General features: G+C 41.2%; 49 protein-coding genes and 1 other RNA gene. 15 read left to right on the forward strand and 35 right to left on the reverse strand.

The features are described from left to right. The 7 genes from PR675_RS04250 to xerD all read right to left on the reverse strand — a co-directional run. On the reverse strand, window positions 1–2,115 hold a 2,115-nt coding region (locus PR675_RS04250; protein WP_272582691.1), incomplete at its 3' end, for a hypothetical protein. A gap of 26 nt (window positions 2,116–2,141) precedes the next feature. Next, window positions 2,142–2,669, reverse strand: coding sequence for a hypothetical protein (locus tag PR675_RS04255; protein WP_004921685.1), 528 nt, complete (start codon window positions 2,667–2,669; stop codon window positions 2,142–2,144). Window positions 2,670–3,297: 628 nt separating this feature from the next. Beyond that, window positions 3,298–4,818: a lysine--tRNA ligase gene (gene lysS, locus PR675_RS04260; protein WP_004921686.1), complete on the reverse strand. Its 1,521-nt coding sequence runs from the start codon at window positions 4,816–4,818 to the stop codon at window positions 3,298–3,300. 7 nt (window positions 4,819–4,825) lie between these two features. After that, window positions 4,826–5,927 (reverse strand): peptide chain release factor 2 gene (gene prfB / locus PR675_RS04265; protein WP_101495230.1). Its coding sequence is split into 2 segments (ribosomal slippage): window positions 4,826–5,848 and window positions 5,850–5,927, totalling 1,101 coding nucleotides; the frame shifts between segments, so codons are not numbered across the junction. Between the two features lie 138 nt (window positions 5,928–6,065). After that, window positions 6,066–7,799: a single-stranded-DNA-specific exonuclease RecJ gene (gene recJ / locus PR675_RS04270; RefSeq protein WP_004921693.1), complete on the reverse strand. Its 1,734-nt coding sequence runs from the start codon at window positions 7,797–7,799 to the stop codon at window positions 6,066–6,068. A gap of 5 nt (window positions 7,800–7,804) precedes the next feature. Beyond that, entirely contained in the window at window positions 7,805–8,509 is a 705-nt protein-coding gene (gene dsbC / locus PR675_RS04275) for a bifunctional protein-disulfide isomerase/oxidoreductase DsbC (protein ID WP_004921696.1), read from the reverse strand. Between the two features lie 19 nt (window positions 8,510–8,528). Further along, entirely contained in the window at window positions 8,529–9,452 is a 924-nt protein-coding gene (gene xerD / locus PR675_RS04280) for a site-specific tyrosine recombinase XerD (RefSeq protein WP_004921697.1), read from the reverse strand. A gap of 162 nt (window positions 9,453–9,614) precedes the next feature. Between xerD and fldB the strand changes: the two genes are divergently transcribed. After that, on the forward strand, window positions 9,615–10,133 hold the full coding sequence (gene fldB / locus PR675_RS04285; protein ID WP_014656387.1) for a flavodoxin FldB: 519 nt from the start codon (window positions 9,615–9,617) through the stop codon (window positions 10,131–10,133). Window positions 10,134–10,178: 45 nt separating this feature from the next. Here fldB and PR675_RS04290 read toward each other — a convergent pair whose 3' ends face one another. Both PR675_RS04290 and sdhE read right to left on the reverse strand, forming a co-directional pair. Next, window positions 10,179–10,589, reverse strand: a complete 411-nt coding sequence (locus tag PR675_RS04290; protein WP_036941148.1) for a protein YgfX — start codon at window positions 10,587–10,589, stop codon at window positions 10,179–10,181. After that, window positions 10,570–10,836 carry an FAD assembly factor SdhE gene (gene sdhE, locus PR675_RS04295; RefSeq protein WP_004921708.1) on the reverse strand — a complete coding sequence of 89 codons (267 nt, stop codon included), beginning with the start codon at window positions 10,834–10,836 and terminating at the stop codon, window positions 10,570–10,572. Before sdhE ends, PR675_RS04290 begins: the two co-directional genes overlap by 20 nt. A 252-nt stretch (window positions 10,837–11,088) precedes the next feature. Here sdhE and ygfZ point away from each other — a divergent pair, with 252 nt between their 5' ends. Continuing rightward, on the forward strand, window positions 11,089–12,078 hold the full coding sequence (gene ygfZ, locus PR675_RS04300) for a tRNA-modifying protein YgfZ (RefSeq protein WP_004921711.1): 990 nt from the start codon (window positions 11,089–11,091) through the stop codon (window positions 12,076–12,078). A gap of 11 nt (window positions 12,079–12,089) precedes the next feature. Continuing rightward, window positions 12,090–12,710, forward strand: a complete 621-nt coding sequence (locus tag PR675_RS04305) for an HD domain-containing protein (RefSeq protein WP_004921714.1) — start codon at window positions 12,090–12,092, stop codon at window positions 12,708–12,710. Between the two features lie 218 nt (window positions 12,711–12,928). Here the strand turns inward: PR675_RS04305 and gcvP are convergent, their stop codons facing one another. The 7 genes from gcvP to PR675_RS04340 all read right to left on the reverse strand — a co-directional run bounded on the left by gcvP (window position 12,929) and on the right by PR675_RS04340 (window position 22,583). Further along, window positions 12,929–15,805, reverse strand: coding sequence for an aminomethyl-transferring glycine dehydrogenase (gene gcvP, locus PR675_RS04310; protein ID WP_053110429.1), 2,877 nt, complete (start codon window positions 15,803–15,805; stop codon window positions 12,929–12,931). Window positions 15,806–15,901: 96 nt separating this feature from the next. Then, window positions 15,902–16,294, reverse strand: coding sequence for a glycine cleavage system protein GcvH (gene gcvH, locus PR675_RS04315; protein ID WP_014656389.1), 393 nt, complete (start codon window positions 16,292–16,294; stop codon window positions 15,902–15,904). Window positions 16,295–16,348: 54 nt separating this feature from the next. Further along, window positions 16,349–17,443: a glycine cleavage system aminomethyltransferase GcvT gene (gcvT, locus tag PR675_RS04320; protein WP_004921724.1), complete on the reverse strand. Its 1,095-nt coding sequence runs from the start codon at window positions 17,441–17,443 to the stop codon at window positions 16,349–16,351. 501 nt (window positions 17,444–17,944) lie between these two features. Further along, the gene (ubiI, locus tag PR675_RS04325; RefSeq protein WP_036941151.1) at window positions 17,945–19,174 is read right to left on the reverse strand and encodes an FAD-dependent 2-octaprenylphenol hydroxylase; all 1,230 of its coding nucleotides are present in this window, start codon (window positions 19,172–19,174) and stop codon (window positions 17,945–17,947) included. A 25-nt stretch (window positions 19,175–19,199) separates the two neighbouring features. After that, on the reverse strand, window positions 19,200–20,378 hold the full coding sequence (gene ubiH / locus PR675_RS04330; RefSeq protein ID WP_053110427.1) for a 2-octaprenyl-6-methoxyphenyl hydroxylase: 1,179 nt from the start codon (window positions 20,376–20,378) through the stop codon (window positions 19,200–19,202). A 29-nt stretch (window positions 20,379–20,407) separates the two neighbouring features. Then, complete coding sequence (gene pepP / locus PR675_RS04335) at window positions 20,408–21,724, reverse strand: Xaa-Pro aminopeptidase (RefSeq protein WP_004921736.1); 1,317 nt, start codon at window positions 21,722–21,724, stop codon at window positions 20,408–20,410. Between the two features lie 280 nt (window positions 21,725–22,004). Beyond that, the gene (locus tag PR675_RS04340; protein ID WP_004921737.1) at window positions 22,005–22,583 is read right to left on the reverse strand and encodes a YecA/YgfB family protein; all 579 of its coding nucleotides are present in this window, start codon (window positions 22,581–22,583) and stop codon (window positions 22,005–22,007) included. Window positions 22,584–22,758: 175 nt separating this feature from the next. On the opposite strand from PR675_RS04340, the gene zapA reads away from it, so the two are divergent. The 3 genes from zapA to PR675_RS04355 all read left to right on the forward strand — a co-directional run bounded on the left by zapA (window position 22,759) and on the right by PR675_RS04355 (window position 24,107). Then, window positions 22,759–23,088: a cell division protein ZapA gene (gene zapA, locus PR675_RS04345; RefSeq protein WP_004921740.1), complete on the forward strand. Its 330-nt coding sequence runs from the start codon at window positions 22,759–22,761 to the stop codon at window positions 23,086–23,088. Window positions 23,089–23,200: 112 nt separating this feature from the next. Continuing rightward, a non-coding RNA gene (gene ssrS, locus PR675_RS04350) (6S RNA) lies at window positions 23,201–23,382 on the forward strand. 134 nt (window positions 23,383–23,516) lie between these two features. Next, entirely contained in the window at window positions 23,517–24,107 is a 591-nt protein-coding gene (locus PR675_RS04355; protein ID WP_036941161.1) for a 5-formyltetrahydrofolate cyclo-ligase, read from the forward strand. Between the two features lie 41 nt (window positions 24,108–24,148). Here the strand turns inward: PR675_RS04355 and serA are convergent, their stop codons facing one another. From serA to rpiA, 3 genes are all read right to left on the reverse strand, one after another. Further along, complete coding sequence (gene serA, locus PR675_RS04360) at window positions 24,149–25,399, reverse strand: phosphoglycerate dehydrogenase (RefSeq protein ID WP_004921747.1); 1,251 nt, start codon at window positions 25,397–25,399, stop codon at window positions 24,149–24,151. A gap of 329 nt (window positions 25,400–25,728) precedes the next feature. Beyond that, complete coding sequence (locus PR675_RS04365; RefSeq protein WP_004921753.1) at window positions 25,729–26,250, reverse strand: YcxB family protein; 522 nt, start codon at window positions 26,248–26,250, stop codon at window positions 25,729–25,731. 170 nt (window positions 26,251–26,420) lie between these two features. After that, window positions 26,421–27,077, reverse strand: a complete 657-nt coding sequence (gene rpiA / locus PR675_RS04370; RefSeq protein ID WP_004921758.1) for a ribose-5-phosphate isomerase RpiA — start codon at window positions 27,075–27,077, stop codon at window positions 26,421–26,423. 191 nt (window positions 27,078–27,268) lie between these two features. Between rpiA and PR675_RS04375 the strand changes: the two genes are divergently transcribed. Beyond that, on the forward strand, window positions 27,269–28,171 hold the full coding sequence (locus PR675_RS04375) for a LysR family transcriptional regulator ArgP (protein WP_004921761.1): 903 nt from the start codon (window positions 27,269–27,271) through the stop codon (window positions 28,169–28,171). Here the strand turns inward: PR675_RS04375 and PR675_RS04380 are convergent. The 4 genes from PR675_RS04380 to PR675_RS04395 all read right to left on the reverse strand — a co-directional run bounded on the left by PR675_RS04380 (window position 28,168) and on the right by PR675_RS04395 (window position 31,240). Continuing rightward, window positions 28,168–28,902, reverse strand: coding sequence for an oxidative stress defense protein (locus PR675_RS04380; protein ID WP_004921765.1), 735 nt, complete (start codon window positions 28,900–28,902; stop codon window positions 28,168–28,170). The two genes, PR675_RS04375 and PR675_RS04380, sit on opposite strands and share 4 nt — an antisense overlap. A 118-nt stretch (window positions 28,903–29,020) precedes the next feature. Next, window positions 29,021–29,638 carry an arginine exporter ArgO gene (gene argO / locus PR675_RS04385; protein WP_040133341.1) on the reverse strand — a complete coding sequence of 206 codons (618 nt, stop codon included), beginning with the start codon at window positions 29,636–29,638 and terminating at the stop codon, window positions 29,021–29,023. Between the two features lie 204 nt (window positions 29,639–29,842). Next, window positions 29,843–30,718, reverse strand: a complete 876-nt coding sequence (gene mscS, locus PR675_RS04390) for a small-conductance mechanosensitive channel MscS (RefSeq protein ID WP_004921773.1) — start codon at window positions 30,716–30,718, stop codon at window positions 29,843–29,845. 150 nt (window positions 30,719–30,868) lie between these two features. Next, complete coding sequence (locus tag PR675_RS04395; protein WP_014656392.1) at window positions 30,869–31,240, reverse strand: YacL family protein; 372 nt, start codon at window positions 31,238–31,240, stop codon at window positions 30,869–30,871. A 209-nt stretch (window positions 31,241–31,449) separates the two neighbouring features. Here PR675_RS04395 and PR675_RS04400 point away from each other — a divergent pair, with 209 nt between their 5' ends. Further along, window positions 31,450–31,827, forward strand: a complete 378-nt coding sequence (locus PR675_RS04400; RefSeq protein ID WP_004921781.1) for a VOC family protein — start codon at window positions 31,450–31,452, stop codon at window positions 31,825–31,827. 306 nt (window positions 31,828–32,133) lie between these two features. Here PR675_RS04400 and PR675_RS04405 read toward each other — a convergent pair whose 3' ends face one another. The 9 genes from PR675_RS04405 to nadC all read right to left on the reverse strand — a co-directional run bounded on the left by PR675_RS04405 (window position 32,134) and on the right by nadC (window position 47,501). Continuing rightward, window positions 32,134–32,841, reverse strand: a complete 708-nt coding sequence (locus PR675_RS04405; protein ID WP_151207790.1) for a type 1 fimbrial protein — start codon at window positions 32,839–32,841, stop codon at window positions 32,134–32,136. Window positions 32,842–32,902: 61 nt separating this feature from the next. Then, window positions 32,903–33,535 carry a fimbrial protein gene (locus PR675_RS04410; protein ID WP_014656401.1) on the reverse strand — a complete coding sequence of 211 codons (633 nt, stop codon included), beginning with the start codon at window positions 33,533–33,535 and terminating at the stop codon, window positions 32,903–32,905. Between the two features lie 1,117 nt (window positions 33,536–34,652). Then, window positions 34,653–37,250 (reverse strand): bifunctional aconitate hydratase 2/2-methylisocitrate dehydratase, encoded by a 2,598-nt coding sequence (gene acnB, locus PR675_RS04415; RefSeq protein WP_060560875.1) that lies wholly within the window; start codon window positions 37,248–37,250, stop codon window positions 34,653–34,655. 440 nt (window positions 37,251–37,690) lie between these two features. Beyond that, on the reverse strand, window positions 37,691–38,044 hold the full coding sequence (locus PR675_RS04420; RefSeq protein ID WP_014656402.1) for a VOC family protein: 354 nt from the start codon (window positions 38,042–38,044) through the stop codon (window positions 37,691–37,693). Window positions 38,045–38,432: 388 nt separating this feature from the next. Next, on the reverse strand, window positions 38,433–39,860 hold the full coding sequence (lpdA, locus tag PR675_RS04425; RefSeq protein WP_014656403.1) for a dihydrolipoyl dehydrogenase: 1,428 nt from the start codon (window positions 39,858–39,860) through the stop codon (window positions 38,433–38,435). Window positions 39,861–40,064: 204 nt separating this feature from the next. Further along, the gene (gene aceF, locus PR675_RS04430) at window positions 40,065–41,936 is read right to left on the reverse strand and encodes a pyruvate dehydrogenase complex dihydrolipoyllysine-residue acetyltransferase (RefSeq protein WP_060560874.1); all 1,872 of its coding nucleotides are present in this window, start codon (window positions 41,934–41,936) and stop codon (window positions 40,065–40,067) included. A 13-nt stretch (window positions 41,937–41,949) separates the two neighbouring features. Beyond that, on the reverse strand, window positions 41,950–44,616 hold the full coding sequence (gene aceE / locus PR675_RS04435) for a pyruvate dehydrogenase (acetyl-transferring), homodimeric type (protein ID WP_004921831.1): 2,667 nt from the start codon (window positions 44,614–44,616) through the stop codon (window positions 41,950–41,952). Window positions 44,617–44,781: 165 nt separating this feature from the next. Further along, the gene (gene pdhR / locus PR675_RS04440) at window positions 44,782–45,552 is read right to left on the reverse strand and encodes a pyruvate dehydrogenase complex transcriptional repressor PdhR (RefSeq protein ID WP_014656406.1); all 771 of its coding nucleotides are present in this window, start codon (window positions 45,550–45,552) and stop codon (window positions 44,782–44,784) included. A 1,049-nt stretch (window positions 45,553–46,601) separates the two neighbouring features. Further along, window positions 46,602–47,501 (reverse strand): carboxylating nicotinate-nucleotide diphosphorylase, encoded by a 900-nt coding sequence (nadC, locus tag PR675_RS04445; protein WP_060560873.1) that lies wholly within the window; start codon window positions 47,499–47,501, stop codon window positions 46,602–46,604. A gap of 259 nt (window positions 47,502–47,760) precedes the next feature. Between nadC and ampD the strand changes: the two genes are divergently transcribed. From ampD to yacG, 7 genes are all read left to right on the forward strand, one after another. Next, window positions 47,761–48,309, forward strand: a complete 549-nt coding sequence (ampD, locus tag PR675_RS04450) for a 1,6-anhydro-N-acetylmuramyl-L-alanine amidase AmpD (RefSeq protein ID WP_053110645.1) — start codon at window positions 47,761–47,763, stop codon at window positions 48,307–48,309. 557 nt (window positions 48,310–48,866) lie between these two features. Beyond that, window positions 48,867–49,292, forward strand: coding sequence for a prepilin peptidase-dependent pilin (gene ppdD / locus PR675_RS04455; RefSeq protein ID WP_004921858.1), 426 nt, complete (start codon window positions 48,867–48,869; stop codon window positions 49,290–49,292). A 14-nt stretch (window positions 49,293–49,306) separates the two neighbouring features. After that, window positions 49,307–50,707: an ATPase, T2SS/T4P/T4SS family gene (locus PR675_RS04460; protein ID WP_060560872.1), complete on the forward strand. Its 1,401-nt coding sequence runs from the start codon at window positions 49,307–49,309 to the stop codon at window positions 50,705–50,707. Continuing rightward, window positions 50,707–51,894, forward strand: a complete 1,188-nt coding sequence (locus tag PR675_RS04465) for a type II secretion system F family protein (protein WP_060560871.1) — start codon at window positions 50,707–50,709, stop codon at window positions 51,892–51,894. Before PR675_RS04460 ends, PR675_RS04465 begins: the two co-directional genes overlap by 1 nt. Before the next feature lie 155 nt (window positions 51,895–52,049). Further along, window positions 52,050–52,655, forward strand: coding sequence for a dephospho-CoA kinase (gene coaE / locus PR675_RS04470; RefSeq protein ID WP_060560870.1), 606 nt, complete (start codon window positions 52,050–52,052; stop codon window positions 52,653–52,655). A gap of 9 nt (window positions 52,656–52,664) precedes the next feature. After that, window positions 52,665–53,423, forward strand: coding sequence for a cell division protein ZapD (zapD, locus tag PR675_RS04475; RefSeq protein ID WP_060560869.1), 759 nt, complete (start codon window positions 52,665–52,667; stop codon window positions 53,421–53,423). 16 nt (window positions 53,424–53,439) lie between these two features. Continuing rightward, the gene (yacG, locus tag PR675_RS04480; protein ID WP_004921873.1) at window positions 53,440–53,637 is read left to right on the forward strand and encodes a DNA gyrase inhibitor YacG; all 198 of its coding nucleotides are present in this window, start codon (window positions 53,440–53,442) and stop codon (window positions 53,635–53,637) included. Between the two features lie 189 nt (window positions 53,638–53,826). Here yacG and mutT read toward each other — a convergent pair whose 3' ends face one another. From mutT to secM, 3 genes are all read right to left on the reverse strand, one after another. Then, window positions 53,827–54,231, reverse strand: coding sequence for an 8-oxo-dGTP diphosphatase MutT (gene mutT / locus PR675_RS04485; protein ID WP_060560868.1), 405 nt, complete (start codon window positions 54,229–54,231; stop codon window positions 53,827–53,829). A 53-nt stretch (window positions 54,232–54,284) separates the two neighbouring features. Next, a complete protein-coding gene (gene secA, locus PR675_RS04490; protein WP_272582692.1) occupies window positions 54,285–56,996 on the reverse strand; it encodes a preprotein translocase subunit SecA in 2,712 nt (903 codons plus the stop codon). Window positions 56,997–57,099: 103 nt separating this feature from the next. After that, window positions 57,100–57,627 (reverse strand): secA translation cis-regulator SecM, encoded by a 528-nt coding sequence (gene secM / locus PR675_RS04495; protein ID WP_014656414.1) that lies wholly within the window; start codon window positions 57,625–57,627, stop codon window positions 57,100–57,102. Between the last annotated feature and the right edge of the window lie 44 nt (window positions 57,628–57,671).

Here is a 57,671-nt window from a genome sequence, read left to right on the forward strand (position 1 = left end):
TAGCTGCTTATTCTGCTCAGCTAACTGTTTCGCTGCGGCCTGTTGCTTCGCCAGCGCTTCGCGTGTCGCTTGGCTATCCGACTCTGCTTTTTGCAACACTGCTTCTTGTTTCTTCAATAACGCGATTTGTTGGTTAAGATCAGCCGTTAATGCTTTTACTTGCTGATCCGACGCTTGCGTCATTAGCTGCTTCTGCTTCTCAATCTCTTTTTGCAGCTCAACAACATCCGTATTGGCTTTTTTCAGCTGAGTTTGCGCTGTTGCAAACTCTTGCTCTTGTTTCGCTAATTTTTCTTGTAGCTGCTGCTGGGCTTTCTGACCTGCTTCATATTGCTTCGCTAATGTCGCTTGCTCCGTTTTCTGTGCTTGTAACTGTGCTTGAGCTGTCTTCAACTCAGCTTCTAACGCTTTTTTCTGCTCTACTAACTGTTGCGCTGTGGCCTGTTGCTTCGCCAACGCTTCGCGTGTCGCTTGGCTATCTGACTCCGCTTTTTGCAACACCGCTTCTTGTTTCTTCAATAACGCAATTTGTTGGTTAAGATCAGCCGTCAATGCTTTTACTTGCTGATCGGACGCTTGCGTCATTAGCTGCTTCTGCTTCTCAATCTCTTTTTGCAACTCAACAACATCCGTATTGGCTTTTTTCAGCTGAGTTTGTGCTGTTGCAAACTCTTGCTCTTGTTTCGCTAATTTTTCTTGTAGCTGCTGCTGAATTTTCAGACTTTCTGCATACTGTTTCGTCAGCGAATCTTGCTCTGTTTTATTCGTTTTTAACAGTTGTTGTGCCGCTTTTAGCTCAGCCTCAAAAGCTTTAGAAGCTGCTTGCTGTTTCAACAGTTCAGCTTGAATATCGCTATTTTGTTTTTGAGTTAACTGAAGTTCTGACTCTTTTTGCTTCAGTAATTCCTTCTGTTTTTCAAGTGAAGCAGTCACGAGCTTAACTTGCTCGTCACTATTTTTATTTAATCGTTCCGCCTGCTCTTTTGCATCCGTTTCTAATTGAGTTAGCTGGGCGGTTAATTGTTCAACTTGCTTCTGAGCATTTTCAAATTGTAATTTTGCTTGCTCTATTTGTTTATCTTTCTCAGCAAGTTGTTTTTCTGCTAATGCTTGAGCTTGAATACTTTCGCTAAGTTTTTTCTCAAGTGCCGCAATTGATTTCTGCGCTTGTTGATTCTGTGCAGTGAGTTGTTCTAAATTATTTTCTTTATCTGCCAGTATATTTTTAACGGAGTTCAATTCATCCGTCAGTAATACAATGGTTTCTTTATCATCTGTTGCACTTAGTTTTTCACGTAACAAAGCAACTTGATTTTTATTTTCGGCAAGTTCGTTATTGATACGCTCTATTTCAAATTGTTTCTCGGCGATATCATGACTGAGTTCCGCTACACTTTTATTATGTGCAATTAATTTTTCGACTAATTGCCTATCGGTTAAAAGTTGATGATAAGCAATTAACTGACCAGCGCCTTGAGCAGCACCAAATCTAAATAGGTGAGTCGATTGTTGTTGCGCGAGCAGATCGGCAAGCTGTTCTAGGTAAGCCGTATTATCACGCAATACCCCCATTGAGTACTTAGCAGAGTAAAGCCCTAATGGATCTAGAACAATTTGGTATTTAGCAAAATCTTTCGATAAATACTGTGGATGCCATTGGTTTGAATTAAAGAAATAAGGGTAGGATGACAATAACAAAGACTGGTGTGCTGAACCAGTTTGTTGATCCACAATGCTTTCTTCTGGTAATGGGCATTCAGACAAAGCAACTTTAGGTTGTTCTGTCATCTGACCTTTAGCTTGTGTAGCTACTTTTGTCGTCGTAACTTTAGTTTGGGTCTGCTGAGTGACCGTCCCTTTAGCTTTAGGTTGGGTACGTGCAGGCGTTTTACTTTGGCCTGCATTTTTACCCGCAGCAGATTTAGATTTTTCTTTTGGCTCAGGAGCGAGCGGTAAAGATGAAAATGAGTCATATCCCTGACCTTGAATATTCAATGGCTTTTCCGGCACTTTACCTTCCTGCTCTAATTGCAGGTAAGTGTCAAAGTCATCAATGACATTATTGAAGCTATCCGATTTTGCAAATTGACTAAAAGCAGCCGAAAAAATGGCCAAAGATATACAAAGTCTTAGGTTAATTCTCATAATCCACTAATTTTTTCCAATGTTGATTCGGTAGACAGGACTGAGTTATAACGAACTTTCGCGCAAAGAACTTTTGTTTTAGCTTCTATTGCCATTTGTAACAGTTCAATCGTGTCTGGACTTGCTGTCGATGCGACTTGTTTATAAAGCTGATTAATTTCGCTCACTTCTTTAAAGGAACCGACTAAGCGATTGTAATCTGCTGGTGACAGTGTTTTCAGTGCATTAAGTTCTTTAATACAGGTGCTTAAACTCTGGAATGACTCACCTTCGCTTCCAGATTGATTTAGCATCGTAGGATTTTGCCCAGCGGGCTTATGATTAATTGCCGTGTTTAAAACAGTCTGAGAATCAGCATGGGAATAATCCATGTACTGCTGCCCCGTCGCTGAATTAGCCGTTGATGAAGCTGTGGCATCAGTTTTTTCTGAATAATTCGTGTTAGAGCCCCAAGAACAGCCAGAGAGAATTGCTGTCCCAGCCAAAAGCAAAGACGCAACAAAAATTTTATTGTTTGAAAACATATAGTTACCTTACCAGCACTTTTCTTCGCTATTATAATGACATTCAAGAAACCTAGTGTAAGCTAAAATTTATCTATTTTCTATAAGCCCTAATCTAGAAATAGAGTCATCTCATAAATTTTGGTTAATTATTTTAATCTTAGCACTAAATCGGTATCGACCCCATCATTTTTAATGCAATAAAATTACTAAGAACACTTATTTTGAGTTTTATAAATAATAACTGTAAAAAATTATCATCTAACGATCTCAAGCGAAACCTTTATCCGGTTAATAAACAATTCCACTGTAGGACGGCGGTGACTATTTGATTTTTCTGAAAAGTACAATATTTCAATATATGAAATATTTTCTAACAAAAAAACAAATTCGAATCTTTTATCTATTAACATTTTGTTAAGTACATTACACTTATTATGTTATAAACATAAAAATGATGTCTGAGTATTTCCACTTAAGCGCAACAATAAAAAATAATTAAGCCCTATTGATAAAGGAAATACATTAACAAAAATAATTTAACTTAAGTAATAATTTAATAATCGCTAACTGTACTAACGTATTATTTAACGATTTAGGATTGGATAAAACAATGCCCAGACTCAGCTGGGCATTGTTATTGATAGCACTAAGCTTTAGATGGGCGTAATGCAGGGAATAAGATCACGTCACGGATCGTATGACTGTCAGTAAATAGCATGACCATACGGTCAATACCAATCCCGAGGCCAGCCGTTGGCGGTAAACCATGCTCTAATGCGGTGACATAGTCTTCGTCATAGAACATCGCTTCGTCATCACCTTCATCTTTCTGACGAACTTGCTCAGCGAAACGCTCTGCTTGGTCTTCAGCGTCATTTAACTCAGAGAAACCGTTACCGATTTCACGTCCACCGATGAAAAACTCAAAACGGTCGGTGATAAATGGATTTTCATCATTGCGACGAGCTAATGGTGAAACTTCCGCTGGATATTCAATAATGAAAGTTGGTTGGATCAGGTGGCTTTCTGCAACCTCTTCAAAAATTTCACATTGAACACGACCTAAGCCCCAGCTATTTTCTACCTTGATGCCGATAGACTGGGCAATTGCAACCGCTTTATCCATATCATCCAAATCAGCAACGTTAGTTTCAGGACGATATTTACAAATGGCTTCCTTCATGGTCAATTTGGCAAATGGTTTACCAAAATCAAACTCTTGCTCACCGTATTTAACGACAGTGTTTCCTAAAACATTCTGCGCTAACGTGCGGAATAACTCTTCAGTCAGATCGATTAGGTCACGGTAATCAGCATACGCCATATAGAGTTCCATCATAGTGAACTCAGGGTTATGACGTGGAGACAGGCCTTCGTTACGGAAGTTGCGGTTAATTTCAAACACACGTTCGAAACCACCAACCACTAAACGTTTTAGGTACAGTTCAGGAGCGATACGCAGATACATATCGATATCCAGCGCATTGTGGTGAGTCACAAATGGACGAGCAGAAGCACCACCAGGGATAACTTGCATCATTGGTGTTTCCACTTCCATAAAGCCTTTGCCGACCATAAAGTTACGTAGCTCAGCTAAGATCTTCGAACGAACCATAAAGGTGTGGCGAGATTCATCGTTGGCAATCAGATCAAGGTAACGTTGACGATAACGTGTTTCTTGGTCTGCTAAACCGTGGAATTTGTCCGGTAATGGGCGCAGTGCTTTCGTCAGTAGACGCACTTCGTGACAATGGACAGTCAATTCACCTGTTTTGGTTTTAAATAAGCGGCCTTTAGCGCCTAAAATATCGCCTAAATCCCACTTTTTAAATTGCTCGTTATAAACGCCTTCCGCTAAGTCATCGCGAGAAACATAGATTTGAATACGACCACCCACATCTTGCAGGGTTGCAAATGATGCTTTACCCATAATACGACGAGTCATCATACGACCAGCAATGGCGACTTCAATATTTAAGTCTTCTAGCTCTTCCGCTGATTTTTCATCATATTGTGCGTGGATCTTTTCCGATGTGATATCACGACGGAAATCATTCGGGAATGGGATCCCTTTTTCACGTAAAGCAACGAGTTTTTCTTTACGTGCTTTCAATTCGTTATTCAAATCGGGTGCTTGTTCTGCACCCTGTTGTTGCTGCTGAGACATTTTTTCCTCACAGGCCAGCTTTCAAGCTAGCTTCAATGAATTTATCCAAATCACCATCCAGTACGGCTTGCGTATTACGCGTTTCCACACCAGTACGTAAATCTTTAATACGTGCATCATCAAGGACATAAGAACGAATTTGGCTACCCCAGCCAATATCCGATTTATTCTCTTCCATCGCTTGCTTATCAGCATTCTTTTTCTGCATCTCCAGTTCATAAAGCTTCGCTTTTAACTGGCGCATGGCTTGATCTTTGTTTTTATGTTGCGAACGGTCATTCTGACATTGAGTCACAATATTTGTAGGTATGTGCGTAATACGTACTGCTGACTCAGTTTTGTTTACGTGCTGCCCACCCGCACCAGAAGCGCGGTAAACATCAATGCGTAAATCTGCTGGGTTAATTTCGATATCAATATCGTCATCAACTTCAGGGTAAATAAAGGCGGAGCTAAACGACGTATGGCGGCGCCCCCCTGAATCAAATGGGCTTTTACGCACGAGACGGTGTACGCCGGATTCTGTTCTTAGCCAACCGTAAGCATAATCACCGATAACTTTAATGGTTGCCGATTTTAAACCCGCCACATCGCCATCTGATTCTTCAATAATTTCTGTTTTGAAGCCTTTCGATTCTGCCCAACGTAAGTACATACGCATTAACATACTGGCCCAATCTTGGGCTTCAGTACCGCCAGAACCGGCTTGTAAATCAATGTAGCAATCAGCGCTATCATATTCACCAGAAAACATCCGGCGAAACTCAAGCTGCTCTAGTTTTGCTTGGAGCTGAGTTAACTCTTCACCTGCTTCATTAAAGGTGTCTTCATCATCAGCTTCAATAGCAAGTTCGAGTAAGCCTTCAACGTCTTCAAGGCCTTGGGTCATTTGATCTATGGTGTCAACAATCGCCTCAAGAGAAGATCGCTCTTTACCTAACGCCTGTGCTCTTTCAGGTTCGTTCCAGACATCTGGTTGCTCAAGTTCCGCATTAACTTCTTCTAAGCGTTCTTTCTTGGCATCATAGTCAAAGATACCCCCTAAGGACCGCTGTTCGCTCAGATAGGTCCTGAATCTTACTTTTTACTGGGTTAATTTCAAACGTCATTTTTCAATGTCTTATGTTTGGTCGTTATAAATAGAATAAATTCTTCACAAACCGTCAATGATAACGGAATTTCACTAAAATTTATAGCACTGCAAAAGCGAATCTTACCTCTCATCGACGTAAACTGAGAAAGTTCCCTTATTCAGGCCAAATGTGCTCAACCATCAGTTGAACACTCTTTTGACCTCGAAACTCGTTAACATCTAGTTTAAACGCAATTTTTGCGCGTTTCACACTATTATCGGGCCACCGCCGCACATCGATATTAAACATAATCGCATCCAGCATTGGCCCACCCTTCACTGGCTCTAACATCATTTTAAGATGGCGTTCACCCACTAAGCGCTGTTGCAGCAACCGAAAATAGCCGTCAAAAACAGGCTCAGGGAATGATTGCCCCCAAGGGCCGCTTTCACGTAGTAACTCAGCAATTTCTAATGTGAACTCATCCTGTTTGAGTTCACCATCACTCCAAACAACACCTGATAGCTGATCGGGTTGAATAAGTTCCCCCATCAATGATTCAAAATGCTGCTTAAATAAGCCAAATTTACTCTCTTCTAGGCTCAAGCCAGCCGCCATGGCATGACCACCAAATTTTTGCATTAGCCCCGGTTGTAAGGTATTTAGGCGCTCTAATGCATCGCGCATATGCACCCCTGGTACTGAGCGCCCTGAGCCTTTTAATGTGCCGTCACCCGCGGGTGCAAAAGCAATCACAGGGCGGTGATATTGTTCTTTAATCCTTGACGCCAATATTCCCACAACCCCTTGGTGCCACTCAGGATGATAGATAGCTAGCCCATTGGGTAATTGGCTATCACTATACTCAATTTTATTAAATAACACGGAAGCTTCTTGTTGCATCCCCGCTTCAATTTCCCGCCGTGCTTGGTTTAATCCATCCAGCTCGTTAGCCAGTTCTCGCGCATAAGCCATATCATCGGTCAGGAGTAATTCAATACTCACAGACATATCATCTAAACGCCCTGCGGCATTCAAACGAGGCCCTAAAGCAAAACCAAAGTCGTTGGCGACCAAACGAGAGCATTCCCGCTTTGAGACCTCGATTAATGCTTTGATCCCCGCACAACAACGCCCCGCCCTGACACGATGCAGACCTTGATGCACTAAAATACGATTATTAGTATCAAGTGGAACAACATCTGCCACTGTTCCGAGCGCAACTAAATCTAAGAATTCGGCTAAATTAGGTTCGCTCATTCCCTGCTTAACAAACCAGCCTTCTTGGCGCAATTTGGCGCGTAACGCGGACATTAAGTAGAAAGTCACGCCAACGCCTGCTAATGATTTAGAAGCAAATTGGCACCCTTCTAGATTAGGGTTAATAATGGCATCGGCCTTCGGTAATACATCTCCCGGAAGATGGTGATCCGTCACAATGACCTTAATATCATGCTGCCTAGCCGCTTCGACACCTTCGTGTGACGAAATACCATTATCAACGGTGATGATAAGATCCGCGCCGCGTTTGTAGGCTTCCTCAACGACAAGAGGCGTCAGCCCATAACCATTTTCAAACCGATTTGGAACAATGTAATTTAAGTTCACATATCCCATTGATTTTAATGCGCGAATAGCTAAAGCCGTACTCGTAGCGCCATCAGCATCGAAATCCCCTACGATGGTAATTACGCTATGGTTCTCCAATGCACTATAAAGTAGCGTTAATGCGTTATCTATCCCTGATAACGTGCGGTAATCTAATAAGTTAGCGGCTTTACGCTCTAGCTGTGAAATATCCGTCACGCCTCGATGGGCATAAACTCGCTGAAGGATTTCAGGAAAACCATCCAGTGTTTTAATATCCTCAGCGAGTGTACGCTGGCGTAAAAAAGTTTCTACATTCACAATGGTTAACTATTTTGTTCGAGTATCTTTAACAGTTTATCGGGGGATAAATAACCCGACAATAATTGCCCATCAGGTAACACGATCGCTGGCGTTCCTGTCATTTTAAATTGGCTACCTAACTTAACGTGTTTACTGAGATCAATTTTACATTCATCAATCATGGCAACTTCGTCACCTTTAAACGCTTTAGTTAATGCACTTTGAGGGAGCGCATTACACCATATAGATGCCATTTGTTTTGCAGACTCATGCTCCAAACCTTGGCGTGGGTAAGCGAGGTAACGGACTGTGATACCTTTGCTATTTAATTCACCAACCGATTCATGGAATTTTTTGCAGTAGCTACAGGTAATATCGGTAAATACTGTAACCACATACTTCTCTTTCGGCGCTTTAAAGACGATCATTTCATCTTTTAGCGCTTCAACCTTTTTCATGAGTGGTTGATTAGAAATGTTGACTGGCATTTTGCCGCTTAAATCATAAATAGGGCCTTGTAATAAATATTTCCCATCATCAGTTACATAAATAATACCATCTGAAGTATCAATAGTATTAAGCCCTACAATAGGCGATGGTTTGATTGATTCTACAGAGATATTATATCTGGCAAGCTTCTCTTCAATCACTTTATCATCTGTTGCCGCAGACACTGAGGCGGAAAATGTTGCAATGCAAGCCGCCCATAAGAGTAGTTTATGTTTCATAATTATCCTTTAACGCACATCACCCCCTTGGATGATGCTGCTCATGTAACATGCGCAAACGCTCGGTTGCGACATGTGTATAAATCTGTGTCGTAGAGAGATCACTATGCCCTAATAGCATTTGCACAACTCGTAAGTCGGCGCCGTGATTCAGTAAATGTGTCGCAAATGCATGGCGTAGAACGTGTGGTGATAACGCTTCAGAATCGATATTCGCAATCACCGCATAATGTTTAATACGATGCCAAAATGTTTGGCGCGTCATTTTTGTGCCACGTTTGCTAGGAAATAAAACATCACTGGCTTTACCATTGAGTAAGTCAGGCCTACCTTCTTCAAGGTATTTTTCTACCCAATAAATAGCCTCTTCTCCCAGAGGAATCAATCTTTCTTTATTCCCTTTCCCCACAACACGTATGACACCTTGCCGTAGGCTAATATCGGAGAAAGTTAACCCCACCAGCTCTGAGACTCGTAACCCACAAGCATACAGGACTTCCAACATCGCTTTATCGCGAAGCTCAAGAGGATCCTCGGTTGCAGGGGCATTCAGTAGGTCTTCAACCTGCTGTTCACTCAAATCTTTTGGTAGCCGTTGTGGTATTTTAGGTGCGGCAATCACCGCTGAAGGATCATCAAGCCGTATTTTTTCACGATAAAAATATTGGAATAAACGCCGCATAGCGCTTAATAGACGCGCAGAGCTAGCCGCTTTGTATCCCCCTTCAATCCGTTCTGCCAAAAACGATTGTAAATCGATTGATTGAACACTTTCCAAATCCAATTGATTCGCTTCCAGCCACTTATCTAATAATTGCAAATCTAAACGATAAGATGCCAATGTATTTTCAGCGAGATCTTGCTCTAACCAAATGGTATCAAGAAATTGCTCAATTAATGGATTAAGCTGTTTGGTTTCCACGCTGCTTATATTCCTCTTCATAACCGCCACGTAAGCTATTATACCTATCCTATCTCAAGTTACAGCGCTATTGGTGATGTTCGGTTCGTCTTCTCATCCCCCTAAAATATTGAGAGTGTGTGCCCGATACCGTTCATTCTGTTACAATACCTCTCTACTGCAATGAAAACTAGTTACATTAACATGAAAATAGGTCTCTTTTACGGTTCTAGTACTTGTTATACCGAAATTGTCGCGGAAAAAATACGCGATATCCTCGGTGAAGATTTGGTTACATTACATAATGTCAACGATACACCGCCTGAACTGATGGAGCAGTATGACGTTCTCATTTTGGGTATCCCTACGTGGGATTTTGGTGAAATACAAGAAGACTGGCTGGCAATTTGGGATGCGCTTCCCAATCTTAAGCTTAACAACAAAATTGTTGCTATGTATGGGATGGGCGATCAGATTGATTATAGTGAATGGTTTCTTGATGCACTAGGCATGCTATATCATCAACTAAAGCCAACAGGGGTGCAATTTGTAGGCTTTTGGCCACTCGATGGTTACCAATTCGAAAGCCCGAAAGCACTGACAGAAGATGGTACACAGTTCGTTGGTTTGGCTTTAGATGATGTGAATCAATTTGAAGAGACCGATGAGCGTATCGCACAGTGGTGTATGCAAATCTTAACCGAGATTGAAGAATTACTGTAAGTTGACTATGCTGACTTTCCCCATTACTGCAATAACCCCTAATGATTAAATATCAGGATATTGCAGTAATAGTTGGTTTAAATTACGCCAGCTCTCTTCTGATAAGGCATCTTTTGCAACCCATAAACGGATCTTCTGTGGCTTACCTTGTAAGGCACTGAGTGTCAATAATACCCCCACACGGCTACACCAAGGTTGCTTAACGATACTCCACTCATTCTTTTTCCATTGGACTTTATTGCCATTAACCAGCACCGCAGTCCCTTTGATTTTGCTGATGCTTTTTTGGCTTTTTGCCCAGCTAGCAATCACAATCACTAACAGCGGCAACCACACCATTGAATTCCCTGGCGCCCATGGTGCGACCAATAGAATAAAGCCGACTACCCCATGAGCACAGGTTGAAAAAAGCTGAGTTTTCCATGAAATGGAGAGATTAGATTTCCACAGGACCACGATTTTTATTTCTTTCCTGAATCAATTTAACCATACCAAACAACTCATCGTCGTCTGGGCGCCCATGATTCATTAACCAGTTAAACAGATCAGGGTCTGCACACTCAAGTAAACGAACAAAAGTACGTTTGTCCTTGTCAGAAAGTCCTTCATATTCATATTCAAAGAATGGCATGATGGAAATATCCAACTCACGCATACCACGACGGCAAGCCCAATGAATTCTTGCTTTATTCTCTATATCCATTCCACTACGACCTTATTTGTTGCAGTTAACTGATAAGATTAATTATTTTCAATACTCTAACAGATAATTGATTGGGAAAACATGACCTATCGTACAATGTCGATAATTTTCATCACTCTATCGCGCTTTTATCCAAGAATGCCGATTAAAAATATTGAATAATTGATAGCGCATCATAATAACTACTTGCAATGTAATCCAGCTCTTTTACCATTAACCCCCTTCTGATACGAAAGAAAAACAGGTGAAATCATGACTACTGAAGTTGCTCACTCAAAACAATTCCCTCTTGATTCTCAGTCTTTACCACTTATATTGATTTCACTGGAAAACTGGGGATTAATTCATTTGCATGGCCTTGATGCTGAAAAGTACCTTCAAGGGCAAGTTACGGCTGATGTTAGCGCAATGACACCAGCACAACACACCTTAACCGCTCACTGTGATCCTAAAGGGAAAATGTGGAGTGACTTGCGTCTATTCCACCACCTTGATGGTTTCTCTTATATTGAAAGAGCCAGCGTACTTGATAGCCAATTAGCCGAGCTAAAAAAATACGCGGTGTTCTCGAAAGTCACCTTTGAACATAAGCAAGAGCTAAAATTACTCGGTGTCGCGGGGAAAGGGGCTCGCGAAGCATTAGCCACTATATTCACTACGCTACCTGATGCAGAAAACCAAGTCACCGTTGATGGCGTCTCAACAATTTTACATTACGCATTGCCTAACGAACGTTTTCTTATCGTCACAGATCAAGCAACTGCACAAAAAATTACCGACTCGCTTAATGCGGAAGTGGTTAATGATGAGCAATGGTTATCACTAGAAATAGAAGCGGGATACGCCGTTATCGAACAAGCCAGCAGCGCGCAACATTTGCCTCAAGCCACCAACCTGCAAGCCTTACCTTATGGTATTAGCTTTAAAAAAGGTTGCTATACCGGACAAGAAATGGTCGCACGGGCAAAATTCCGTGGCGCCAATAAGCGGGCGATGTATTGGCTGAAAGGCACAGCAACATCCGTTCCGGCAGTCGGTGAAGGTGTAGAATGGCAATTAGGTGATAAATGGCGCCGTACCGGTACTGTTCTTGCTGCGGTGAAATTAGCAAATGGTGAAGTGAATATTCAAATCATTATGAATAATGATATGGAAGCGGATAGTGTATTTCGTGTTACAGGGGATGAGCAAAGCCACCTAACTATTCAGCCACTCCCTTACTCGTTGGAAGAAGAAAAATAATTGAGGTTTTTATGTCATCTGCAAAAGGTAATAAGTCCGTTGACGTTTTAGATTTTGGCGGCTTTACCGAAGTTATCCAATTTTTAATGGAGTTGGATAAACTAAAAAGTGTTTATCGAAAAAATAAATTACTCAACAATGAGAGGCAAGAAAATACAGCGGAGCATAGTTGGCAATTTGCTATGGCTGCAATGAGTTTCGCGCCTTATGTCAAAGGGGTGAATGTTGATCACGCCATTAAGTTGGCCTTAGTACATGATATCGTCGAAATCGATGCAGGTGATGTCTTGGTTTACGATGTTGCGGCACGTGATGCTATTCGCGAAGAAGAGGTCAAAGCTGCTGTTCGTATTTTTGGCTTACTCCCTTCTCCACAAAATGAGCAATTTTTGGCTTTATGGAAAGAGTATGATGCGGCAGAAACATTGGATGCGAAATTTGCCAATGTTATCGATAGAACCATTCCTATGCTCTTAAATTTACATAATCAAGGGCAAAGTTGGGTCGAGAATAATATTCGCCTAGAACAAGTGATCGCTCGAAATGAGTTTATAGAAGAAGTATTTCCTGAATTTTGGGAGCAACTCTTACCACAATTGAAACTCGCCCAGCAAAAAGGTTGGTTGTTGTAATTTATTCACCAATAGAGTTTGCTCTTGGTGTGAATCAGTGAATCAAATACCCGGTAATAATATCGGGTATTTAACTCAATCGTGTTATCACGCGGAAAATACCAACGGCTATCGATTGATGAAACAGATGCGTTTTATCCTTTCCCCACTATAACTAAAAACCCCCAATAATTGATAATACAACTATTGAGGGCTACTTATTATTTACAACACACTAATCACATATACTCTTCAATCGGCACACAGGAACAATGTAAATGGCGATCACCATAAACATCATCCAAGCGCTTCACGGCAGGCCAATATTTGTTTGCTTTTGTGGCCGCTGTTGGGAATACAGCTAACTCGCGGCTATAGGCATGCTCCCACTGCGCCACTAGCTCTGTTTGAACATGTGGAGCATTAACCAGTGGGTTATCTTCCAGTGTCCATTCCCCATTAGCCACTTTGTCAATTTCATTGCGGATGGCTAACATCGCATCAACAAACCGATCAATTTCCACCAGACTTTCTGATTCTGTTGGTTCAATCATCAATGTACCCGCAACAGGGAATGACATGGTTGGTGCATGGAAACCATAATCGATGAGGCGTTTTGCGATATCTAATTCGCTGATCCCTGTATCTTTCTTAATTGGGCGCAAGTCAACAATACATTCGTGAGCAACGTAGCCATCACGACCTGTATACAGAATGTCATAGCGGCCTTGTAGACGTTTAGCAATGTAGTTCGCGTTTAAAATCGCTACCTGACTTGCTTTTCTCAGACCATAAGATCCCATCATACGAATGTACATCCAACTGATTGGCAGAATGGACGCACTACCAAAAGGTGCTGCCGAAACTGCGCCTTGCTCAGTGATCATCTCTTGTTCAACAACTGAATGCCCCGGAACAAATGGCGCTAAATGTTTTTTCACGCCAATTGGCCCCATACCTGGGCCGCCACCACCGTGTGGGATACAGAAGGTTTTGTGTAAATTGAGGTGAGAAACATCGGCACCAATATAACCTGGCGTTGTTAAGCCTACTTGTGCGTTCATATTGGCACCATCGAGGTACACTTGCCCACCAAACTGATGAATGATCTCACAAACCTCTTTGATGCTCTCTTCATACACGCCATGAGTTGACGGGTAAGTCACCATCACACACGAAAGATTATCGCTATGTTTTTCTGCCTGCTGACGTAAATCCACCAGATCAATATTCCCTTCATCATCACAGCGTACCACCACCACTTCCATACCAGCCATATGTGCTGATGCAGGGTTGGTGCCGTGTGCCGATGCAGGGATAAGGCAAATATTACGGTGTCCTTCATGGCGGCTTTCATGGTAGCGGCGAATTGCCAATAACCCTGCATATTCACCTTGGGCACCTGAGTTAGGCTGCATACAGACTGCATCATACCCTGTTAACTGAACTAACCAATGTGATAGCTGCTCAATCATTTGATGATAGCCCTGAGCTTGCTCCGGTGGGCAGAATGGATGCATTTCGCCAAATTCAGGCCATGTGATCGGCAACATTTCAGCCGCAGCATTTAGCTTCATCGTACAAGAGCCAAGCGGGATCATCGCTTGGTTCAATGCGAGATCTTTACGCTCTAGGCTGTGCATATAGCGCATCATTTCCGTTTCACTATGATAACGGTTGAAATTCGGATGCGACAAAATGGCATCATCACGTTGCATTGAAGGGCAAATAGCACTCTCTTGGGACGAAACTTGTTTATCAAGTTGTTCGAAATCCAATTTTTGCTCATTTCCTGTGATGATAGTGAATAGCTCATTCAAGTCTTGGCGTGTTGTTGTTTCACTGAATGTGATACCAACTGCACCATGAATATCAGTACGTAAGTTGACCTTCGCACTTTCCGCCCGCGCCAGAACGGCAGCTTTATCTGCTACCTCAATTGAGAGTGTGTCAAACCAGCTCTTATGACGTAGTGTGATACCCGCATCTTGTAGCGCCTTAGCGAAAATAGATGTCAAGCGATGAATACGCTCAGCAATCAATTTTAACCCTTTTGGGCCATGGTAAACGGCATACATTGCGGCAATATTTGCTAGCAACACCTGTGACGTACAGATATTTGAGTTTGCTTTTTCACGGCGAATATGTTGTTCTCGAGTTTGCATCGCCATACGCAGTGCAGTATGACCGGACGCATCGCGAGATACACCAATAATACGGCCAGGCATTGCGCGCTTGTATTCATCTCGGCAAGCAAAAAATGCAGCATGTGGACCACCATACCCCATAGGCACACCAAAGCGCTGTGCTGAGCCAAAGACAATATCAGCGCCTTGCTTACCCGGTGCGGTTAACATCACCAGAGCCATCATTTCAGCGGCCACACAACTTATAATTTTACGCTCTTTGAGTTGCGCATACAGTTCACTGTAGTCATGGACTTCACCAGTCGAGCCTACTTGCTGCAATAACGCCCCAAACACACCTTCGTGTTCAAGGACTTTCTCAGCTTTATCGACTATCACTTCAAAGCCAAATGTGCCTGCACGGGTGCGAACAACATCTAATGTTTGTGGATGAATATCGTCAGCAACAAAAAAACGTTCAGCATTTTTTAATTTACTAATACGTTTCGCCATCGCCATGGCTTCCGCCGCTGCTGTCGCTTCATCTAAAAGGGAAGCGGAAGCTAATTCAAGCCCTGTTAAATCAATCGTTAATTGCTGAAAGTTTAATAACGATTCCAAGCGTCCTTGAGACACTTCTGGCTGATAAGGCGTATAAGCCGTATACCAACCTGGGTTTTCGAGTAAGTTACGTAAAATAACGGGCGGTAAAATAGCCGGGGCGTACCCCATCCCAATATAACTCTTATAGCGCTTATTTAAACTCGCTATTGCTTTCAATTCTGCTAACGCTTCTTGTTCTGTCGCCCCACCACCAACTCTTGGTGGCTCTGCCAATAAAATGGCTTTAGGGACAATATTGTCTGTCAGTGCATCAAGAGAGGTGGCACCCACAGTGTCCAACATCGTTTTTACTTGTTGTTCTGATGGACCAATATGGCGTTGAATAAATTCCGAACGGTTTTCTAATTGACTCAGAGGCATCGTCATAGCTGTGTTCCCATTCCTATATCTAATCTGCTGCTAAAGGGTAGGCTTCAAAGCAAAACGCCCCGTAATGACAGCATTACGGGGCGTTTTACGGTATTATTCGTCTTCTTCGAGCAATGCTGAGTAAGCGTCAGCATCTAACAAATCAGCCAGTTCTGATTCGTCGGTAATTTTAATACGGAAAATCCAACCTTCTTGATAAGGTTGCTCATTGACCAGTTCAGGCGCATCAACTAGCGCTTCGTTAACTTCAATGATTTCACCACTTAGTGGAACATAAATATCGGATGCAGCTTTAACAGATTCGACAACCGCACATTCACTTCCAATATCAACAGAGCTGCCCACTTCGGGGAGATCGACAAACACCATATCACCTAATAACTCTTGGGCATGCTCGGTAATACCTACGGTGTAAACGCCATCACCTTCATGACGGACCCACTCATGCTCACGGGTATATTTCAGCTCTGCAGGAACATTACTCATCATCAACCTCACTCTTATTTACGAATTTTTTCATTATGGGGGGATTAGCCACTCTTAAACGAGGGCTTTTCCTTCCCGCACAAACCCAGGTTTTACCACCTCAACAGGCATTTCTCGGTTACGTATTTCAACAATGGCTTTATCTTGTATTTCTTTTGGCACACGTGCCAAGGCAATACTGAAACCGAGTGTTGGCGAGAAAGAGCCGCTGGTAATAACCCCTTCTTGTAATTTACCTAAATCGTCGGTGAAACGTACCGTTTGGCCTGCTCGTAATATGCCTTTTTCACGCATAACAATACCGACTAATTTTTCGGTGCCTTGCTCTTTTAATTTCTCTAATGCTTCACGACCGATGAATTGGCGGTCTTCAGGCTTCCAAGCGATCGTCCATCCCATATTGGCAGCCAGTGGTGAGATAGTCTCATCCATGTCTTGCCCATATAAATTCATGCCAGCCTCAAGGCGCAAAGTATCACGCGCACCTAACCCTGCGGGATGAACACCGGCTTTCAGCAATTGATGCCAAAACTCGACCACTTGCGCTTTCGGCAATGCTATTTCATAGCCTTTTTCGCCAGTATAGCCCGTAGTTGCAATAAAGAGTTCATCGGCTTGCACCCCATAGAATGGCTTCATATCTGCCAACAGGGCACATTGTGATGGCGTCAATAGCGAATGGACTTTTTGTTGCGCTGTAGGGCCTTGAACCGCTAATAGGGCAAGATCATCACGCACTTCAATAGAGACAGGATACGATTTCATATGCTGTTCAATCCATGCGATATCCTTATCACGGGTCGCGGAGTTGACAACCAAGCGGTAGAAATCATCATTAAGGTAATAAACAATTAAATCGTCAATGACTCCGCCTGAAGCATTTAACATCCCCGTATAAAGTGCCTTCCCTTTGTCGGTCAGCTTGGCAATATCATTTGCGAGAAGATAGCGAAGGAAATCGCGGCAACCTTCACCATGTAGATCAACAATAGTCATGTGGGAGACATCAAACATCCCAGCATCGGTTCTCACTAAATTATGTTCATTGATTTGTGACCCGTAGTGCAATGGCATCATCCAACCATGAAAATCCACCATTTTCGCACCGCAGGCTATATGTTCATCATATAGCGGGGTTTGCTTTGCCATGAATACCCTCTTTACATTTGAATATGATAGGGTGAGCGCCACTGTTGCTGTGCAGGAAAATGATTTATCACGCCACAGCCAATAACGCTACGCAAACGATAACATCTTATTAAAAACTACCACTGTTTTTAGTAAGAAACCATTAAAAAAAATAGGGCTACCAACACTCTGTATTACTGATTACAAGCGACATAATCCAGCTAATTTTGTTAAAAAATTGAGAATGATCACTCAATCCCACTATATTTAACCTAAAAGCGTAGAGTTAATCATCGTATCTCTAGAGATGTTAGTGAAAAACCAATGTTAGCACCCCACAGCAAAATTAGTAAAACTAATGCGAAATTTGGCTATAATTAGAATTTCTCAATCATGAATACAAAAAATAACGATGGCAATTACGTCAATAATCGCCTTGCCATCATTGAAAAAAATGAGTGTTCCACGAACACAAAAAGAGAGGGATTGGCAGCGTTTACCACTGCCAATTGATAGGTAATATTATTTAGAGGGGGCTAACTGAACTTTTTCTAGCCATTCAGGCATATCAAACAGGCCCATAGCATGATTAAGTAGTTGAGGTTTCACGCCGGGTAAGCTATCTGCCAGCACCAATCCTATATCACGGAATAATTTCTTAGCCGGATTGTTGCCATCAAATAATTCACGGAACCCTTGCATACCAGCAAGCATCAAAGCCGCACTGTGTTTACGATGGCGCTCGAAAGTACGCAAGTAGAAATATTGCCCGAAATCTTTACCTTCACGATGTAGACGTTTAATTTCCCCTAACAGCATGGCAACATCCATAAAGCCTAAGTTAACTCCCTGCCCTGCCAATGGGTGAATAGTGTGAGCGGCATCGCCAAGAAGTGCTAAACGTTGCGCCGCAAACTGTCGTGCGTAACGCCCCGTTAAAGGGATAGTCAGTCGTTCACTCTCCAGTTGACATAGCCCTAAACGCGTATCAAATGCGACCGCTAACTCTTTTTCAAAATCTGCTTTATCCATTTGCTGACGTCTTGCTGCTTCTGTGGCAGGTTGAGACCAAACAATTGAACATAGATGAGGGTCACTCAACGGCAGAAATGCCAATATCCCTTTACCATCAAAGGATTGGCGTGCTACCGCCTCATGGGGCTGCTCTGTGCGGATCGTCGCAACTAAGGCCGTGTGCTCATAATCCCAAAATGTCAGGGGGATATCGGCATGACCACGTAACCAAGAATTGGCACCATCCGCCCCGACAATAAGCCTTGCGGTTAACATCGAATCATCAGTGAGGGTAATAAAAACATCATTTTCCCCCCAAACGACTTTTTGAATAGTCGCCGGTGCCAGTATAGTCACCTCTCGCAAGGTGGATGCTTTTTGCCATAACGCATCACGAATCACGTTATTTTCAACAATATGCCCTAAATGGGAGAGGTTCTGCTCTTTTGCAGAAAACTGGATACGACCAAAGCTGTCATTATCCCAAACTTCCATGCCGTTGTAGGCTGAAGCCCTCATTGATTTTATTGTTGACCAAACATCTAAATAGCTTAGTAATTTTTCGCTCGCTGCATTAATCGCAGACACTCGCAGTGCATAAGGGTCACTGTCCGAAAAAGGCTTTTTCGCTGGATGACTTTCAATTACGGCAACACGTAGCCCTGTGCCTTCTAAACCACAGGCAAGTGCTAGGCCAACCATACCACCACCGGCGATAACCACATCAAACGATTGCATATTTTTATTCCTCTTAGTTCTGTGGTTATTGTTCCGCCACCCAGCCAAGTGTTTGACGAGCTAATACATCACGTACTGACGGTAACATTTCCATTGCCATTAAACCTAAATTACGTCCAACCACTAACGGCAAACAGCGATTTGCAAAAATACGAACCAAACCATCTGTCATGGTGACCGTTCGTTCTCTATCAATAGCACGCGCTTGCTGATACGTATTTAACAGTGCATAAGCGCCAATATCCTGACCTTGTTGATGTGCGGCAACCACCAATTCCGCTAACTGCATGACATCACGGATCCCAAGATTAAAACCTTGCCCTGCAATAGGGTGTAGCGTCTGCGCTGCATTTCCCACTAACACAGTTCGATGGCTAATTGGATTTAACGCTTTTCGAAGGGATAACGGATAACAAAACCGTGTTCCCACTTGAGTGATTTTACCAAGCCGCCAGCCAAAAGCTTGCTGAAGTTGCTGAGTGAATGTTTCATCATCCCACATTTTAATCGTTTCGGCTTGCTCTTGATGATGGCACCAAACTAGTGAGCTGCGCCCTTGCGACATCGGCAACAAGGCTAAAGGGCCAAACTCAGTAAAACGCTCGAATGCTTGCCCGTGTGGGTTTATCGCCGTTTTTACATTGGCAATTATTGCAACTTGCCCATAATCGTCCTGCTGCCACTGCATATGACAGGCATGGCCCACGGCAGAATGGCTACCATCTGCGGCCACCAATAAGGAGCCTGAAAGAGTTTCGCCGTTATCTAACGTGACTGACACACATTCACTGTGCCGCTGGATATTTTCAACTTTCGCAGGGCAATACAGAGTAACGCCGGGAGCTTTACGCAATAAGGCAAATAAGCGCTCCCCTGCATCATGGAGTTCAATCACATTACCAAGCTCAGGGATGTGATAATCCTGCGCGTTGATATTGACAAACCCGGCATGCCCTCTATCGGAAACATGAACATGAGTTATTGGTGTGACACAATCCGCCAGTGCTTCCCAAATACCAATTTTAGACAATCGCTGACATGTTCCATGGGCAAGCGCTATCGCTCGAGCATCAAACCCTGGATGTGTGCCTTCCGGTAAGGAAGCTTCTATCAGTGATACTGACAATTTTCCTTGGCTTAATGATGAAATAGCCAGAGCCAATGTTGCCCCTGCCATTCCACCACCAACAATAATCACGTTCATGTTGTATTAATTACCTTTTACTACTTATTTTAAGCATTTTTAGCTTCAGCCATTAATGCCTCGATTTCATCAGGGTCCTTCACCACTAAATCGGTCAAGTTTTCATTACCATTTTCGGTAATCACAATGTCATCTTCTATGCGGATACCGATCCCGCGATACTCTGGTGGCACATCTGCATCAGGCGCAATATACAGCCCCGGCTCTACGGTCAGAACCATGCCCGGCTCTAAGATCCTATCACGCTCCACCCCATAGCATCCGACATCATGAACATCTAACCCCAGCCAATGGCTTAAACCATGCATAAAGAATGGGAAATGTGCTTTGTTTTCGATCAATTGATCGACATCGCCATGCAAAATACCCAGTTCCACAAGTCCTTCAACTTTGATTCGAATGATTTTTTGCGTCACTTCATGAATGCTGGTGCCCGGACGATATAATTCTAAAGCCGTATTCAATGCTTTCAGTACGATATCGTAAATAGCGCGTTGCGGCTGCGTAAACTTACCATTGACGGGGAAAGTACGTGTGATATCACCAGCGTAGCCATCAAATTCAGCCCCCGCATCAATTAACACCAACTCACCATCTTTCATTTCACTTTCATTTTCAGTGTAATGCAGAATGCAGGCATTTTCGCCGCTGCCAACGATCGAGTTATACGAGGGGTAGCGTGCCCCATGGCGAGTGAATTCGTGCTCCAACTCCCCACAAAGCTGATATTCATACATGCCTGGTTTACAGGTTTTCATTGCTCTGATATGCGCTAATGCAGAGATCTCACCTGCTTTGCGCATCACCGCAATTTCAGCTTCCGATTTAAATAAACGCATCTCATGCACTAAAGGACGCCAATCAATCATAGTATTTGGTGCGCGCAAATTGCGGCGACTACCTTTACGAAGTATATCTAGCGCACCGAAAACTAGTTTGTCTGCATATTCGAATTCGCCTTGCGCGTGATAAATCACATCAAGTCCATTAAGGAGTTGATAGAGTTGTTCTTCAATTTCATCAAATGGTAATGCTTTACTAACGCCCAGTTTTTCAGGCGCTGCTTCTTGCCCTAATCGACGACCAAACCAGATTTCAGCCGTTAAATCACGAACACGGTTAAAAAGCACCGTATGGCTATGTTTTTCATCACTTTTGATTAGCAGTAAAACGGCTTCAGGCTCACTAAACCCTGTCAGGTAAAGAAAGTCGCTGTGCTGACGATACGGGTATTCGCAATCTGCATTGCGTTGAGCCACAGGCGCTGAAAAAATAATAGCGGCGCTTGCTGGCTTCATCTGAGCCAATAATGCGTTACGACGAGAAATAAATTCCTGTTTATTCATACCGTTTCTGCCTTATTATCTAGATTGTTGAGTAGAGGGTTACGCTTATTTATTAAGCGAATATACTTACCACACTTCAAATTACCTTGTTATTTGCACAGGCTCAATCACCCAAGTAACATCAATTCTTTACTCTTTCGAGGGGATATCTTTGCTTGCCGCCTAGATGCAACTCGAATTAGGTAGAGTACAACGGCAAGCAGTTAATCTGTACCTGTTTCACTTTACAAATGGCTATTTAGCTCAAATAAGCAAAGATGGTGCACAGGCACAAACTGTTTTAATGAAGAATGGGTTTATTATTGCCAGTTGTCGACTGCTCTTTTTTCCCTTCGGTGAAAGTAATATAACAAAGCTGAACAGCGACTCTGACATATTCGACGACTTCTTCTAACGCCTGCTCAAGCTCCTCTTGGTCTTCATCTTCATCATAACCAAGCATGCCAATATTACGTAAGTCGTTAATCACTTCACTGACTTCTTTTTTATCTGCAAGTTTAGGTTGAGCCACGCCAATACCTAATAAGAAGTGGTTTACCCATCCTGCCAGTGCATCTGCGTGATCAAAGACGGACGCATTTTCATCGGGAAATAGCATTGAGAACGCAAATTCACTGTCGTCCAACACTTGGAAAGTCGTGTCATATAATTCACGTAGTGGTTGAGCAATAGCTTGAGGGAACGCTAAACCATCATTAGCCAGATCGTGGACTAATGTCTGCCAGCCACTATCGCGGCTTCCTCCACAAATCAGTCCTGTAATTAAACCGTGAATTTCTGCGGCAGTCAGTGCGATAGAATGCTGTTGGAGAAGGTTGTCCAACGTTTCATAATTTGGTAAAGATTTTTGTATAGACATCTGAATTCGTCATGTTAGCTAATGATTCATGATATGCTACCATCAAGGATGGTCGCTATACCAGTAAGCTTTTGATCTGTATTTTTAATAAAGCAGCTAAAATTAGTGAATAAACCATCTATTATTTTACGCCGAACATTGTATTTGCGGCGAGTCCTATTCGTATGGAGGTATCATGTCCGCACAACCTGTTGACATTCAAATATTCGGGCGCTCAATGAGAGTCAACTGCCCTGTCGAACAAAAAGAAGCCCTACTGGCATCCGCCCAAGAACTTGAGCAACGCCTTCAAGATCTCAAAGATAGAAGTGGTGTTACTAATACAGAACAGCTTATTTTTATCGTTGCATTGAACGTGTGTCACGAATTAACACAAGAAAAGACAAAAACACGCGATTATGCATATAATATGGAAGAGAAGATAAAAATGCTGCAACAAACAATCGAGCAAGCATTACACGATCAGGTAAAAATCACTGAGAGGCAGGTTATGCCTATCGGCTAAATTTGCTTAATAATCATACACTAGTATAAAAAAATAAACGAAAATAGGGTTGCTTTTTAAATCCAATTTCATACAATGAAGTACATAGAGTGACGTTACGCACTCAAACCAAATTTCTCTGAGATGCTCGTGAGTGGGTCAGTCCCCTGAGCCGATATTTCAAAAAAACAGAATGTGGTTATTGCGCTGGTGAGCACGCCTGATTCGCTCAGGAAGCCTAAAGGTTGCTAAACTACGTTCACCTTGAACCAAGGGTTCAAGGGTTACAGCCTACAACGGCATCTTGGAGACCCTCAATTTTTCCCATAAGCTTGCTTCTAATACTATTATCTCACGCTCATTAGGCTATACTTCCAACCATTACTTACATATTTATCAAACCACTAATAATAATAGAGTTAATAATAGCCTCTAAGGTTGCGGATCTTATGGAAGATAACTTATCAGTCATGCGTCAGCAAATTCGCCAATCGGTTCGTCAGTTACGCCAGCAGCTGAGTCCAGAGCAACAACAACTGGCTGCAAAAAAAATCGTACAACATACCTTATCTCACCCTAAGATTGCTCAAGCACAACACATCGCGTTGTTTCTTTCTTTTGATGGCGAGATCCACACTCAACCATTAATTGATGCACTATGGCAGCAAGGGAAAAAAGTTTACCTGCCCGTATTACATCCCTTTAGCCCTCATCATCTGCTGTTTTTAAACTATGCGCCGACAACTCAGTTAGTTAAAAATCGATTTAACATCGATGAACCCCCATTAGACGTAACCCAAGTGCGACCCATAAATCAGTTAGATGTCATGATGATCCCACTGGTTGCCTTTGATGAACAGGGTCAACGTTTGGGTATGGGAGGCGGTTTTTATGATAGGACTTTAGCTAATTGGCAGCAGAAAGGATTTTACCCAATAGGGCTTGCCCATGATTGCCAACGGGTCACCGCTCTCCCCGTGGCACATTGGGATATTCCTCTTCCTGAAATTATTACCCCACAAAAAATATGGCACTGGTAACCCAGTGCCATAATATCCATTCGATACGCTTGGTTAAATGATTAATACAGTAGTCGAGCGCGGATAGTGCCCGGCAATTGTTTCAATTTAACCAGAATATCATCAGCGTGATCGGGCTGTTGCGTGATAATATCAATTACAACGTAACCAACATTTCCAGCAGTACGTAAATACTGGCCAACAACGTTGATATTGTTTTCAGTAAACACTTGGTTAATGCTATTCATCATTCCAGGGCGGTTTTCATGAATATGTAATAGACGGTTAGTATCTTCAGTATGTACTGGCAGAGAAACTTCAGGGAAATTAACCGCGGAAAGCGTCGAACCATTATCTGAATATTTCGCTAATTTACTTGCAACCTCTAACCCGATATTTTCTTGTGCTTCTTCTGTTGAGCCACCAATATGAGGCGTCAAAATCACGTTGTCGAACTTGATTAGCTCACTAATGAATGGGTCATTAGGGTCATTGTTCGCCGCAGGCTCTGTCGGGAATACGTCAACTGCCGCACCTGACAGATGTTTGCTTTCCAGTGCATCAGCCAAAGCAGGGATATCAACAACTGTACCGCGTGACGCATTGATGAAAATGGCCCCCGGTTTCATCAGTTCAAACTGCTCTTTTGCAAACATATTTTTGGTGCTTGCTGTTTCTGGCACATGCAAGCTCACAACGTCGCTCATGTTTAATAGTTCAGCCATTGAGCGAACTTGTGTCGCATTACCCAGCGGTAATTTATTTTCAATATCATAAAAATAAACATCCATACCAATCCCTTCAGCCAAAATACCTAGCTGAGTACCGATATGACCGTAACCAACAATCCCTAAGCGTTTACCGCGAGCTTCAAAGCAACCTTTCGCCTGTTTTTCCCAGATGCCGCGATGCGCTTTCATATTCGCTTCCGGAATACGACGTAACAGCAGTAACAATTGACCTAAAACCATCTCAGCAACGGAACGGGTATTTGAGAAAGGCGCATTAAAAACAGGGATACCGCGTTTCGCCGCAGCATCTAAATCCACTTGGTTTGTACCAATACAGAAACAGCCGACAGCCACTAATTTTTCTGCTGCCGCAAAGATCTCTTCAGTCAGATGAGTACGGGAGCGAATACCGACAAAACGCGCATCTTTAATTGCTTCTTTTAACTCTTCGTCCGACAACGCACTTTTGTGATATTCAATGTTGGTATAGCCTGCTGCTTTTAAATTATCAACCGCGCTTTGGTGAACTCCTTCCAATAGTAAAAATTTAATTTTGTCTTTTTCCAAAGATACCTTAACCATTTACCCTACCCTATCAGCTTAAGATTCATAACAGATGAACTTTCCGTGTACCAACATAGCAAAAAACGGCGCAGTATCAATACAATCGTTTGCCTCATTTATCTGGTTAAGTGCGAAGAAAAAGAAGTTATGTGGCAGAAAATCAGGGGCGGTAACACAAAATAAGGATTTTGCCTGTGCAATAAGCATTAGTGTGAGATATATCACCAAAATAAGGGGGAAATAAAAATTGCTATTTTTTTTATTGCTAGATGATATTAGTAAAATAGATGACTTAGACAGGCATCTATCTTCCAAACCAATAGACCAATTGTTTTTACAGCAAAAATTTACTTAACTAAATTAATCGCTTTTTCTTTTACCATTCGCACAAATTGTTGGCTCTCTTCTGTCGACGCAAAACAGCGCGCTGGAATGATAATGGCGAAAACACGGTCTATAAAAAGATACAATAAATCACCATCCGTCCGTACAAATTTAAATGACTCCCATTTAATCAATGCGTTGCCATATTTACTTACCTCATGAAGCCCAATCTCATCAAAACGATATTCCTTTTCACAAAACAGGTAGCCGCCTTCATCAGGAATTGCTCGATTAAACGTTTTCAATAATCGAACGGCAATAAACAAAAATAAAAATGAGGCGATAATAAACGCAATGGTTAACTGAAAAAGGGTGATATTTAAAAGCTGAAAAGCCACAATAAATGCGATGAAAAAAACAACCGCCATCACAATCAACGATTTATCCCATGCACTATTCTCGGAAAAATAGTCATTTTTATAACAGTAATTATTGAAACGGACATATTCGTTGCGTTCGAGTTTGACTTTGATGTGATCTACCATGTCAATACATCCCTAGTATCATGAAATGATCATTTGAGAAAGGCTAAAGTCAGTCGTTCCTAGCTATGCTGTTATCAGCATAGCTAAGTCAATCTAACTGGCTAAGGGGGATATTCAAATAATAACCGATTTCTAACAAACAGCAGTATTAAATCGATATTCAGAACAAACTATTTAATCGTTTTTACGCCTTCAGAAGTCCCCATTAAAACAATGTCAGCGCCACGATTTGCAAACAAACCAACCGTAACAACGCCTGCAATGGCGTTAATTTTGTTTTCGAGAGCAACAGGATCCACAATGCTTAAATTATGCACATCAAGAATCACATTACCGTTATCAGTAACGACATTTTGGCGGTACTCTGGTACACCACCTAATTTAACAAGTTCACGCGCGACATAGCTGCGTGCCATTGGGATCACTTCAACAGGGAGAGGGAATTTACCCAATACATCCACTTGTTTAGACTCATCTACGATGCAAACAAATGTTTTGGCAATCGCTGCCACAATTTTTTCACGTGTTAAGGCTGCCCCGCCACCTTTGATCATGTTTTTATGGTGATCAATTTCATCTGCACCATCAACATAAACATCCAGCGAATCAACATCATTACAATCTAACACAGGAATGCCCAGTGATTTAAGTTTCGCTGTCGATGCTTCTGAACTTGAAACTGCCCCCTCTATCTGCCCCTTCATTGTTGCCAAAGCATCAATAAAATGAGAGGCGGTAGAGCCAGTGCCGACACCAACAATCGTGCCCGGTTTCACGTAATCTAATGCTGCCCAACCTACTGCTTTTTTTAATTCATCCTGAGTCATGCGATGCCTTCTACTATTTTTAAGAGTGAATGAGGTTTTTATCTGCTAATAATATTATATAACGGACACCTAACAAGTTCAGCTTTGTTCGTAATATTCTGTGATTCACACATTGTCATCAATATTGCAGGTGTTCTGAGGCAAAATATGGCATAGTGAGTCGTAGAATAACAACAAGGAGAATACCCCCAATGAAGCGCCCTGATTACCGCGCGTTGCAAGCACTGGATGCTGTCATTCGTGAAAGAGGATTTGAGCGGGCAGCTCAAAAATTATGTATTACACAATCTGCCGTCTCACAGCGGATCAAACAATTAGAGAACCTATTTGGTCAGCCGCTACTCGTTCGGACAGTACCGCCACACCCCACAGAGCAAGGGCAGAAGCTATTAGCACTTCTTCATCAAGTAGAATTACTCGAAGAACAATGGCTCGGTGATGAAAACGGGGGGTCAACGCCATTACTACTTTCACTTGCAGTCAACGCCGACAGTCTAGCAACTTGGTTATTACCTGCACTTAATCCTGTTTTAGGCAATAGCCCAATTCGTTTGAATATCCAAGTGGAAGATGAAACACGAACGCAAGAACGGTTAAGACGTGGCGAAGTGGTTGGCGCAATCAGTATTCAACCTCAAGCATTGCCGGGGTGTTTAGTCGATAAACTCGGAGCATTGGATTATATTTTTGTTGCATCACCCGATTTTGCAGCAAAATATTTCCCTGAGGGCGTCACACGTTCATCGCTTCTTAAAGCGCCAGCAGTAGCATTTGACCACCTTGATGATATGCACCAAGCTTTTGTACAACAGAATTTTGGTCTATCGCCCGGTAGTGTGCCATGTCACATCGTTAATTCATCAGAGGCATTTGTACAATTGGCAAAACAGGGGTCAACTTGCTGTATGATCCCACATTTACAAATCGCTAATGAGCTTAGTACAGGTGAATTAATTGATTTGACGCCAGGGCTATGCCAACGTCGGATGCTATATTGGCACCGTTTTGCCCCGGAAAGCCGTACGATGAAGAAAGTCACTGACGCCCTACTCAAAACAGGGCGTCAGATGTTAAAACAAGAAGATGAAACTTAACGTTTTAATTCAAAAACCACATCAACTTGGTCGTTAAAATCAATACTCTGCTGCTCATAAGTTTCGTTGACATCGCGCTCAGGGGCAGCAGAGAGTGCCATTTTCGCTCTGTAATTCATGACTGGCGCAGGGTATGGGGTCGCATCTGGTGCACGATAATTTACACTGTACACAGGCCCTAACTGAACATTAAACCCTTTTGCCAAGGCATTCGCTTGTTCAATCGCATTTTTAATCGCTTTTTCTCGAGCCTCATCGCGATATTGTTGAGGGTTATTCACACCGAACTGAACTGAATTAATTTCATTAAGCCCTGCTTTTAATGCACCATCAAGCAAGGTATTGAGTTGATCTAATTTAGTGACTTTAACTTCAACAGAACGAATTGCTGTATAACCTACAATGGATGATTTCTGAGATTCTTTATCATACTCATATTTTGGTTGAGTACGCACATTAGCAGCATTGATATCTTTCTTTTCGATACCATTTTGTTTCAAGAACTCAAAATATTCAGCAACACGTTTATCAACGCCTGTTTTAGCCGCTGCTGCATCTTTTTCAGTCACTTCAACATTGATATTTAATGTCGCCATATCCGGTGATGCTTTAATTATTGCATTACCTGACGTTGTAATATGTGGCCCTTCAGGAAGCGGATTAGCTTGTGCAATAGCAGGAACCGCAACACCAGCCATCATGGCAGCAAGAACAAGAGACTTTAACTTCACAGGACCTCCTAATAATCAATAATAAGAAAGTTGTGGTGACATAACTTATTTATCCCACAACCTTACTTAAACATTAACACATCCTATGTGAAATTCGTTTCGGATTAATAAGAAATTATCAATACCCTAACCCTTGCTTCGCTAATTGAAAGGCAATAAACCACATCACCATTCCAACAAAGAGATTAATTACGCGTTGTGAATGTGGCTTATTTAGTATGGGGGAAAACCAAGCCGCTAATATCGCTAAAGCAAAAAACCAAGCAAAAGATGCGGTCAGTGCCCCTGCCGTAAACCACGGCCGTAATGAGCTTTCTAACTGCCCTCCCACACTGCCTAATACCACAAAAGTATCTAAATACACATGAGGGTTTAGCCACGTTACCGCAAATAGAGTCACGATCACTCGCCAACGATTGGCAACCTTATTCTCTGCTTGCACCCTAACTTCATCGCGACGAAAAGCGCTACGACATGCGCCGTAACCATACCAAGCTAGAAACGCTACCCCAGCCCATGTAATCAATTGCAACAGAATTTCAGACTGGCTTAGTAATGCACTTCCTCCAAAAACGCCAGCAATAATTAATACGGTATCACTTAAGGAGCATAAAAATGCACTCATCACATGATATTGCTTTCGACTTCCCTGCTGCAAAATAAATGCATTTTGCGGGCCTAATGGAAGTATCATTGCAGCACCAAGTAAAGCACCCTGAATATAAATCGTAAACATGCATAAATTCCTAATAATTATTCATTTTATTCAATGAGATTCTAATTAGAAAAAATTATTAGGGAAAATTATTATTTCTTATAGAAGATTAGAATAACTTATTGTGACGTTCGCTATCTAAACGATAGGAAAGGAAAATCAGCAAATAAAAAAACTGGGTACAGTACAATAAACTGACCCAGTTTTATCATTCAATAAATACGCTTATTCTGTCATATCTTTTTTCACTGCAACAGCAGCCTGTTGATGTAAATGGACATCCATTTGAGGGAATGGTATACCAATATCGTGCTTATCGAGTGCACGTTTGAAATTTTCCATTAAATCCCAATATACAGGCCATGTGTCACCATTTTTAGCCCAAAAACGGACTAAATAATTTAATGAAGATGGCGCCATTTCGTGTAAACGGATAGTCACACCTTTATCGTGTAAAATACGCTCATCAGCAGCAACAATGTCACCTAATACTTTTTTGACTAAATCAATATCTGAATCATACGCCACTCCAACAATAATATCAGTTCGGCGATCAGGTTCACGAGTGATATTGATAATGTTATCTGCAATAATTTTACCATTCGGAATGACGATAATGCGATCATCTGCTGTTCTAAGTGTGGTAGAGAAAATTTGAACGTTTTGAACCGTTCCTTCTACAGCCCCAATTTGGACATACTCACCAGCTCGCAGAGGTCTAAACACGACTAATAATACACCAGCGGCAAAGTTGCCTAATGAGTTTTGTAATGCTAAACCAACAGCTAAGCCCGCAGCACCCAATACAGCAATCACAGATGCTGTTTGAACACCAATTTTGCCAAGTACAGCAATAAACGTAAACGCAACAACAGTATAACGGACAATCGCGGATAAAAATTCACTCACGGTAGGGTCGATGCCGCGTGCTGTCATCACACGATGTAAGCCACGTCCAACCCACTTAGCAATCATCATACCGACAATAAGAATGACGATAGCAGAAACGATATTCACCGCATACTGAACTAACAGATCCTGATTTGCCGCAAACCAATTCGTTGCGTCATTCAACGCTCCGGTAACATCATCAGTATTCATACAGTCCTCTAATTTTTAAATGGAATTACTCGGTAAATGAAATTATCACATGCTCCCAACAATTTAGTTCTTATTCAAACTAACCATGTGATATTGCAATTAAATAATAACTACAATATCTAAAATCTGACAACATTTTAAAACAAAAATTTATTTTACTTTATTTTCTAAAACGAATTGTCTGTAATCGTTAAGCATACTCATAAAATCATCAATGCCGCAAAATGCGACACTTTCATTATCATAGTAACTCATTCCCTCTTCTAAACCCTCCGTCTCGAAAGCAAGTTGATTCGCTCGGATCATCACTTCTTCATCGTCTAATACCAATGTGTATTCATGACCGATTAATTCCCATTGCTTCTCGCTACCTTTAATCGATTCGTATCCGGCTTCTATTTCATCTAACAGACTAAAATCGCCTTTAATTTCCTCATTAAGCCAATAACCAACCGCTTCATGATCCATCGAAAATTTTGCCGATATCTCTCCAGTTATATCCTGAAAAAATTGGTATTCCATAATCCACCTCACACCAGACGTCATTCGTTATAATTATACCTCTAGTTCAGTATTATTGTTCGCTAAAACATGAGATAAAAAGAAAGCTCACTATGATATGGGGAGCATTGATGAACTTTTGTTCTGCAAAAAACGACAAACGGCTAATAGCAGAACAAAGTAAGCGTCATCGCATAACACGACATAAAGAAGAAGGATAGGAGTGTCTGATGATTAACCATTTAGACCATCTGGTGTTAACCACAACCGATCAAAACGCGTGCATTGATTTCTACACCCATGTACTCAAAATGAAGTTGATAACCTTCGGTGAGCAGCGCTATGCGTTGCAATTTGGGGAGCAAAAAATAAATATCCACCAATATGGTAAAGAATTTGAGCCAAAAGCTCATTTACCCGTACCTGGCTCACTCGATTTATGTTTTATCAGTAATACACCAATAAACCAAATTATGACGTTTATTCAACAGCAAGGTGTCGAGATTATAGAAGGCCCTGTCAAACGTACAGGCGCAATGGGAGAGATATTATCTATTTATATTCGAGATCCTGATTTAAATCTTATTGAGATAGCAAATTATATATAGCCATATACTACTGCTAAATTCGTACAAAGGTAGCACGAGTCGTACAGACTGGCTACCTAATCAAAAATTAAGCTGTCCCCAATACACTATGCCATGAGATATCGAGTGCCTGATTTTTATTTATATTACTTAATAACAATGGATATGTAACTGTGAATTTTGATAAATTATACTGCTTGGAAAAATGATTTCACAATATTTTGATTATATTTTATCTGTACAAAATCATTTAGATAATCAAAAATTTATACAGGCATAAGTTAACATTAGATTCCCCGCATAAAATACAAATCCCATTTTTTATTATTAAATACTAAAATTAAAAGTAATTATAGCTTCTGCATTATAATTAACTTCATCATTAAGCTCAATATTTGCTTTAGCCAAATCATTTCGTGAGTTAATAAACATACTCTCTTGTTCAAAATTTGCTGAAAATACTTTCCCTGGTATTAATGACCTCATAAATTCATTCTTACTTATTGATTCACCATTTGCCTTAGACCATCCATAATATTCCCCCTTAGTTAACACATATTGCCCAAGACCCGCTGTTGAATGTATTGAGTTATATAAACGGCGAACATATCCAGAATTATTATCGACCTTAGCATCTTTTACTAAAAATGAGACACCACCAAGTGCGGCCGGTTTACCCCCATTAATATGAAAATATTTATGTGAATACGAGCTTGATACCGGTGTTGAAGGTAAACTCAAACCTTGGTAGGTATCTGTCGCCATAAATATTAAATATGTTTGAGCATCACATGTCACCGTAACGGTATTTTTTACTTTCGAATTTTCGGGAAAAATATACATGCTCGACATAGGTATAACATCAACAGAGAGTTTTCCCATGTCATATATGATATTGGTTTGCTCTTCTCCATTAACCATACAGGTTGGTGGCTTAATATCACCAGATACTTTCAAATTGGCATTTGTATCTGCATAACTAAAGCTAACCGCTAGTAATGGTAGTAAACCTAAATACTTAATTGTGTTTTTCATACTCAGTTAACAACCTCGATAATTAAGATAGGCCAAATAGATGACCTATCTTAGAATCACGTTAGATACCAAAACCAAATGATAGTACCGCGTGGCCATCTAAAGACACATCACCCGAGCTATTCTTTAAGTCTTCGCTCAATGTTGGGGTAACTTCAAAATCAGCCGCAAAGATTTGTCCTGAGGCTAATTGTGTTGATGATATTGCCCACGCTGTTTTGCCTGTCTTTTTAACCAAGGCCTGTGCGGCAGAGAAAAGCGTGCCTGATCGGATCCCTGTCTGCTTTCCTGCATCTTCACTGTTTGCTTTCACCGTCGCGTTTTTCATATTGATGGTATAAAAACCAATATTTTTACTGCCGTCTGTACCAAATTTACCTAATCCAAAGTTGGTATCAGCAGCCGTCATAGGGCTATCACTGCGGTTATCTTTAGCTTCAAAGCTTAAATACGTTGTTGCATCACACACTATCTCAATTTTTTTCGATACTGGCGTTAACGTTAAGTTACCTGATAAAGGGAACATACTTGGCGCTGTATCAAATTTATATTCAACATCCACTTCATTTTGGTTATCGATAGTACATGTTGGTGGCGTAATCGAGCCCGTAACTTTTAAATTAGCAACAGGTGCAGAGAATGCCGCATATGAAACAGAAATTAACGACAGTGCACATAATGTTTTCTTAAACATGATTAACCTTCTATAATAAAAAACAAAATAAAGAAAAATAGAATCCATTACCAATACTTATATTAGTAAATATATAAAAAAATATTTTAATTATTATTATTACTTATCTTAATAAGAGTTATAAAAATATTTTTACTGCCGATATTAATTACCTCTAATTATGATAACACATTCTATTTTTATGCATCTTTAAAACATCTCAACGAAATACTGTTTTTCAGATGTAAGTATTATAGATAACTTTTTTATAATTAACATTACACTTAACTCGAGTAAATTGCACACTCACCAAAGGAGTCATAGATGTAACAATTTATTTCACCATTAAAAACAATAGAATATAGTAATAGTCACTCATACCAATCAAGATTGATAAGAAAATAACTCCAAACAAATCACAATAAGAACCAAAGAAAAGAACAAAATATCTAATTTAATGTAGTTTAATACTTTATAATATAATCTTTCAATTTTAACTCGCAACGCGAGTAATTATTTGCATAAATAAAACAACCAAGTTAAAAAAATACCACACCTCTTTGATTATTATGACTTTTTAAAATAAAAACATGATAAATATAGCCTTCAATGCAACGAGTAATATTGTTTCAATATCAAATAAGCATCATCAAATTAATATAATCAATAAAAAGATAATCTTTTTTCTTTTTTTAATATTCAAATTAAGAATTTCAAATAATGATAAAATAGTCTTTTTTAGCTAGTCGTTTTAAAAAGTAATCATACCAAGATTGAAATTAATGAATATTAATTAGCCAAAAAGATAACAGTTTAGAGTGATATCGATATAGATCTACAACAAAATATCCGCATACTCTGTCACAATATTGCGTATTCGACGCTTACGATCTAACCGAATTACTCCTCTGTATCACTTAAAACCACTTTTTATGCATTAACTATATAGATTCCCCTTCATCATCCACCAAACGATAAAGGATCTATTGCGCTTCCTATCGAGCGATTAGCGACATTTTTCCTCACTGTTACTATCGCCTATCAAATCGGCTAATCAAGTTACTAACACCCTAATTAGCGACCATAAAAAAAGCCCTGATTAAATTCAGGGCTTTTGATTTGTTGCTAAATCGCTAAATTAAACTGTTGTTTGGAAGATAACACTATCTGCTTTTTCAGTATATTGCTCTAACTGATCAAAGTTCAGATAACGGTAAGTATCCTCAGCAGTTTCATCGACCTTATCCATAAACTGCAAATACTCAGCAGGCGTAGGGAGACGACCGAGCAAAGATGCGACAGCAGCAAGTTCAGCCGAAGCCAAGTATACATTTGCCCCTGTACCAAGACGGTTCGGGAAATTACGTGTTGAGGTTGAAACAACGGTTGCCCCATCTGCAACACGTGCTTGGTTACCCATACACAAAGAGCATCCCGGCACTTCAATACGTGCTCCGCTCTTACCAAACACACTGTAATAACCTTCTTCAGTCAATTGTGTTGCATCCATCTTAGTTGGTGGAGCAACCCATAGGCGTGTTGGTAGCTGCCCTTTATGCTGATCTAACAGCTTACCTGCCGCACGGAAGTGACCAATGTTTGTCATACAAGAACCGATAAAGACTTCATCGATTTTTTCATTTTGAACATCAGACAGCAAACGTGCATCATCAGGGTCGTTAGGAGCACATAAGATAGGCTCTTTGATCTCATTTAGGTCGATTTCGATCACTGCGGCATATTCTGCATCAGCGTCTGCTTCAAGAAGCTGCGGGTCAGCTAACCAGTTTTCCATTCCTTTGATACGACGCTCAATGGTACGGCGATCACCATACCCTTCTGAGATCATCCATTTCAGCAGAACAATGTTTGACTGGAGATATTCAATAATTGGTGCTTTATCCAGTTTAATCGTACAGCCTGCTGCTGAGCGCTCTGCGGAAGCATCTGCTAATTCAAATGCTTGCTCAACTTTTAGCTCAGGCAACCCTTCAATTTCAAGGATACGACCAGAGAAAATATTCTTCTTACCTTTTTTCTCAACAGTCAGTAAGCCTTCTTTGATTGCATATAAAGGGATAGCATGAACAAGATCACGAAGCGTGATGCCCGGTTGCATTTCTCCTTTAAAGCGCACTAAAACAGATTCAGGCATATCAAGCGGCATTACACCTGTTGCTGCTGCAAATGCCACCAAACCAGAACCTGCTGGGAAAGAGATACCGATTGGGAAACGGGTATGCGAGTCACCCCCCGTACCGACAGTATCTGGCAATAACATACGGTTCAACCATGAGTGAATGATGCCATCGCCTGGGCGCAAGGAAACACCACCACGATTCATAATAAAATCAGGTAATGTATGGTGCGTAGTCACATCAACGGGTTTTGGATATGCCGCAGTATGACAGAATGATTGCATAACTAAATCTGCGGAGAACCCTAGGCAAGCTAAGTCTTTTAGCTCATCGCGTGTCATTGGGCCTGTGGTATCTTGCGAGCCAACAGAAGTCATCTTAGGCTCACAGTATTCACCTGGGCGAATACCTGGGCGGCCACAAGCACGACCAACCATTTTTTGAGCCAAAGAGAAACCACGATTGCTTTGTGCAACAGATTTCGCATGACGGAATACGTTAGTTGGCTCTAAGCCAAGTGATTCGCGCGCTTTAGCCGTTAAACCACGGCCAATAATCAATGGAATACGACCGCCAGCACGGACTTCATCAATCAATACATCCGTTTTCAGTTCAAATGTTGCCAGTAACTCACCCGTTTCATGGTTACGCACTTCACCTTTATATGGGTAGATATCAATAACATCGCCCATATTCAGCTTAGATACGTCCACTTCAATAGGTAACGCGCCGGCATCTTCCATGGTATTGAAGAAAATAGGGGCGATTTTACCACCAAGTACAACACCACCACCACGTTTGTTAGGGACAAACGGAATATCATCCCCCATAAACCATAACACAGAGTTAGTTGCTGATTTACGAGAAGAGCCTGTGCCCACAACGTCGCCAACATAGGCCAACGGGAAACCTTTCTTATTCAAGGCTTCAATCTGTTTAATTGGCCCGACATTACCTGGTTCATCCGGCTCAATACCATCGCGAGCATTCTTCAGCATAGCTAGGGCATGAAGCGGAATATCAGGGCGAGACCATGCATCCGGAGCTGGAGACAGGTCATCTGTGTTAGTTTCACCTGTAACTTTAAATACAGTCACAGTCAGTTTTTCAGCCAGCTCAGGACGTTCGATGAACCATTCAGCATTTGCCCATGATTCAATAACTTGTTTCGCGTACTCATTCCCTGCTTTTGCTTTTTCTTCTACATCATAGAAGTTATCAAACATGAGCAAAGTATGGGAAAGTGCTTTAGCCGCGATTGGTGCTAGCTTAGCATCATCCAAAGCTTCAATTAGCGCATGAATATTGTACCCGCCCTGCATTGTACCGAGCAGTTCAATGGCTTTTTCTGGGCTGATAAGAGGAGAGGTAGTTTCACCTTTCGCGATAGCGGCTAAAAAGCCCGCTTTGACATACGCTGCTTCATCAACACCGGGGGGCACACGGTTGGTCAGCAGGTCTAATAGGAAATCTTCTTCACCTTTAGGTGGATTTTTCAGTAATTCTACTAATGCAGCAACTTGCGCAGCATCTAATGGCTTAGGGACAATCCCTTGAGCGGCACGCTCGGCTACGTGCTTACGGTAATCTTCTAGCACGACGTTCTCCTCGCTTCATTGTAATTTATATACCCGGCTGTCTGCACCATCTTGAAAAAATCATCATCCGGTGCCAGGTCAGAGGAACTTGCTCGCATAATCTCAATGGCAGTAAAATTATGCCCAGCTTCGGGCGTTCAGCATAGCAGAGTTTAAACGAAATGTTAATTCATTCACAAGAAAGCAACATCCCTCTGCTTACTTTAAGCCTTAACCATTAATTTCGGGTTATTTTTTAGCTTAAGATACTATAAAGAGTTATAAAAAGCAGATAAAACCTCACTTTTTATAATGCATTTACGCATTTAACGCACCCTTTTTGATGTGTTTTTACCTCTCATATCACAAATTATATTTTTATCGTAATTTTATTTACGTTACTAATTGATAAGGTAAATCATTACGATTGGCTTTAATTTTTTTAAAGGTTTTAATTGATTTTATTGCCCTTTTAATCCAATTAAATTACCAAACGGATCTTCAAGCTGACACATTCGTTTGTTACCTTCTATTAACATCGGTCCTCGATACCGTTTTGCACCTAATTTAGATAAATGCTCAACCGCTAAATCGAAAGATTCCACCTGCCAATATAATACTGTGCCTCGTTTGCCTTCACAGACCTTTGCGTCAGCTTGGACAACCTCGATAGTGAAATTCCCTACGTGTAATACGGTAAAATCAAACTCTGGTAGATATTCGGCAACCGCTTGTGGAAAGGCTTGTTGATACCAAGCTAAGCCGACAGCAACGTCAGGAACATGGATTAAAATAGCAGTCGGTATTAGTTTCATTGAATTAGCTTATTTATGTGAGTACCCATAATCGATAATGATATGTCAGGTTCGTTCACAATTGAAGGTAAGTTACGGAACATATAAACAATAATCCAATTTGCCATGACTTACGTATTTACGTGTTATCAAATGCACATCCCTTTATTAGATATAAATAAAAACAGAATAAAAATGAGAATTTAATATTCCATTAGTCATCTAAACATTATTGTTGATAATTTTTTTCCTTAAGAATATAAACCCAACTTAAATAAGAGGATAAATATATATGACTCTCTGCTTATATTTGAAAAAGTAAAAAGCCAATGTGTTTCCACATTGGCTTTATGCGCTTTGGTCATAAACAGCCAACTACAGAGGCCGTTTATTAAGGCGACTTAAGAAATTATTTTTTCTTTTTCGCTTTTGCGTTTGGTAAGTCAGTGATGCTACCTTCAAAGACTTCCGCTGCCATACCAATTGATTCATACAGCGTTGGGTGAGCGTGGATAGTCAATGCGATATCTTCTGCGTCACAGCCCATTTCAATTGCAAGGCCAATTTCACCCAGAAGTTCACCACCATTAACACCGACAACAGCACCACCGATAATACGGTTAGATTGCTTGTCGAAAATCAGCTTAGTCATACCTTCTGCGCAGTCAGATGCAATCGCACGGCCTGATGCTGCCCATGGGAATGTTGCAACTTCATAGCTGATATTTTTCTCTTTCGCTTCTTTCTCAGTTAAACCAACCCAAGCCACTTCTGGCTCAGTGTAAGCGATTGATGGAATAACTTTTGGATCAAAGTAGTGTTTCAGGCCAGAGATAACTTCAGCCGCTACGTGACCTTCGTGAACACCTTTGTGCGCCAACATTGGCTGACCAACGATGTCACCAATTGCAAAAATGTGAGGTACATTAGTACGCATTTGCTTATCAACATGGATAAAGCCACGGTCATCAACCTCAACACCCGCTTTACCAGCATCAAGGTTTTTACCATTTGGAACACGGCCAATCGCGACCAGAACTGCGTCATAACGTTGTGGTTCAGCAGGTGCTTTTTTACCTTCCATTGTGACATAAATACCATCTTCTTTTGCTTCAACGGCAGTCACTTTGGTTTCTAACAGTAAGTTAAATTTCTTGCTGATTTGTTTAGTGAAGACTTTAACCACATCTTTGTCAGCCGCAGGGATGACTTGGTCAAACATCTCAACAACATCAATCTGAGAACCCAGAGCATGATACACAGTACCCATTTCCAGACCGATGATACCACCACCCATAACAAGCAGACGCTCTGGAACTTCTTTTAGCTCTAACGCATCTGTCGAATCCCAAATACGTGGATCTTCATGAGGAATGAATGGTAACTGAATAGGACGTGAACCCGCAGCAATAATCGCATTATCAAAGTTGATAGTTGTGCTACCGTTTTCGCCTTCAACAACCAGTGTGTTAGCACCAGTAAATTTACCAAGACCGTTCACAACGTTTACTTTACGGCCTTTTGCCATACCAGCTAGACCACCAGTCAGCTGGTTAATCACTTTCTCTTTCCACAGGCGAACTTTAGAAATATCGGTTTTTGGCTCACCAAAAACAATACCATGTTCAGCCAACGCTTTAGCTTCTTCAATCACTTTAGCAACGTGCAATAGTGCTTTAGAAGGAATACAACCAACGTTCAAACAAACTCCACCCAGAGTTGAATAACGTTCTACTAAAACGGTATCTAAACCTAAGTCAGCGCAACGGAAAGCCGCAGAATACCCTGCAGGGCCTGCACCAAGTACCACTACTTGGGCTTTAATTTCAGTACTCATCATGACCTCTTTTTGTTTTGTCCAGCGGGGCAGCCGAAAAACGCATTATTCCACCGGAAAATACACACCGCGAGCAGTTTACAGAATTGTTAACATCCTGAAAAGGCTCATTACGTGACGTAACTCGCAACGTTTCGGATGAACAGTAAAAAATTCTGCCCCAGCCTAAATAAAACAGACCGGCTAATAAGCCGGCCTAATTTATTACATCACCAGTCGACGAATGTCGCTCATCAATTGACCTACTAGGGTGATGAAACGAGCACCATCAGCGCCGTCGATCACACGGTGGTCGAATGAAAGAGACATAGGCAACATCAGTCGAGGCACAAACTCACTACCATTCCAAACTGGTTTGATGGAAGAGCGAGATAGACCCATAATTGCAACTTCTGGTGCATTAACAATTGGTGCAAAACCAGTTGTTCCGATGCCACCAAGGCTAGAAATAGTGAAGCATCCACCTTGCATATCAGAAGCTGTTAATTTGCCTGCACGCGCTTTCTTAGAAACTTCCATCAGTTCGCGAGACAGTTCCATAATGCCTTTTTTGTTCACGTCTTTGATAACAGGAACAACTAGGCCATTTGGCGTATCAACCGCGATACCGATATTGACATATTTCTTCATGAATAGGCGTTGGCCATCTTCAGAAATAGAGCTATTGAAACGAGGCATTTCTTCTAGCGCACGAGCAACAGCCTTCATCACAAACACCAGTGGCGTGATTTTAACACCGAGTTGTTTCTTCTCAGCTTCTTTGTTCTGCTGCTTACGGAAGTCTTCGACATCTGTAGTGTCGACTTCTTCCATCAACGTAACATGAGGGATCATCACCCAGTTACGGCTTAGGTTAGCACCAGAGATTTTTTGGATACGGCCCAGTTCAACTTCTTCAACTTCACCGAACTTGCTGTAATCCACTTTTGGCCATGGCAACATGCCCGGTAAACCACCACCCGCAGCGGCTGGTGCTTCGGCACGCTTGATGGCGTCTTTAACGTAAGATTGTACGTCTTCGCGCAGAATACGACCTTTACGACCCGTTCCTTTTACTTTAGCAAGGTTAACACCAAACTCACGCGCTAAACGGCGGATGACTGGCGTTGCATGTACATAAGCGTCGTTTTCAACAAATTCATTTTTGCTATCAGCTGCTTTTGCTGGTGCTGGTGCTGGCGCCTGTGCGGCTGCCGGAGCGGAAGCGGCTGGCGCTGGTGACGCAGTTGGTGCCGATGCTGCTGGTGCTGCACCTGCAACTTCAAACGTCATGATCAGTGAACCTGTTTTCACTTTATCACCAGTGGCGATTTTGATCTCTTTCACGGTACCGGCAAAGGGTGCAGGAACTTCCATTGATGCTTTATCGCCTTCAACCGTAATGATTGATTGCTCAGCCGAAACAGTATCACCAACGTTCACCATAACCTCAGTGACTTCAACTTCATCACCACCGATGTCAGGTACATTAACATCTTTAATTGCCGAAGCTGCTGGCGCTGACGCAGGTGCCGATGCAGGTGCTGCTTCCGCTGCCGGTGCTGATCCTGCAACTTCAAAGACCATGATCAGTGAACCTGTTTTCACTTTATCACCAGTCGCAATCTTGATTTCTTTTACAGTACCAGCAAAGGGTGCAGGAACTTCCATGGAAGCTTTGTCACCTTCAACAGTGATCAGCGATTGCTCTTCTGCAACTGTATCACCTACTTTTACCATGATCTCAGTCACTTCGACTTCATCGCCGCCAATATCAGGAACAGACACTTCTTTCAGAGCTGCTGCTGTTGGGGCAGCGGCTGGTGCCGCTGGTGCTTCTGCTGACGCAGCCGGAGCCGCGCCTTCTGCTGATTCAAAGACCATGATCAATTTGCCAGTGGTGACTTTATCACCTACTGCAATTTTAATTTCTTTAACCACACCTGCTTGTGGTGATGGGACTTCCATAGATGCTTTATCGCCTTCAACAGTGATCAGCGATTGCTCTGCTTCTACTTTATCACCAACTTTCACCATAACTTCGGTGACTTCAACTTCATCAGCACCGATATCAGGCACTTGGATTTCAATAGACATTGATTATTACCTCTTATGCCAGACGTGGGTTAACTTTTTCTGGGTTGATGTTGTATTTTTTAATCGCTTCTTCAACGACTTTAACATCAACTTCACCACGTTTAGCCAATTCACCTAACGCCGCAACGATTACATAAGATGTATCCACTTCAAAGTGGTGACGTAGGTTTTCACGGCTGTCAGAACGACCGAAACCATCAGTACCTAATACACGGTAATCGCTTGCTGGTACGTAAGTACGAATTTGTTCTGCAAACAGTTTCATATAGTCAGTTGATGCAACGGCTGGCGCATCATTCATTACCTGAGCAACATAAGGTACACGTGGTGCTTCAGAAGGATGCAGCATGTTCCAACGTTCACAATCTTGACCATCACGAGCCAATTCAGTGAATGAAGTAACGCTATACACATCAGAACCGATGCCATATTCCGCTGACAGAATGTTAGCTGCTTCGCGAACATGACGCATCATAGAACCAGAACCTAACAACTGAACTTTACCTTTGCTGCCTTCGATTGAATCCAGTTTATAAATACCTTTACGGATCCCCTCTTCAGCACCTTCAGGCATTGCAGGCATATGATAGTTTTCATTCAGAGTCGTGATGTAGTAGTACACGTTCTCTTGTTTTTCACCATACATACGCTCTAAACCATCCTGCATAATGACGGCAACTTCATAAGCATAAGCAGGGTCATAAGAGATACAGTTAGGGATAGTCAGTGATTGAATATGGCTATGACCATCTTCGTGTTGTAAGCCTTCACCATTTAAAGTTGTACGGCCTGAAGTACCACCAATCAAGAAACCACGAGCTTGCTGGTCACCCGCTGCCCACATTAGGTCGCCGATACGTTGGAAACCAAACATTGAGTAGTAAATGTAGAATGGGATCATCGGCAGGTTGTTTGTGCTGTATGATGTTGCAGCTGCTAACCATGATGAACCTGCACCTAGCTCGTTAATACCTTCTTGTAGGATCTGACCTTTAGAGTCTTCTTTATAGTAAGCCACTTGCTCACGATCCTGAGGCGTATACTGCTGACCTTTAGGGCTATAAATACCAATTTGACGGAACAAACCTTCCATACCGAAAGTACGAGCTTCATCAGCAATGATTGGCACTAAACGGTCTTTGATAGAGTTGTTTTTCAACATCACGTTTAACGCACGAACAAATGCGATAGTGGTTGAAATTTCTTTTGATTGCTCTTCTAGCAATTGGCTGAAATCAGATAACGTAGGGATTTCTAATTTCTCATCAAAGTGCGTACGACGTGCTGGTAGATAACCACCTAGAGCTTGACGACGCTCATGCAGATATTTGTATTCTTCTGAATCTTTATCAAAAGTAATAAATGGCAGTTTTTCCAGTTGATCATCAGCCACAGGCACATTGAATTGATCACGGAAGTGACGAACACCGTCCATGTTCATTTTCTTCACTTGGTGCGCAATGTTCTTACCTTCAGCTGTTTCACCCATACCATAACCTTTGATGGTCTGAGCTAAAATAACAGTTGGCTTGCCTTTAGTTTCTGCTGCTTTTTTAAATGCGGCATACACTTTCTTCGGATCATGACCACCACGGTTCAGCGCCCAAATTTCGTCATCAGTCATGTCTTTAACTAATGCAGCAGTCTCTGGGTAACGATTGAAGAAGTGCTCACGAACGTACGCGCCATCACGTGATTTGAATGTTTGATAATCACCATCAAGGGTTTCGTTCATTAATTGAACCAGTTTGCCGCTAGTGTCTTTACGCAGCAACTCGTCCCAACGATCGCCCCACATAACTTTGATGACTTGCCAGCCTGCACCATTAAAGATACCTTCCAGCTCGTTGACAATTTTACCGTTACCTGTAACAGGGCCATCTAGACGCTGTAAGTTACAGTTAATCACGAATACAAGGTTATCTAGCTTATCGCGTGTCGCGATAGTGATAGCACCTTTAGATTCTGGCTCATCCATCTCACCATCGCCTAAGAAAGCGTACACTCTTTGAGCTGAAGTGTCTTTCAGGCCGCGGTTTTCAAGATATTTCAAGAATTTCGCTTGATAAATAGCATTTAGCGGACCAAGACCCATTGAGACAGTTGGGAATTGCCAGAAATCAGGCATTAATTTAGGGTGTGGATAAGAAGACAGACCTTTACCACCAATTTCTTGGCGGAAGTTATTCATCTGCTCTTCAGTTAAACGACCTTCCAAGAATGCGCGTGCGTAGATCCCTGGGGAGATATGACCTTGGAAAAAGACCAAGTCACCGCCATCATTGTTGTTATGAGCGCGGAAGAAATGGTTAAAACAGACTTCATATAAAGTTGCAGAAGACTGGTATGATGCCATATGGCCACCCAGCTCTAAGTCTTTTTTAGAAGCACGCAGTACAGTCATGACTGCGTTCCAACGAATTGCGGAGCGAATACGGCGCTCCAAATCCATGTTACCAGGGTATGCAGGCTCGTCTTCAACAGCAATAGTGTTGATATAATCAGAACTACCAGATGCACCAGCAGCAATGTTAACACCGCCTTTACGCGCTTCATTCAATACCTGTTCGATAATGAACTGAGCACGATCAACACCTTCTTCACGGATGACCGATTCAATCGCCTGTAGCCAGTCGCGAGTTTCAATCGGATCCACGTCATTTTTCAACATATCTGACATGGTGTATTCCTTATCTGTTATCTATTTTTTAATGTTTATGTGGAGCCTATCTTCGCGCTACTTTCTACAAAATAGCGAGAAGATAGGCCCTGCTGTTGTTGCCGCTAGAACTCTCACAGAGAGTAGTCACAGTAATGCAGACGCAGCAGTCAGTAATCTGCATTACTAATTTAATTCAGGATGTTGCTGCAACCTACGTAGAGAACGCTCCCGCCTTGTTTGTTCACGACTAATATCCAAAAGTAGCTCTTCAATAAAGGCTAAATGGCGATGGGAAGCCTCCCTTGCCTTCTCAGGCTCTCTTGCCATTATAGCGGAGAATATTTGAGCTCGATGTTCACTAACTGCTTTATACATTTCTTTGCGGGTATACAAAAACTCAAAGTTTTGACGAATATTCTGTTCCAACATTGGCACCATACAACGTAACAAATGCAGTATCACCACATTATGCGCCGCTTCTGTGACAATCAGTTGATATTGCAAAACCGCATTTGATTCCGCATTAATATCGCCACTTTGTTGAGCTTTAATAATTAGCTCATAGCTTTGTCGAATTCGCTCCAAATCCTCATCCGTACCACGCAACGCCGCATAATAAGCAGCTATCCCTTCAAGGGCATGGCGTGTTTCAAGAAGATCAAATTGAGATTCGGGATTCCCCGTAAGAAGTTCAGTTAGTGGGTCGCTAAAACTTTGCCACATCTGTTTTTGAACAAAAGTTCCCCCACCTTGGCGGCGAGATAATAGACCTTTAGCTTCAAGAGTTTGGATAGCTTCACGCACTGATGGCCGAGAAACGTCGAACTGTTTTGCCAGCTCACGTTCAGGAGGCAGCTTTTCGCCGGGGCGCAATGTCCCTTCGAAAATAAGATGCTCGAGGCGCTGCTCAATAACATCTGATAATTTTGGTTGGCGAATTTTACCGTAAGCCATAACCTGCCATGATCGTTAGTGATTAATTATTGATTAGGTATTGCTCAGTGTTAATTGGTAATACCAATTTCTTTACGGATTAATAAAGTAACAAAGTATTCACTAACTGTCCATAAAGACCTTGAGCTAAATCATAAAATCCTGCAAATTTTAACAGATTTTTTTAAATTTTAGCATGTTTTGATAACTAATCCTCCGATTGCCAGCACGGTAATTTAACATTTAAAGCGAATTTCTATGCTATAAACACGCTAACTGAATCGATATAGCCAAACCATTAGTGTTTTAATATTCAATAATAACGAATAATAACCAAATTAGCTCACAATAACCGTTTCAAACGCAGATCCGCAAGGAGCAACCTTAACAATCTAGTTAAATATTCACGTCATTTGTTATTTTACGCAATGTAAGCGTTGTCTATATTCACCAAGATAGCAAGGCTACACGATATAAAAATCTGTAATCGGCTCATCTATCGATTAATGATGAGGTTACATCTTGATTAGACTCTAACTGCACTGCGTTTTATAGATAAAAATGTCTGGCTAATTAGTTGGAATGAATACACCTAGAATAGTTCAAAAAACAGCAAAGCGCCCTAGATGATACTACCTATACGAAAAAATAAGCCTGCCTCAACCTAGGAGGCCTACTAGCATGAGACGGCGATGCTCGCTTTCGCGGCCTATCGCTCCAATATTTATTTTCGTTAGCTAGTAATCAACAAGCTAATATCAAGGCCATACTCAAAATCCACCTTCTGAGTAAAAAGCGTTGGTCTATCACTCCCACGTTTTAGTTTTATGCACAGCGTAATAAGGTGGATTTGTTAAGCTAACGGCTCTCAATTTTCATATTTGCTATTACTGCTGCCATACATGAATCAAGGCAAAATGCCCACTGTTGTGACTAAATAAACAGAAAATCTCTTCCCCCTTTCTTGTTATGAGAAAGGGGGAGTTATGATGGTTAATATTTATTCTGTTGTTGCTAAATGCGGCCATCATCGGGCACTAGGTTAGCGATGGGAGTCCTGGCTATATTGCTTATTTTTCTTCAATAAAACGCATTGAAAGATCCATCGCTCTAATATGTTTCGTCAATGCACCAACAGAAATGAAATCAACCCCAGTTTCCGCAAATTCTCTAATAGTATCTAATGTAACATCACCAGACACCTCGAGAGCGGCTTTACCCGCTGTCAGTACAACAGCCTCTTTCATCATCGTGACAGTGAAATTATCAAGCATAATAATGTCTGCATTCGCCTTTAATGCTTGAAGTAATTCAGTTAAATCTTCAACTTCAACCTCAATAGGAACTTCCGGATGAGCTTGCCTCGCTAACGCCACTGCTTGAGCAACAGAGCCTGCCGAAATGATATGGTTTTCTTTAATTAAATAAGCATCTGATAAACCAAGACGATGATTAAAACCTCCACCCATTAGTACTGCATATTTAAGAGCACTTCTTAAACCGGGGATCGTTTTACGTGTATCTAATAATTTGGTTCTTGTGCCTTCAATTTTCGCCACATACTGAGCAGTTACAGTAGAAACAGAAGACAATGTCTGGATAAAGTTCAATGCCGTTCTTTCTCCAGTGAGTAATACTTGTGAAGGCCCTGACATTTCACAAAGCAGCTGATTTGGCGCAACCTTATCTCCATCATTCACATGCCATACAATGCTAACTTGCCCACCAAGCTGGCTAAAAACTTCTTCTAACCATTTTTGTCCACAAAAAACGCCTTCTTCCCGTGTAATAATACGCGCTTTAGCTTGTGAAGTAGGTTGTAAAAGCTGCCCCGTAATATCTTGCTTAAAATCAACTGTTTGCCCAAGATCTTCTTTTAACGCGTGGCTTACTATAAATGGAATATCGCTATTTAACCTTTCAAGCAATAATTCACGTCTTTGTTCTTCGTTATAACGCCTCGTCGCCATCAATCCACTCCAATAAATTTCTTGTGCCCATTGCTATCTATACCCATCATGTATCAAGCCTTATGGCGCACGTTATTCATCTTGCTATCGCCCAATCATCTAAGCTATTACAGTACATACAACTCAATGTGCTTGGGTATGAAAATAGAACCACCGCTACAAACATACATCTCGAATAATTTTGTGTATATGCTAATCTTCTCAACTCAAGATAACGAATATAAGCGAGTAATAAAACGGGAATACTATGCTACCAGAGATAAAAATACATAATGGCTGGCTACAAAATGTGACTCATATCCCTTCACCACACCATGATGAGCGCCCTGAGAACATTATCCCTTCCCTGTTAGTTATCCATAATATTAGCTTACCCCCCGGCCAATTTGGTGGGCCTTATATCAACCAACTTTTTACTGGAACACTCGACCCAACAGAGCATGCCTTTTTTGATGAAATCAAACACCTTCGTGTTTCAGCCCACTGTTTAATTCGCCGTGATGGCGAGATTATTCAATATGTTCCTTTTCATTTAAGAGCTTGGCACGCCGGGCAATCCCTTTATAAGGGTAGAGAAAAATGTAATGATTTTTCAATTGGAATCGAGCTTGAAGGCACGGATTTTGAGCCTTTCACGCCTTTACAATACAATTCGCTAGTAAAACTGACACATGCTCTTATTGAGCTATACCCTGAATTACAAGATAACATCACCGGTCACAGCGACATTGCCCCCGGCCGTAAAACAGATCCCGGCCCTTATTTTGATTGGCAACAATTCAAGGCCCTGTTAAAACATAAAAGATAATATAATTTATAGTGCAACCGACTTAACTGAGTGCCTTATCTCTGTTTAAACCTACTTTAGATGGACTCTTTTAAGTCTCTACAATGACTGCCCCTCCCTCGCCATAAACCGCGAAGCTTTCCACTTTTCGGCCCGCAAATGCCGATATGACGGATAAGACTGCTCTTTGTCGGCTGATACGACAAGCTCAGCTATTACCCCCTATAATTCCCTTATGCCGGATGTGGATTGTCAGTCATGTTCAACGATAGATTACTCTTTAAAGCCCTTTAGGTTTTTCGTCTTATATCCCAATCCACACTTCGCGAGGTTTATAGCATTCACTCTAAAATAGCCCCAACTTCCCCCGCTTCTACTCATTAGTTTTATCATACTTTCTCATTAACGCGATATTTTATTGTCCACCATATTTACCTTTGCGAGTCTTCTCCCAAGAAAATGTAATACGATACATTTTTTATTTTAATTTTTCGTAGGTGCTCGTATGCAGGGTTTGAAGAGATTAAATAATCAAATGGAACAATTTAAGATACCTCCTCACTCAACAAGGAGGCTATATGAATCAACAAGGATTTTCTTTAATTGAAATAATGGTTGTCATTGCAATAATTTCTATATTAAGTGCTATTGCAATACCGGGATATCAAGGTTATATGCAAAAAGCGGCAATAACCGATGTATTACAAACAGTTTTACCATATAAGAATAATATTGAAATTTGCGCGTTTAATAAAGGCTCATTAACTGGCTGTAATGCAGGAAGTGAAAATATTCCTAATAATATAAAAGGAAAATATATCAAAACAATAGATGTAAAGTCAGGCATTATTAACTTTATAGCCGATAAGAGTCTTGCCAATCTCTCTGTGACTTTAACCCCAATTATCCCTACTGATAGTTCACCATTCCAATGGCAAGTAGCCTGCGAACATGATAGTGACAGTAAATTAAAAGCATTATGTGAAAATACCTTCATCTTTTAATATAAGGTAAGTTTATGAATAGCACCAGGGAAAGAGATTTTATATTTAAAGAATTAAAAAGTATTTGTGATAAACACTATATTATTATTGTTGATTACAATCATAAAAGATTATCTATAGGTGTACCTAAAAAGCCAGATGACAATATACTTGCTACTTTACGTTTTATTGCTAGCGTGCCGGTATGCTATGACATTTGGCCAAAAGAAAAGATTGATCATTACTTCAATAAAAAATATGAGGAGATCCAAGAGCCAGAAACAAACTATCAACCTAATGGCGCCGAGCAGCTAGATACACGTTCACCCGCCGTCGATTTTGTAGAGAATATGCTCAAAACAGCGGTAAGAAAACGCGCATCTGATATTCATATCGAACCATCAAAACAAGGGATAAAAATCCGTTTACGTGTAGATGGCAAGCTCTATTTTATTCCTTCGCCACCTCTCGAAATCAATAATGAAATTATTGCTCGAATAAAAATAGTTGCCAAATTGAATATTGCAGAGAAGCGATTACCACAAGATGGGCAAATGAGTTGGCATTTCGAAGGGCATAATTACAGTATTCGCCTGTCAACGATACCAACATTATATGGTGAAAAATTGGTTCTACGGATACTTAGCACCCAGCTAAAGTATTCTATAGAACAAATAGGGATGCACAATAATTTGCTATTAAGTTTAAAAAAAGAGCTATTGCAACCACAGGGCTTAATTCTTGTCACAGGCCCGACTGGCAGTGGGAAAACCGTCACGCTCTATAGTGCATTAGAGTATCTCAACCAATCTTCACGTAACATATCTACCATTGAAGACCCTATTGAGATCCCACTATCTGGAATTAACCAAGTTCAAGTAAACGATAAATATGGCTTGAGTTTCGCTCACATACTAAGAGCCTTACTCCGGCAAGATCCTGATATTATCATGGTAGGAGAAATTCGAGATGAAGAAACGGCACAAATAGCAACCAGAGCCGCACAAACAGGCCATTTAGTCTTATCAACTCTACATACCAATTGCACATTTAGCGCCATTGAAAGGATGGCGCAATTAGGTGTGAGTCAATCCCAATTGAGTTCTTGCTTAAAAATGGTGATTGCACAAAGGCTGGTACGCCGATTATGCCCAAACTGTAAAGTCACACCCCCTAAAAATACACAAATTAGCGACAATAAAACGATTAAAGAGTGGTCATCCACGGGATGTGATCTCTGTTTTGCAGGGTTTATGGGGAGAACCGCCATATATGAGTATCTAGGGCAAGATGCACTGACTGAGATTTTTCAGCATGGAAAACAATGTATCACTCATTTTCAAACACTTTTTCAGGATGGATTGAACTTAATTGAAGCAGGTGAAACCACATTACAAGAGCTCTATGCTATTACAGGGACAGGGGAGATTATTTAATGTTTATCTATTCTTATACCGCTTTATCTCATGATAATAATATTGTCCAAGATTTTATTATTTCTAAAAATAAAAAATCAGCCTTTATTGAACTCTTAGAAGCGGAACAAACTCCACTTCATATTCGTTTAAAAGCCATATTCATTCTCAACGCGGCCAATATTAACTACCGAACGCATTTTTTCTATCAACTAAATTCCCTCGTATCATCCGGTATTAATTTACTCCAAAGTCTATATATTTTGCAAAAAAACACACACTCACCATTTTGGCAAAAGATTATCACATCGACGATCACTGACTTAAAGAAAGGCAATCGGTTTTCTGATAGCTTAAGAAAACACCCTGACATCTTCACCCCCACCATAATCAGTTTAATAAGCGTCGCAGAAAAAACCGGAAATTATGAAAATAACTTTAAAATCATTGCAGGTATGCTAAAACACAATGAAGAGACAAAGAAAAAAATCACTAAGTCACTTAGATACCCTATTGTATTAACATTATTTTCTATCGCATTAATCTTCATTATGTTAGTTTATGTGTTACCACAATTTGAAACTATTTATCAAAGTTTTCAACACGAGCTTCCTTTAATCACAAAAATCATGATCTATTTATCTAATTTGGTCACTGATTATTTTCCTTATTTTTTACTTATAACGCTAATTATTTCATTACTGATTTGGAAATTTAAAGCGAATACCGTAAGATTCATTATTACGTTGCTATTTTATGTTCCACCTATCAAAAAATTAATTAAAAATAGTAACTTGAATATCTTTTTCTTAACCTTATCCTCAACACTCCAAGCGGGTTTGCCGCTAACAGAATGTTTAAAATGTACAGCGGATACACTGCATAATCCGTTGTATAAAAAAGAAAGCCTTTCTGTATATCATGCTGTTTTAAAAGGGGAGTCATTATCTGCTGCCGTTAAAAACAGCGCTTTCTTTCCAAGTATTGTGCATCAGCTAATCGCTGTTGCAGAAGAGTCTGGTCAGCTTCCTCACTTCTTACAGTATTTATTTACACATTTTTCAACGCAACATACTAGCTTAACTGAAAAGTCATTAAAGAATCTCGAACCTATCTTACTATTGCTAATGGCATTCCTCGTTGGAACTATTATGGTGGCAATGTACCTCCCTATCTTCAATTTAGGAAATGTTATAACAGGGATTTAATGGCTTAATTATAGGATAGCATTTTGCCTATTTATGCTATAAAACTACTTGCGGATGTTAAGATCAGTAAACCTACCGTGCGTATTATCTTGTGAGTGAAGACAAATCAAAAAAATCCGTGTAACCTACTATTTTTCAATAGAATGAAGAAGATTATGAGCTATATTGTTGCATTAACAGGGGGGATCGGTAGCGGTAAAACAACCGTTGCGAATCACTTTGCCAAGCTAGGAATACCGCTAGTTGATGCTGATATTATTGCCAGAAAAGTCGTCGAGCCTAGCTCACCAGCTCTTGAAGCTATCGCCTCTCGTTATGGCGCAGACATTATTCAACCTGATGGCTCTCTCAATCGACAACGTCTTAGGGAAATTATTTTTTCTGATGTCGCCGAGAAACAATGGCTAAATGCCCTACTTCATCCCTTAATTCATCAAGAAACACAACAACAATTACAGCAGGCCGATAGCCCTTATGTGTTATGGGTTGTACCTCTGTTATTTGAAAATAAACTCGCTCATCTTGCCAATCGGGTGCTGGTTATTGATGTCACCCCTGAAGAACAAATTTTACGCACGGTACAAAGAGACAATGTGAGTGAAGAGCATGTAGTGAATATTTTGAAAGCCCAAACCAGCAGAGAAAACCGTTTACTACAAGCTGATGATGTTATTACAAACCATGATGGTGAATTAAACATAGCTGAAAAGGTAGCCACATTGCACGAAAAGTATATGACGTTAGCACAACAGCAAAAATAGGAAATAAATATGAGTGAATCAAACACTGTAAACTTCGTCACTTACGAGTATCCATTGAATGAAAAAATTCGCTCATGGTTAAGGCTCGAAACACTATTACAACAGGTTTATGAGCTTAGTCACATTACATCCTATACCTCTGGTATTGCCTTTTTCCGCTCAGTTTCAGAATTAATTGAAATCCTTGATAGAGGTGAAGTACGCTCTGATCTGATCAAAGAGCTAGAAAAACAGCGTAAGCGTTTAGCTGCATGGGCCGAGGCTCCAAATGCAGACAACCAGTTGATCTCAACACTTCTTGATGATCTTGCGGCTAAGATTACCAATATCACCGCGGCGCCTAGATTTGGTCAACAATTACGAAATGACAAAATTATTAGTATGGTGCGCCAGCGCTTAAGTATCCCTGGTGGATGCTGTAGTTTCGATCTGCCCACATTACAGTTATGGCTTCATATGCCACAAGAACAAAAAGATCAGGCTATTAGCGAGTGGCTAAAGAGTCTCATGCCACTCAAAGATGCATTAGATACTATCTTGAGCTTAATCCGCCACGCAGGCGCTTTTGAGCTAAAAGAGTGCCATAATGGTTTTTATCAAGATAGTGTTGAAGACAAAGAGTTATTAAGAGTGAAGTTATCCAGCGATAAATTAATTTTCCCTCAGATTTCAGGTCATAAAACGCGATTTGCTATCCGTTTTCTTCACATTGACAGTGAAAATGGTATTGTACCCACAACGATGGCCTTTGAATTATCCTGCTGCTAATAAGGGGTAGTAATAAATGACTGAGAAAATTGAAGTTAATTGTCCAACTTGCCAAAAAGTTGTGGTTTGGGGTGAAGAAAGCCCTTATCGGCCCTTTTGCAGTAAACGCTGTCAGCTCATTGACCTAGGTGAATGGGCTGCTGAAGAAAAGCGTATTACCAGCCAAGGGGATATTTCTGACAGCGATAACTGGAGCGAACAACCCGACCAGTAGCAACATAAGTGATGAGCTTTATATCCCAATCATTCCTCTGAGATAGATTGAGATATAAAGCATTTTTGATAAATATCCTGCTGCTATAAGCTAGTAATGATATTTTTCTACACGAACAAGAAAACACTAATATGGCTGTTTACCTTGGGATACGACCCCGGTTTATCGTCAACAACCCCTAACTTAATCTCAGTGAATATCTTCTGCGTTTAACATATCAATAATCACTCGGTTAGCTGGAGGAAATTCACTTGCGACCAAGTCTTTTTGATCGACCCAACGCCCTTTTTGCCCCTCTTTCCCATAAGGTTCATTTTCCCAATCTGAAACCATAAAGAAGTATAAAGTGACATAACGTTCATCAAATTCGTGTTCGACACAATGAAAAAGCTCACATTCAGTGACGATAATGCCAACTTCTTCTTCTAGTTCACGGATAAGTGCATCTTGCGGGTGTTCGCCGTTTTCCAGTTTTCCCCCGGGAAATTCCCAAAAACCGGCCATATGCGTTCCACTTGGACGCTCTGTAATAAATATTTTTTGCGCGTTATTACGAATAATTCCAGCAGCGATATAAAGGTGTTTTTTTTCCATAATTTCTTCGTTAAAAAGGCGGGTTACCCCGCCTTGTTTGATGTAATAATTAATTATTTTAACCGACCATGACACTGTTTGTATTTTTTACCTGAACCACAAGGACATGGGTCATTACGACCAATTTTATGACCTTGTGTTGCTATTCGCGCTTCCGCTTCAGACATCAATGATTCAGCGCCAGCTTCATGGCTTAACTGTTGTCTTCTAGCTAAACGCTCAGCTTCTTCTTTACGCTGTTGCTCTAAAGCTTCAACTTCTTCAGGCAAACGAACTTGTACTTTAGAAAGTGTACTGATTACTTCATATTTTAACGATTCAAGCATATTCGCGAACATGTTGAAAGATTCACGTTTATATTCTTGTTTCGGATCTTTTTGTGCGTAACCACGTAAATGGATACCTTGGCGTAAATAGTCCATCGAAGCTAAGTGTTCTTTCCACAACGTATCTAACGTTTGTAGCATGACACCTTTTTCAAAGTTACGCATCATTTCTGCGCCAACAATCTCTTCTTTCTTCTGATAGACTTCGATGGCTTTTTCCATTATACGCTCACGAAGCGTTTCTTCATGTAACTCTGGTTCTTTATCCAGCCACTCTTTAATGGGTAAATCTAAATCAAAGTCACTCACCAGTCGTTTTTGTAGGCCTTCAATATCCCACATTTCTTCTAGTGATTGCGGTGGAATATAAGTATCGATTGTTGCCGTAAAGACATCTTCACGAATGCTATCCACGGTTTCTTTAATGTCACCACCATCGAGCAATTCGTTACGCTGACTATAAATAGCACGACGTTGGTCACTCGCAACATCATCGTACTCAAGAAGTTGCTTACGAATATCAAAGTTACGGTTTTCTACTTTACGCTGTGCATTAGCAATCGCTTTGGTTACCCATGGATGCTCAATCGCCTCACCAGGTTTCATACCTAATTTACGCATCATGCCTGTGACACGATCAGACGCAAAAATACGCATAAGCGCATCTTCCATTGATAAGTAGAAGCGAGAAGAACCGGCATCCCCTTGACGACCCGCACGACCACGTAACTGGTTATCAATACGGCGGGATTCATGGCGCTCTGTACCAATGATATGCAAACCACCCGCGGCAAGAACGGCATCATGGCGCTCTTTCCAACGTGCTTTAATTTCATCGATTTGCTCTTGAGTTGGCGATTCTAAAGCAGCAACTTCTGTCTGCCAGCTACCACCTAACATAATATCGGTACCACGACCTGCCATGTTAGTCGCGATAGTTACTGCTCCCGCTTGACCCGCGTTTGCAACAATATCTGCTTCTAAGGCGTGGAATTTAGCATTCAATACGTTATGCTCAATTTTTGCTTTTTTAAGCGCGTTAGAAATTAACTCTGACTTTTCAATTGAGATTGTACCGACCAGAACAGGCTGACCATTTTGTGTTCTTTCACGAATATCTTCGATAATAGCCGCAAATTTATCTGTTTCTGTCATATAAACCAGATCAGGTAAATCTTTACGGATCATTGGACGGTTAGTTGGAATAACAATCGTATCGAGTTTATAGATAGAACTAAATTCAAATGCTTCGGTATCCGCTGTACCTGTCATACCAGCAAGTTTTTCGTACAAACGGAAATAGTTTTGGAATGTAATCGATGCCAATGTTTGGTTTTCGTTTTGGATCTCAACACCTTCTTTGGCTTCAACAGCTTGGTGCAGACCATCTGACCAACGACGCCCTTCCATTGTACGACCTGTATGTTCGTCAACAATGATAACTTGACCATCTTTAACGATATAGTCGACATCCAAAGTAAATAGCGCATGCGCACGTAGGCCGGCCATAACATGGTGCATCAACATAATGTTAGATGGCGAATAGAGTGATTCCCCCTCTTCCATTAAGCCTGCTTCTGTCAGCAGCTGCTCAATCAGCACCAAGCCGCGTTCAGTCAGCGTAACTTGACGTGATTTTTCATCAACAGAGAAGTGACCTTCGCCTTGGAAAGTGTCTGAATCTTCTTTTTCTTGACGCACTAGCTTAGGAATTAATTTATCGACTTTTTTATACAGCTCTGAACTGTCTTCAGCAGGGCCTGAAATAATCAGTGGGGTACGAGCTTCGTCGATAAGAATGGAGTCAACCTCATCCACTAACGCATAATGAAGTTTACGCTGTACGCGCTCCTCTGGGCTAAATGCCATGTTATCACGTAGATAGTCGAAACCGAATTCGTTGTTAGTTCCGTAAGTGATGTCAGCCGCATAAGCCTCACGTTTCAGCGCAGCAGGCATACCCGGAAGGTTGATACCAACGGTTAAACCTAAAAATTCAAATAAAGGACGGTTATTTTCGGCGTCACGCTTAGCTAAGTAGTCGTTTACTGTAACAACGTGAACCCCTTTACCCGTTAAGGCATTCAAGTAAGCTGGCAATGTCGCGGTAAGTGTTTTACCTTCACCTGTACGCATCTCAGCGATACAACGTTCATTCAGAACCATACCACCAATCAACTGTACGTCGAAATGGCGCATACCGAAAACACGTTTACTGGCTTCACGCACTGTCGCAAACGCTTCTGGGATCAAGCTTTCGAGACTTTCATTCTTGCTTAGGCGATCACGAAATTCCTGCGTTTTTGCCTTAAGCTCATCATCGCTCAATTTTTCAAATTCAGGCTCAAGACGATTGATTTTTTCAACCTCTTTACGCAAGCGACGTAGAGTACGATCATTACGACTACCAAAAACCTTGGTTAATAATTTTGTTAACATATTGATATATTCTCAGGTAATTCAGTTAATTACTAAATAGTAAAACCCTGTATTTTGAATAAATACAGCGCATCTCGAACAGATGCTTAAATAAAACTAACAATTAACTGAAAGCAGGGCCCGCACGGATACCATGTACCTGAGCAACCCAAATAGCGGGTTGGTATGCAACGAAATGAGGGTAAGCATAGTGATCAGTTTGATCGAAACTATCACTCCATTGAAGTGAACGTTGTGCCAACATGGCATACAACGTATCAAGCATGACTTGAGGTGCTAACAGTGGCCCTTTTTTTTCATCTTGTTGATTTGCATCATCATCTTCAGAGATTGAAAAAGCGAATGTTAATTGCCTAATCACATTCCTGACCGCATGCTGCTGCCAGTAATTCACTGAATAAGAAGACGATGATGAGGAGCGCTGAGGGCTTTGCTGAGCAAATAAATTATCAAACGCATTAACCGCTTGGTTTTGGCGATTAATTGAAGAGGAGTTGAACTGCGTTTGCTGAGCATCAGATAACGCATTTAAAATCCCAGGCATGCCAATGCTCGTAGCCACAACCCCTAGTAAAAGGTGCGGCCAAAAGTATTTTATACCAAATTGTCGCCAAAGATTTAAAATGCCCATCAAAGTCTTATATTATATTTCTAATATACCATTCTTATTCATGA

Origin of the sequence: Providencia sp. PROV261 (genome assembly GCF_028477945.1) — a bacterium.
GTDB classification, from domain to species: Bacteria; Pseudomonadota; Gammaproteobacteria; order Enterobacterales; family Enterobacteriaceae; genus Providencia; species Providencia stuartii.

What these genes read in the sequence shown, in the direction of transcription:
- PR675_RS04255 (WP_004921685.1), bottom strand. Translation starts at nt 2,669, where the DNA reads ATGTTTTCAAACAATAAAATTTTTGTTGCGTCTTTGCTTTTGGCTGGG.
- lysS (WP_004921686.1), bottom strand. Translation starts at nt 4,818, where the DNA reads ATGTCTCAGCAGCAACAACAGGGTGCAGAACAAGCACCCGATTTGAAT.
- dsbC (WP_004921696.1), bottom strand. Translation starts at nt 8,509, where the DNA reads ATGAAACATAAACTACTCTTATGGGCGGCTTGCATTGCAACATTTTCC.
- xerD (WP_004921697.1), bottom strand. Translation starts at nt 9,452, where the DNA reads ATGAAGAGGAATATAAGCAGCGTGGAAACCAAACAGCTTAATCCATTA.
- fldB (WP_014656387.1), top strand. Translation starts at nt 9,615, where the DNA reads ATGAAAATAGGTCTCTTTTACGGTTCTAGTACTTGTTATACCGAAATT.
- sdhE (WP_004921708.1), bottom strand. Translation starts at nt 10,836, where the DNA reads ATGGATATAGAGAATAAAGCAAGAATTCATTGGGCTTGCCGTCGTGGT.
- ygfZ (WP_004921711.1), top strand. Translation starts at nt 11,089, where the DNA reads ATGACTACTGAAGTTGCTCACTCAAAACAATTCCCTCTTGATTCTCAG.
- PR675_RS04305 (WP_004921714.1), top strand. Translation starts at nt 12,090, where the DNA reads ATGTCATCTGCAAAAGGTAATAAGTCCGTTGACGTTTTAGATTTTGGC.
- gcvP (WP_053110429.1), bottom strand. Translation starts at nt 15,805, where the DNA reads ATGACGATGCCTCTGAGTCAATTAGAAAACCGTTCGGAATTTATTCAA.
- gcvH (WP_014656389.1), bottom strand. Translation starts at nt 16,294, where the DNA reads ATGAGTAATGTTCCTGCAGAGCTGAAATATACCCGTGAGCATGAGTGG.
- gcvT (WP_004921724.1), bottom strand. Translation starts at nt 17,443, where the DNA reads ATGGCAAAGCAAACCCCGCTATATGATGAACATATAGCCTGCGGTGCG.
- ubiI (WP_036941151.1), bottom strand. Translation starts at nt 19,174, where the DNA reads ATGCAATCGTTTGATGTGGTTATCGCCGGTGGTGGTATGGTTGGCCTA.
- ubiH (WP_053110427.1), bottom strand. Translation starts at nt 20,378, where the DNA reads ATGAACGTGATTATTGTTGGTGGTGGAATGGCAGGGGCAACATTGGCT.
- pepP (WP_004921736.1), bottom strand. Translation starts at nt 21,724, where the DNA reads ATGAATAAACAGGAATTTATTTCTCGTCGTAACGCATTATTGGCTCAG.
- PR675_RS04340 (WP_004921737.1), bottom strand. Translation starts at nt 22,583, where the DNA reads ATGTCTATACAAAAATCTTTACCAAATTATGAAACGTTGGACAACCTT.
- zapA (WP_004921740.1), top strand. Translation starts at nt 22,759, where the DNA reads ATGTCCGCACAACCTGTTGACATTCAAATATTCGGGCGCTCAATGAGA.
- PR675_RS04355 (WP_036941161.1), top strand. Translation starts at nt 23,517, where the DNA reads ATGGAAGATAACTTATCAGTCATGCGTCAGCAAATTCGCCAATCGGTT.
- serA (WP_004921747.1), bottom strand. Translation starts at nt 25,399, where the DNA reads ATGGTTAAGGTATCTTTGGAAAAAGACAAAATTAAATTTTTACTATTG.
- PR675_RS04365 (WP_004921753.1), bottom strand. Translation starts at nt 26,250, where the DNA reads ATGGTAGATCACATCAAAGTCAAACTCGAACGCAACGAATATGTCCGT.
- rpiA (WP_004921758.1), bottom strand. Translation starts at nt 27,077, where the DNA reads ATGACTCAGGATGAATTAAAAAAAGCAGTAGGTTGGGCAGCATTAGAT.
- PR675_RS04375 (WP_004921761.1), top strand. Translation starts at nt 27,269, where the DNA reads ATGAAGCGCCCTGATTACCGCGCGTTGCAAGCACTGGATGCTGTCATT.
- argO (WP_040133341.1), bottom strand. Translation starts at nt 29,638, where the DNA reads ATGTTTACGATTTATATTCAGGGTGCTTTACTTGGTGCTGCAATGATA.
- mscS (WP_004921773.1), bottom strand. Translation starts at nt 30,718, where the DNA reads ATGAATACTGATGATGTTACCGGAGCGTTGAATGACGCAACGAATTGG.
- PR675_RS04395 (WP_014656392.1), bottom strand. Translation starts at nt 31,240, where the DNA reads ATGGAATACCAATTTTTTCAGGATATAACTGGAGAGATATCGGCAAAA.
- PR675_RS04400 (WP_004921781.1), top strand. Translation starts at nt 31,450, where the DNA reads ATGATTAACCATTTAGACCATCTGGTGTTAACCACAACCGATCAAAAC.
- PR675_RS04405 (WP_151207790.1), bottom strand. Translation starts at nt 32,841, where the DNA reads ATGAAAAACACAATTAAGTATTTAGGTTTACTACCATTACTAGCGGTT.
- PR675_RS04410 (WP_014656401.1), bottom strand. Translation starts at nt 33,535, where the DNA reads ATGTTTAAGAAAACATTATGTGCACTGTCGTTAATTTCTGTTTCATAT.
- PR675_RS04420 (WP_014656402.1), bottom strand. Translation starts at nt 38,044, where the DNA reads ATGAAACTAATACCGACTGCTATTTTAATCCATGTTCCTGACGTTGCT.
- lpdA (WP_014656403.1), bottom strand. Translation starts at nt 39,860, where the DNA reads ATGAGTACTGAAATTAAAGCCCAAGTAGTGGTACTTGGTGCAGGCCCT.
- aceF (WP_060560874.1), bottom strand. Translation starts at nt 41,936, where the DNA reads ATGTCTATTGAAATCCAAGTGCCTGATATCGGTGCTGATGAAGTTGAA.
- aceE (WP_004921831.1), bottom strand. Translation starts at nt 44,616, where the DNA reads ATGTCAGATATGTTGAAAAATGACGTGGATCCGATTGAAACTCGCGAC.
- pdhR (WP_014656406.1), bottom strand. Translation starts at nt 45,552, where the DNA reads ATGGCTTACGGTAAAATTCGCCAACCAAAATTATCAGATGTTATTGAG.
- nadC (WP_060560873.1), bottom strand. Translation starts at nt 47,501, where the DNA reads ATGGCGACGAGGCGTTATAACGAAGAACAAAGACGTGAATTATTGCTT.
- ppdD (WP_004921858.1), top strand. Translation starts at nt 48,867, where the DNA reads ATGAATCAACAAGGATTTTCTTTAATTGAAATAATGGTTGTCATTGCA.
- PR675_RS04460 (WP_060560872.1), top strand. Translation starts at nt 49,307, where the DNA reads ATGAATAGCACCAGGGAAAGAGATTTTATATTTAAAGAATTAAAAAGT.
- PR675_RS04465 (WP_060560871.1), top strand. Translation starts at nt 50,707, where the DNA reads ATGTTTATCTATTCTTATACCGCTTTATCTCATGATAATAATATTGTC.
- coaE (WP_060560870.1), top strand. Translation starts at nt 52,050, where the DNA reads ATGAGCTATATTGTTGCATTAACAGGGGGGATCGGTAGCGGTAAAACA.
- zapD (WP_060560869.1), top strand. Translation starts at nt 52,665, where the DNA reads ATGAGTGAATCAAACACTGTAAACTTCGTCACTTACGAGTATCCATTG.
- yacG (WP_004921873.1), top strand. Translation starts at nt 53,440, where the DNA reads ATGACTGAGAAAATTGAAGTTAATTGTCCAACTTGCCAAAAAGTTGTG.
- mutT (WP_060560868.1), bottom strand. Translation starts at nt 54,231, where the DNA reads ATGGAAAAAAAACACCTTTATATCGCTGCTGGAATTATTCGTAATAAC.
- secA (WP_272582692.1), bottom strand. Translation starts at nt 56,996, where the DNA reads ATGTTAACAAAATTATTAACCAAGGTTTTTGGTAGTCGTAATGATCGT.
- secM (WP_014656414.1), bottom strand. Translation starts at nt 57,627, where the DNA reads ATGGGCATTTTAAATCTTTGGCGACAATTTGGTATAAAATACTTTTGG.